We start from the raw sequence: 54880 nt of genomic DNA, 5'->3' as shown, positions 1-54880 counted from the left end.
GTCGACGGGGGTGCGGGCGACGTTCCGGAAGGCTCCGAAAGGGAGTTGTCGGCCCGTGGGAGCGCCGTCTAGGGTGTCGATCATGCATTCGGACGCACTCGTTCTTCCGCCTCCGGCCGCCTGAGGCGGGCCCTCCGGAGTACATCGCCCGGCTGAGCCGCCGGGCGCAACGGTGCTGCCCGCAGACGAAGTCCGAGGACCCTCCCGTGTCTGTGCCTCCGTGCACAGACGGAGCCGGGGTCCTTCCTGAACTTCTGTGTATCTGCGGAGAGAACACGTGTCGAATGCCGTTTCCGGCCTGCCCACCGGGCGAGGCCTCCTTTATCTGATCGTCGCCGGTGCCGCCTGGGGCACCGCGGGCGCCGCCGCGTCGCTGGTCTACCGGGCCAGTGACATGGGGCCGATCGCACTTTCCTTCTGGCGCTCCGCGGGCGGACTCGTCCTGCTGCTCGCCGTGTGCCTGCCGCGTCGCCGGGTCAGGCCCGCCGCGCCGCGGGAGCCGCTCAACCGCAAGATCCTGCGGATCGGCGTCACGGGCTTCGGGCTGGCTCTCTTCCAGACCGCCTACTTCGCCGCCGTCGAAACGACCGGCCTTGCCGTGGCGACCGTTGTCACGCTGGGCGCCGGGCCCGTACTCATCGCGCTCGGGGCGCGGCTGACCATGGGGGAGCGGCTGGGAGGCGGCGGGCTGACCGCTGTCGGCGGGGCACTGTGCGGGCTCGCGGTGCTGGCGCTCGGCAGTGGCGATGCGACGGTGCGGCCCTACGGGGTCGTGCTCGCGGTCGTCTCCGCGGGCGGGTACTCCGTGATGACCCTGCTCACGCGCTGGTGGGGGCGCGACGGCGGGGCGGACGCGTCCAGTACGACCGTCTGGGCCTTCGCTGTGACCACCGCCTGCCTGCTGCCCTTCGGCCTGGCCGAGGGGCTGGTGCCGCATGCCGCCCAACCGGCGCACGTACTGGCCCTGTTGGCGTACATCGCCGCCGTCCCGACGGCCCTGGCATACGGCCTGTACTTCGCCGGGGCCGCCGTTGTGCGGTCCGCGACCGTCTCCGTGGTGATGCTCCTGGAGCCGGTGAGCGCCGCCGTGCTGGCCGTCGCGCTGCTCGGTGAACGACTCACCAATGCGACGCTCGTGGGCACGTTGCTGATGCTGGGATCGGTCGCCGGGCTCGCGGTGGCGGAAGCGCGGGCCGCGGCGGCCGTACGGCGTCAGCCGGAAGAAGGGGGAGCGGGGGAGAAGGTGCTGATCTGACGTGGCTGCGGGGGAGGAAGCCGGCGCCGAGCGTCGTCTCTACGGGGTTCTCCGCCGGTTCCGCCCCTCGGCATCACAGTGATGCCAGGTAGTCCGGCACCTCGATGCCGGAGGCGAGGTCCCCGGAAGGGACAGGGGTGCCGTACCCCTTGGTCAGGGGAAGTACCCCGGTCCAGTGGGGGAGGGCCAGGTCCTCCGGATCGTCGTTCGGGCCGCCGGTGCGCAGCTTCGCGGAGACCTCGTTCAGGTCGAGGCGGATCACGGCGGTGGCTGCCAGTTCCCTGGCGTTGGCGGGGCGCGAGTCGGACGAACGGCCGGGGACGACCTGGTCGACGAGTGCGTCCAGGGCCGACCGCCGCTCGTCCGGGTCCGTCACCTGGTGGGCGATGCCGTGCACCACCACGGAGCGGTAGTTCATCGAGTGGTGGAAGGCGGACCGGGCCAGCACCAGGCCGTCCACGTGCGTGACGGTCAGGCAGACCGGCAACCCGGGATCGGCCTGGCCGGTCATCCGCAGGGGGCGCGAGCCCGTGGAACCGTGCACGTAGAGGCGCTCGCCGACGCGTCCGTAAAGGGTGGGGAGCACCACCGGGGCGCCGTCGCGGACGAAGCCGAGGTGGCAGACGTACCCCTCGTCGAGTATCGAGTGCACCAACTCGCGGTCGTACACGGCGCGCTTGGCGGCACGGGTGGGGACGGTGCGGTCGGTCGGGGTGTAGGCGGCGGGCTGCGCCGTCCCAGGCTGAGTGCTCGTCTCCGGCATTGCGTTCTCCATTGCACTAGTGCATAATCCTGTTTGTGCTAGGAGAGTATCGGATCGAAGGAAGCGGCGCAGCCGAGATTGCGGCGAGCGTCGAGCGTGCGGTGGGGTCGGGGGAGCTGGAGCCCGGGCAATTGCTGCCGCCCATGCGAGAGTTGGCGGCGCGGCTCGGCGTGAATCCCAATACCGTCGCGGCCGCCTACCGCACGCTGCGGGAGCGCGGGGTGATCGAGACCGCGGGCCGCCGGGGCAGTCGTATCCGCTCCAAGCCGGCCACGACGGGGCGCGACCACATCCGGGTCGAGGTGCCGGACGGCGTACGGAATCTGGCCGACGGGAATCCCGATCGCGCGCTGCTGCCCGGCCTCGCCGAGGCGTTCGCGGTGGCGGTGGAGGGGTCGGACCGGAAGCCCGTGATGTACGGGGAGGCCGCTGTCGAACCGGAGTTGGTGCGGCTCGCGCGCGCCGAACTCGACGCCGACTCGGTGCCCGACGGCCCTGTCGTCGTCACCTCCGGATCGCTCGACGCCATCGAGCGCGTGCTGGTGACCCACCTCAAGCCCGGAGACGCGGTCGCGGTGGAGGATCCCGGCTGGGGCAGTCTGCTCGACCTCGTGCCGGCGCTCGGGCTACGTGTCGTCGCCATCCGTGTCGACGACGAGGGCCCGGAACCCGCCGACGTACGGCGCGCACTGGACGCCGGTACGCGGGCCCTGATCGTCACGAGCCGTGCTCAGAACCCGACCGGAGCCGCCGTGACCGCCACGCGCGCGCGTGCCCTGCGTTCCGTGCTCGAGAAGTACCCGCAGACCCTGCTCATCGAGGACGACCACGGTCACCGGATCGTCGACCTGCCGCTGCATCCGCTGGCCGGTACGACCCACCACTGGGCGCTGGTCCGTTCCGTCGCGAAGGCGTACGGGCCAGATCTGCGGCTGGCCGTGCTGACCGGGGATCCCGTCACCGTCGACCGCGTGCACGGACGGCAGCGGTTGGGACCCGGCTGGGTCAGTCACCTGCTGCAGCGCGCGGTCGTGCACCTGTGGGCCAACGGCGCGGTGGATGTACCGGCTGTGGCGGCGTCGTACGAACGGCGACGCGACGCGCTGATCGGCGCCCTCGAAGAGCGGGGCGTCGCGGCGCAGGGGCGCAGCGGGCTGAACGTGTGGATTCCCGTGCCGGACGAGACCGGCGCGGTCGCGCGGCTGCTGCACGCGGGCTGGGCCGTGGCACCGGGGGCCCGGTTCCGGATGAGCGCGCCCCCCGGTCTGCGGATCACCGTCTCCACTCTCACACCGGGCGACATCGAGCCGCTGGCTGACGCGGTCGCCTCCGCAGTCGCACAGGCGCCCGCCCGCCACTACGTGTGAGTCATCGGCGCGCCTTGGACTGGGTGAGGGCCGCCCCCGCCAGCACGATGACCGCACCGACCGGTGTCGACCAGGCCAGCGACTCGCCGAGGATCGCGACGCCGGCCGCGGCGGCTATGACCGGGATGAAGTACGTGACCATCTGGGCCGTCGTCGGGCCGACCTCGGCGACCAGGCCGTACTGGATGAGGACCGCGAGGCCCGTGCCGAGGGTGCCCAGGGCGGCGATCGCGAGCAGCGGGACGAGCGGGAAGCGGCTCGGCAGGGTGGTGAACAGCGGGGTGACGAGAGCGAGTTGGACGGTGGCCAGCAGCAACTGGGCGCCGGTCATCGACAGATGCGAGTGGCCGGCGCCGGCCAGTGTGCGGCGGACGTAGATCCAGCCGATCGGGTAGCACAGCGAGGCCGTCAGAGCCATTGCCGTGCCCGTGGCGTCCAGGCCGTGGAAGCCCTGCCAGGCGCCGAGGACCGTCAGCACGCCTATGAAGCCGATGCCGAGACCGGCGACCTTGCGTCTGGTCGGCCGGTCCTCGGAGAGGGCGACCAGGGACAGGGCCATGCCCCAGAGCGGCGAGGTCGCGTTGCAGATGCCCGCCAGGGTGGAGGGGATCGTCAGCTCGGAGTAGGCGAAGAGCGAGAACGGCAGCGCGTTGAGCAGGAAGGCCGCGACCGTGAGGTGGCCCCAGGTCCGCGCGCCGCGCGGCAGCCGCTCCCGTTTCACCGCCATCGCCGCCGCGAGGACCGCGGTCCCGAACACCAGTCGGCCGAGCGTGACCTGGAACGGTGCGTACCCCTCCGTGCCGACCTTGATGAGCAGGAAGCTGAAGCCCCAGATCAGCGAGAGGACGCCGAACCGGATCCGCCAGTCGAGAGCGGCGCGGCGGCGGGGGCTCTCGTCGGTCGGGGGGACGGTGCGGGGAGTGGCGACGGCGCTCATGGATCCCACGATGAGGCAGAACGATCTCGTAGCACAAGCGAGATTTCTCGCCCGGTATCTCGTAGCATCTCTTATATGTTGAACCTGGAGCGCCTGCGTACTCTCGACGCCCTCGCCCGGCACGGTTCGGTGAGCGGCGCGGCAGACGGGCTGCACGTCACCACGTCCGCCGTGTCCCAGCAGATGTCCAAGCTGGAGCGCGAGGTGGGGCAGCAACTGCTCGCCAGGAACGGGCGGGGGGTGCGCCTCACCGACGCCGGGCAGCTGCTCGCCGAGCACGCCGCGCGGATCCTGTCCCAGGTCGAACTCGCCCGGTCCGACCTGGAGGCGCAGCGCGGGCAGGTGGTCGGCGAGCTGCGGCTTGCCGCGTTTCCGACGGCCGCGCGCGGGCTGTTCCCCGCCGTGCTCGGAGCGCTGCGGGCCGAGCATCCGGGACTACGGGTGCGTTCGCGGGAGCTGGAGCCCGAGCACGGGGTCGCCGGTCTGGTCCGGGGTGACATCGACCTGGCCGTCGTGCTCGACTGGTACAACAAGCCGCTGCCCGTGCCCGAAGGGCTCGTCAAGGCCACGCTCCTCGACGATCCCGCGGACGTCGCGATGCCCGAGGGGCACCCGCTCGCCGACCGGGACGCGGTCGACCTGGAGGACTTCGCGGACGACGAGTGGATCTCCTGGCCCGAGGGCGAGTTCTGTCATGAGTGGCTGGTGTACACGCTGCGCGCCAAGGGGATAGAACCCCGGATCGCCCATCTCGCAGGTGAGCACCACACCCAACTCGCCTTGGTCGCCGCCGGGTTGGGTGTATGCGTCGCCCCGCGCCTCGGCCGTGATCCGATGCCGGCCGGGGTGCGGGCCGTGCCGGTGCGGCATCGCGTCCACCGGTATGTGCACGCGGTGTGGCGCGAGGACGCCGACCGGCGGCCGTCGATCAGGGCGGCGGTGGAGGCGCTGAGGAACGCGGGGCGGGCTGTTGCCTGAGCCGGGGTGAAACCAGCGAGGGCTACAGCGCGGCGAGCTTGCGGAAGTCCCAGGAAGCGATCGCGTCCGGCGTCAGCCGCATCCACGCGTGCCTGCCGTCGTGCGGCATCTCGTCGAGGCCGAAGTTCTTCCGGGCGAACAGGCGCTCCACCGCGGCGAGTTCGGCGCATTCCTGGCCCGTACGAGGCACCTCGCCGACGAACTCGACGGTGCCGGACAGCTCGGCGCCCCGCAGCTCGTCGTACTCCTCCCCGGCGTCGACGACGACGGCCACGCGCGGATCGCGGCGCAGGTCGGCCCAGCGCTTGCTGCGGGTGATCGAGTACAGCCAGAGCGAGGTGCCGTCCCAGACGAACCACAGAGTGCTCGCGTGGGGCGCGCCGTCCGCTGAGACGGTCGCGACCCGGCAAGTGCGCTGGCTGCTCAGGAACTTGTCCAGCTCATCGGGTGTCATCATGATCTTCCGGCCACGGCGCTGAGTGACGGCCATGCGGTCCCCTCTTCTGTGACGTACCCGGCGCACTTCTCCGGCGTACATGGCGGGATTTCGTACCTGACGGGCCAGCCAGGAATCTGACGCCAAAAATCTGACGGCAGGAACCTGACGGCAGGAACCTGACGAGACGTCAGGAAAGCATGGGCTCTCTTCCCTCCTGGCGCAATGGTCGTTAGTCTCGCCCGCTCCGACAGTCCGGCCCGACAGTCCTGCCCGCTCCGACAGTCTCGCCGCTCCGACCGCCCGCGACCAGGGGGAGCCATGCCGTCGTACGAACAGCTCAGTGAACTCCTCGACCCCGTCACCACGGTGCTGCTCACCGTCGAGTGCCAGCAGGGTGTCGTGGGGCAGGACAGCGCGCTGCCCGAACTCGCCAAGGAGGCACGGTCGTCGGGGGCGCTGGTGAACATCGCGAGGCTGGTCGCCGCCGCGCACGAGAGCGGGGTGCAGGTCATCCACGCGATCGCCGAGCGCCGCCCGGACGGCCGGGGCGCCAATCGCAACGCCAGGCTGTTCCGCGCGGCCGAGCGGCTCCCCGTACAGCAGTTGACGGGGAGCACGGCGGTGCGGGTCGTACCGCCCATCGAGGTCGCCGAGGAGGACTTCGTCGTACGGCGTCTGCACGGGCTGTCGCCGATCACGGGCACCGATGTCGACGCACTGCTGCGCAACCTGGGCTGCCGCACCCTGGTCGTGACGGGCGTCTCGGCCAACGTGGCCATTCCCAACACCGTGTTCGACGCCGTGAACCGCGGCTACACGGCCGTGGTGCCTGCCGACGCCATCGCGGGGGTGCCCTCCGACTACACCCCCGTCATGATTCGCAACACGCTCTCCCTGGTGGCCACGATCACGTCGACGGACGATGTGCTGGCCTGCTTCAAGCGGCCGCGTCGCGTGCCGCGGACGTGAATTCCGCGTCGTGCACCGAACCGGTTCACGCCAGGGTGATCGAGTCCCCGTCCACCGTGATGTTCGCGGCGGCCAGGGGCTGGGTCGCCGGGCCCTTCTGCACGCTGCCGTCCGTGGCTGAGAACTGGCTGTTGTGACACGGACAGGTGATGACGTTGTTCGCGATGCCCTTCACGGCACAGCCCTGGTGGGTGCACTTCGACGAGAACGCCTTGTACGTGCCCGCGGCCGGCTGGGTCACGACCACACCCTGCGCCTCGAACACCTTGCCGCCGCCCTCGGGAATGTCCGAGGTCTTCGCGAGAACGGTACCTGCGGCAGCGCCGGAGCCGGTGGACTCGTCCTCGGAGCCGCACGCCGTCAGCGCGACGGCGATTCCCGCGGCGCCCACCGCTGCCACGACCGTGCGGCGGGACGGCGCCGAGACGGGCTGAAGCGATTCGCTGGTCATGCTGACTTCCCCTTTACGGTACGAAATGTCGATCCGCACAGGAGTACGGCCCGACAGTGGGCGCTGTTCAGGGTGGGCATCCTCTTGACGCGATCGAGATCCTGGGAGCAGCCGGCGGGGGCCGAGGGAGGACGCGATGCCGGCGCTGACGGCGAGGCCCGCGACGACGAGGGGGAACTCGGGTGCACTTTGATCGTTGCGATCAGATGCCCGATAGCCTGGGGAAATGCTCACAGAAGTGATCGCGACCCGCTACATCACGCCCCTGCGTGAGGGCGGCTCCTTGCCCGGGCTCGTAGAGGCCGACGACCTCGCGTCCTACGTCATGAAGTTCACCGGCGCCGGGCAGGGACGCAAGACGCTGGTCGCGGAAGTGGTGTGCGGTGAACTCGCTCGCCGGCTGGGTCTGCGCGTGCCCGGGCTCGTGACGATCGGCCTCGACCCGGTCCTGGGGCTCGGCGAACCGGACCAGGAGGTCCAGGGGCTGCTGAAGTCGAGCGGCGGGCTGAACCTCGGGATGGCCTTCCTCACCCGCGCGATCGGCTTCGACTCCCTCGCGCATCCGGTCAGCCCCGAGGAAGCCGGTCGGATCGTCTGGTTCGACGCGCTGGTCAACAACGTCGACCGCTCCTGGCGCAACCCCAACATGCTGGTACGGCACGGCGAGCTGTGGCTCATCGACCACGGCGCCACGATGATCTGGCACCACAACTGGCCCGGCGCGCAGGCCTCCACCGCCAAGCCGTACGACGCCACCGACCACGCGCTCGCGCCCTTCGGGCCGGACATCGCCTCCGCCGCCGCACAGCTCGCGCCCCTGGTCACGGAGGAACTGCTCGCCGAGGTGACCGCCGAGATCCCGGACGAATGGCTCGACGGAGAGCCCGGTTTCGACACGACGGACGCCCTGCGGCGGGCGTACGCCGAACCGCTTCTCGCGCGCGCCGCTACCGTCCATGAGCGTGTCAAGGGCATCGACGGCACCGAGAGTGCCGGCGGAATCAAGGGGGCCAAGTGAGCGAGCGGGACGTCTTCGAGTACGCGCTGTTGCGGGTGGTCCCCCGGGTCGAGCGCGGTGAGTGCTTCAACGCGGGTGTGCTGGTGTACTGCCGCGCCAAGTCCTTCGTCACCGCCCGCACGCATCTGGACGAGGCCAAGTTGCGTGCGCTGGATCCGGAGGCGGACGTGGCGGGCGTACGGGCCGCGCTGCGCGCTGTCGAAGGGGTCTGCGCGGGAGGGGAAGCGGCAGGTCAGGCGGCGCGTGACGATGCAGGGCGGCGTTTTCGCTGGCTGATCGCGCCTCGCTCCACGGTCGTCCAGCCCGGGCCCGTGCACACGGGGCTGACCGCGGATCCGGAATCCGAGGCGGAGCGGCTGCTCGCGCTGCTGGTCAGGTAATGGATCACATGCGCGCGGGGTGCCGTTGACACCGGGTGCCAGGGCTTCTAGCGTCACCTCTGCTGAAGGTACTAAGCGGTCGCTCACCGGACGGGCGTACCGTGTGAGCCGCAGGGCAAATCAGGCCGCAGGGCTTTTCGGGCCGCAGGACAGAGTTCGGGCTGCAGGACAAGTTCAGGCCGCAGGGCTTTTCAAGGGCGAGGAGAACCAGCAATGTCCACCACTGAGCAGCGCGTCGCCGTAGTCACCGGCGCCGCGCGCGGCATCGGTGCCGCGACCGCCGTACGACTGGCCGCCGAGGGCCGCGCCGTCGCGGTGATCGACCTCGACGAGGCCGCGTGCAAGGACACCGTCGAGAAGATCACCGCCGCCGGTGGCAAGGCCATCGCGGTCGGCTGTGACGTCTCGGACGAGGCCCAGGTCGAGGCGGCCGTCGCGCGGATCGCCGAGGAGCTCGGTGCGCCGACGATCCTGGTGAACAACGCGGGTGTGCTCCGCGACAACCTGCTGTTCAAGATGAGCACGTCCGACTGGGACACGGTCATGAACGTGCATCTGCGTGGTGCCTTCCTGATGGCGAAGGCCGTTCAGAAGCACATGGTCGACGCGAAGTTCGGCCGGATCGTCAACCTTTCGTCGTCCTCCGCGCTCGGCAACCGGGGTCAGGCAAACTACTCCGCCGCCAAGGCCGGTCTGCAGGGCTTCACCAAGACGCTCGCCTTCGAACTCGGCAAGTTCGGCGTCACCGCGAACGCCGTGGCGCCCGGCTTCATCGTCACCGACATGACCGCCGCGACGGCCGCCCGTATCGGTATGGGCTTCGAGGACTTCCAGGCCGCCGCCGCGACCCAGATCCCGGTGCAGCGCGTCGGCAACCCGGACGACATCGCCAACGCGATCGCCTTCTTCACGGGCGAGGCGGCCGGATTCGTCTCCGGCCAGGTGCTGTACGTCGCCGGCGGACCGCTCAACTGAAGCCGGGGGACACGGACATGACCACACTCCCCGAACTCTCGGGCAAGGTCGCGCTCATCACCGGCGCGAGCCGCGGCATCGGCTACGGAGTCGCCGAGGCACTGGTCGCCCGCGGTGACCGCGTCTGCATCACCGGCCGCAACGAGGACTCCCTCAAGGAGGCCGTCGAGGCACTCGGTGCCGACCGCGTCATCGGCGTCGCGGGCAAGGCCCACGACGAGGCCCACCAGGCCGTCGCCGTCGAGCGCACCATGGAGGCCTTCGGCCGCGTCGACTACCTGGTCAACAACGCCGGTACGAACCCGGTGTTCGGCCCCATCGCCGACCTCGACCTGAACGTGGCACGCAAGGTCTTCGAGACCAACGTCGTCTCGGCGCTCGGGTTCGCCCAGCGGACCTGGCACGCCTGGCAGAAGGACAACGGCGGAGCGATCGTCAACATCGCCTCCCTCGCGGGCATCTCCGCCTCACCCTTCATCGGCGCGTACGGCATGAGCAAGGCCGCCATGGTCAACCTGACCCTGCAACTGGCGCACGAGTTCGCACCCAAGGTGCGGGTCAACGCCATCGCGCCCGCCGTCGTCAAGACCAAGTTCGCGCAGGCGCTGTACGAAGGCCGCGAGGAGGAGGTGGTCGCGGCGTACCCGCTCGGCCGGCTCGGTGTCCCCTCGGACATCGGCGGCGCCGCCGCGTTCCTCACCTCGCAGCAGTCGGACTGGATCACCGGTCAGACGCTGGTGATCGACGGCGGCATCTTCCTGAACGCCGGGGTGGGATGACGTGAGCGCGGGGTCCAATTCTTGACACGAACGGCGCCTCTGTCGACGTACAGAACTTGCCAGTGTCGACGCGCCGAATCGACCCCGCGCCGAGGCGTACACGTTGACAGAAATCGGACCCGCGTCAACGCATTGCGGACGCACATCAGAATGACAACGTAGTCACATACGTGCTGATCAAGTGCCCTGCCGGAAGATGGTTCCGTCGGCGGGGCACTGCGGTATGGTCTGCCGTCGTCCCTTGGTACGGCAGATCGAGGAGCGAGCGCGTGTTCAACCGGAATCGGATCCGATCGCTGCGGCAGCTGGCGACGCTCACGTCGATATCCCTGGTGGCCGGATGCGGCGTCCTTTCCTCGGGCGCGCCGGCGGACGAGGGACCGATCGTCGTGGGCACCACCAGCGCTCCGAGCACGCTGGATCCGGCGGCCTCCTGGGACGGCTCCTGGGAGCTGTTCCGCAACATCTACCAGACGCTGCTGAGCTATCCCAACGGTTCGGTCGAGCCCGCGCCCGACGCGGCCGAGAGCTGCAGGTTCACGGACGCGTCGAATCGCACCTACAGCTGTCGGCTGCGCACGGGCATGAAGTTCTCCGACGGGGACAAGCTCGACGCCAGGGCGGTCAAGTACTCGATCGACCGGATCAGGACCATAGGTGTCGTCGGCGGCCCCGCGGGGTTGCTGGGCAGCCTCGACCGGGTCCAGGCGCTGAGCGACCGAGAGGTGGTCTTCCACCTCAACAAGTCCGACGCGACCTTCCCGTTCGTCCTGGCGACGCCTGCCATGTCGATCGTCGATCCCGAGGACTACCCCGCCGACGCCCTGCGCAAGGACGGCCGGGTCTCCGGCTCGGGGCCCTATGCCCTGGGGTCCTACGAAGAGGGCAAGCAGGCGGAACTCGTCAGCAACGACTATTACAAGGGCTTCGCCGACCGCAGGAACGACGCCGTCACCATCCGCTACTTCCAGGACTCGGGCCAAATGGTCGCCGCTCTCCGCGACAAGGACATCGACGTCACTTTCCGCGGCCTCGCCGCCACGGACATCGTCTCCCTCCGCGGGCAGGACCCGGACGCGGGCATCCAGCTCATCGAGGGCGCGGGCACCGAGATCAGCTACCTGGTGTTCAACCCGAAGGACCAGTGGGCCGCAATGCCGGCCGTCCGCAAGGCCGTTGCCCAGGTCATAGACCGGCCGGCGATCGCGAACAAGATCTACAAGGACACCGTCGAGCCGCTGTACTCCATGGTCCCGAAGGGGCTGACCGGGCACACGGTGGGCTTTTTCGACGACTACGGGTCTCCCAGTGCGTCCAAGGCCCGGCAGATCCTCCTGGAGGCCGGCATCACCGAGCGCGTCCCGCTCACCTTCTGGTACACGACCGACCGCTACGGCTCCGAGACGGCCCCCGAGTTCCAGGAGCTCAAGAGGCAGCTGGAGGGCTCCGGCCTGTTCACGGTCACCCTCAAGAGCCGCCCCTGGAAGACGTACGAAGAGGGCTACCGCAAGGGCGAGTACCCGGTGTTCGGGCGAGGCTGGTTCCCCGACTTCCCGGACGCCGAGAACTTCATCGCGCCGTTCGTGGGCGAGGAGAACGCGCTCGGTACGCCCTATCCGTCCCCGCGCATCACCGACAACCTGCTTCCCGAGTCGCGCCGTGAGGCCGACCGGGGAGCCGTGGCCAAGGAGTTCGAGGAGGCCCAGCAGATCCTCGTGGACGACGCCCGGCTGCTGCCGCTGTGGCAGGGCAAGCAGTACGTGGCCGCGAGCGAGGACATCTCGGGTGCCGAGGTCGCCCTGGACCCGTCGACGATCATGACGATGTGGGCGCTGTACCGGAAGACCAGCTGGTAGCGCCGGGGCCCGGACCCGATTGTCAGTGGGCGGCGGTAGGTTCTGTGGTCTGGAAGTGACCGCACATCGGAGGAAGTTGACGTGACCGATATCGCCATGCTGCCCGAGTCCTGGCGCGACGTCCTGGGCGAGGAGCTGCAGGAGCCCTACTTCAAGGAACTCACCGAGTTCGTCGAGGAGGAGCGTGCGAAGGGCCCCGTCTACCCTCCGAGGGAGGAGGTCTTCGCCGCTCTCGACGCGACATCGTACGAGCGCGTGAAAGTACTGATCCTCGGTCAGGACCCGTACCACGGCGAGGGCCAGGGGCACGGTCTGTGCTTCTCCGTCCGCCCGGGTGTGAAGACCCCGCCCTCACTCCGCAACATCTACAAGGAGATGAAGGAGGAGCTGGGCACCCCGATCCCGGACAACGGCTATCTGATGCCGTGGGCCGAGCAGGGCGTGCTGCTGCTCAACGCGGTGCTGACCGTGCGGTCCGGTGAGGCCAACTCGCACAAGGGCAAGGGCTGGGAGAAGTTCACGGACGCGGTCATCCGCGCCGTCGCCGACCGGCCCGACCCGGCCGTTTTCGTCCTGTGGGGCAACTACGCGCAGAAGAAGCTCCCGCTCATCGACGAGGAGCGGCACGTGGTGGTGAAGGGGGCTCACCCCTCGCCGCTGTCCGCCAAGAAGTTCTTCGGTTCGCGTCCCTTCACGCAGATCGACGAGGCGGTCGCCCGACAGGGCCACGAGGCGATCGACTGGCGGATTCCGGACCTGGGCTGACACCCGGCTCGCGGGGGCCCGGCGGCGCTCGCGAGAGCCGGCCCCGGGCCCGGGCAGTCACCGGCCTGGCCCAGCGCGGTACGGAGGCGCCTGAGCGTGATTGTCAGTGGCTGCCGTTAGCGTCGTTGGCGTCGTGATGATCAGTGACGAGCCTGTGGAGGACGCGGTGGCGGAGCAACAGGAGCAGGCGGCGCCGGATGCCATGATGACCCGGATCGGGCAGGTCATCATGTTGCACCACGGCGGTGACCGCGAGGAGGCCCGGGGCCGCTTCCTGGACCTGTGGGCGGAGATCGGCGAGGACGGCGACCCCCTGCACCGCTGCACGCTGGCGCACTACATGGCCGACACACAGGAGGACCCCTCGGATGAACTCGCCTGGGACCTGCGGGCCTTGTCGGCGGCCGAGGAGCTCACCGACGGCAGGATCGCCGAGCACCACGAGTCGCTCGCGGTGCGCGCGTTCTATCCGTCCCTGCATCTGAATCTCGCCGCCGACTATGTGAAGCTCGGCCGCACGGAGGCCGCCCGCACCCATCTGCGCCGGGCGCGCGGTGCGGTCGGCGCCCTCGGGGAGGACAGCTACGGGGACGGAGTCCGGGCGGCGATCGGCCGGCTGGAGCTGCGGCTCGACGGGGACGGGACCTCGGGGCCGGGCGAGGGACCCGGGTCTTTGGGCGGCCCCGGCCCCTCGGGCGGTCCCGGAGGAGAGACGCTGGGGCCGCCGAGACGGCGATCCTGAACGGGGGGGGTGCAGGGGACGCAGGAGCCTGGGGCGCCGGTTCCGTCAGCGGCCGTACGTTCCCTCGCAGATGACCGCTTCCGGGCTGTCCGCCGTCCACCCCCCGTATTTCCTGCCCAGGGCACAGACGTCCGTGGTCGTCGGGACCTCAGGGACGACGGTCGGGACGGTGATGCGCGGCTCGGAGCGGGGAGGCTCGGGCCGCGGGGCCATGCGCGGCCGGCGTGGAGTGGTCAGCGGGGCCGAGGCGGCCGGCGGAGGGGCCGCCCTGCGCGGTGCGGGCGCGCTGGAAGAGGGTTTTCGGGACGGACCGATGAACTCCAGCGCCTCCCGCGCCGGTGCCTGCACGATCTGCGGCTCGGCCTGGCCGTCCCGGCGTGGCACGGAGGGGCCGGACGGGGCGGGCGGGAGGCCGGAGGAGGGGGGCCGCTGGACGGTCACACAGCCGGCGAGGGCGGTGAGGGCCACCGTGACCAGCAGCGTCGCGTTCGTGGTTGATCGATGCACCCGGGCAACTCTGCTGTGTCGGGGGCTCTTTGGGGAGCGGACGAGCGCAGGATGCCCCGCACGGGTGATCCTTCCGCTCCTGCGGAGGGCGCCGGCACCCGTGAGGTGACCGGGCGGCCGCTGCCTCACTCACCGTGCCTAGGGCCGGAGGCGTCGAACTCCCGGCCGGGTCCGCAGTCGGTGCGATGCCCGGGCCCGTCGTTGGCGCCATGCCCCGGGACCGCAGGCGGAGCGATCGTGCGCGCCCACCGCACCGGCCCCCGAGGCGTCCGACCCAACAGCCGTATGCTTCCCGAACGAGGTCAAGAACCCGGACGTACCCCACAACCCGCAACGCACCCCTTGAGGAGACCCCTGTGAAGGTCGGCTGCATCGGACTCGGTGACATCGCGCAGAAGGCGTATCTGCCGGTGCTGAGCGTGCAGCCGGGCGTCGAGCTGCATGTGCAGACACGCACACCCGCCACCCTCACCCGGGTCGCCGACAGCCTCCACCTTCCGCAGGCACAGCGCCACACCGACCTGGCGGAGCTGCTGGCCCAGGATCTCGACGCCGCTTTCGTGCACGCGGCCACCGTGGCGCACCCCGAGATCGTCACACGCCTGCTGGAGGCCGGCGTACCGACGTATGTCGACAAGCCCCTCGCCTACGAACTCGCCGACTCGGAGCGGTTGGTGCGCCTCGCGGAGGAGCGGAACATCAGCCTGGCCGTGGGCTTCAACCGGCGTCACGCGCCCGGGTACACGCAGTGCGCCGACCACCCGCGAGAGCTGATCCTGATGCAGAAGAACCGCATCGGGCTGCCGGAGCGGACCCGCACCATGATCCTCGACGACTTCATCCATGTCGTCGACACGCTGCGGTTCCTGGCGCCGGGGCCCATCGACGACGTGACCGTACGCGCCCGTGTCGAGGGCGGACTGCTGCACCACGTCGTACTGCAGCTCGCCGGGGACGGCTTCACCGCGCTCGGAGTGATGAACCGGCTGAGCGGCTCGGCGGAGGAGATCCTCGAGGTCTCGGGTCAGGACACCAAACGGCAGGTGCTCAACCTTGCCGAGGTGATCGACCACAAGGGGCAGCCGACCGTGCGGCGGCGTGGGGACTGGGTACCGGTGGCCAGGCAGCGCGGTATCGAGCAGGTGGTGCTCGCCTTCCTGGACTCCGTGCGCGCGGGCAAGGTGCTCAGCGCCCGGGACGCACTCGCGACTCATGAGCTGTGCGAGCAGGTGGTACGTGCAGTGGAGGAACGGGCCTCCGCAGCCTGAACGCGCGTGTGCCCTCCGCCGCGCACAAGAGCGCCAGTACCAGCAGGGCCGCGTGCACCGGCCAGTCGCCGAACCGGACGTACGGCGTGACACCCCGTGCCAGCGGCACCTCGTACACCATCGTGGTGCTCGCGCCGGTCCCGAGCCAGGAGCCGACGCGTTCGCCGCTCGGACCGTAGACGGCGGAGACGCCGGTCAGTGTCGCGTGCACCATCGAGCGGCCGGTCTCGGCGGCCCGCAGCGCGGCGAGCGAGGCGTGCTGCTCGGGCGCCCAGCTGTGCTGGAAGCTCGATGTCGACGACTGCGCGAGGAGTACCTCGGCGCCGTCCTGGGCGAGCTGGCGGCTCATGTCGGGGAACGCCGACTCGAAGCAGACCATCGGGCCGACTCGCAGCCCGTGCCCGACGTTCATCACCACCTGCTCGGTGCCCTGCCTGCGGTCCTCGCCCGCCGCCTTGCCCACGGACGTCGCCCAGCCGAGGACGCTGCGCGCGGGAACGTACTCGCCGAAGGGGACCAGCCGCATCTTGTCGTACCGGTCGCCGGTCGGGCCCTGGGGTCCCACCAGGACCGAGCTCTTGTAGATGCCGGGCCGGTCGGAGCGGCGCGCGTCGACGTTCACCAGGACGTCGGCGCCCGTGAGCTGTGACAGCGCGGCGATCCGATTCGCCAGGTCGGGCCGGTCGGCGAGGTCGAAGCCGACACTGCTCTCGCCCCAGACGACCAGGTCGAGGTCCTGCCCGGCAAGCGTGCGGGTGAGCGCCTCCTCACGTGCGAAGCGCTTCTCGCCGCTGTTCGACCCGTCGACGACACCGGGTTGTACGACGGCGATCCGCACCGTGCCGTCCACGTCGGGGCGCGGCGACCACGCCCATGCCGCCGAGGTCGCGGCGGCGGTGGCGACCAGTCCGGCCACGGCGGGTATTCGGGCCTGGCGCACCGAGACGAGCACGGCGACGGCGACGTTGACCGTCACCACCAGGAAGCTGAGCAGCCACACCCCGCCCACCGAGGCGAGCCGCAGTGCGGGCCCCACCTGCCACTGGCTCGACCCGAGCAGACCCCAGGGGCCGCCCAAGCCCTGCCAGGAGCGGACCAGTTCGACCATCAGCCAGCCGGACGGCAGCACCACGAGCGCGGCCGTGACCTGACCGAGCGAGGGCACACCGCCGAGGAATCGCCGTACGAGCCAGCCCCAGGGGGCCCACAGCGCGCCGAGCAGCGCGGCTATGACCAGCGTGAACACGTTCAGGCTCGGCAGCAGCCAGTGGTGCACGGCCAGCATGAAGCCGAGCCCGCCGAGCCAGCCGTCGTACGCGGCCCGCTTTGCCGTCGGGGCGGAGCGGACCAGCAGGATCCAGGGCACCAGGGCGACGTACGCGAACCACCACAGGGAGGGGGCGGGGAAGGCGAACATGGGCAGCGCCCCGGCCGACACGGCGAGGAGGCCACGTCGCCAGGGGGAGGCGAACCAGTGCTCGGGCCTCTTCATACGACGCCTCCCCTCCCCGGTGCGTACCCCCAGTGTGCGCGCCGCGGACGATCTACGACAGGGGGTGTCGGTTTCGGGGTGCGGCCGTTCTGGGCCAGGGCGCTCGGGTGGCGGCCGTTCGAAGCCGTCGCGGGGACGGAACGGTCACGTGGTGGCTGCGGGCTCCTGACGCGCAGGTGAGGTGCGGCGCCACTTCTCCTGGACGACCACCTCGCGCAGCCGCCAGCCGTCGTACGTACGCACCAATGCGAAGGCGTAGCGGCCGCCGCACACGAAGTCGGGCGCGGTGGAACCGCTGTCGTCTCCCGCGAACCTCATCGGGTTGATGTAGTCCGCCTGGATCCGGGCGGTGTCGCCGGTGTCCTGCTCCAGCAGGTCGAACCGCACCCGCCGGTTGACGATCAGATGCTGGCGCATCGGGAACAGTTCCATGTTCTGGGAAAGCCATCCCGCGACCTGGTCGGCGTCACCCTCGATTCCCCCGGCGGAGCGGTAGTCCGCGCGTCCGGCCGGCGCGAACAGATCCCGATACCCCTCCCAGTCACCGTCGTCCACTGCCACCGCGTACTCGGTGACGAGTCCGTCCACGGCGAACCGGTCCATCACGGTCGCGAGCTCCACACGCTGCGTCATTGGATCAGTGTTGGCCACCGGGCGTGCCACGCCAAGGGGCTGAGCGGTGATATTCCGCGGTCATGGGCTTCGGTGGCCGATCGGCCTTGCATGCATCGGGGGTGGCGCTGTCGGACGCTTCGTGTACTGACCGGGTGGTCACCGCGACGCGGGTTGTACGGGCGTCAGTTCGCGTACTCGACCTTGGACCAGTCGACCCCCTCCCCCGCGTACCAGTTGAGGCCGGTCAGGTCCCTGCGCGTGCCCACCTGGAAGCCGGGCTGCGCGATCCAGAGCCAAGGGGCGTCGTTCGCGATGATCTCGGCACAGCGCTGGTGCTCCACGACCCGCTGGTCCCACGTGAGTTGGGGGCGCCCGGCCTCGGCCAAGCAGGCGTCGGCCCTGGCGCTGCTGTATCCGCCCCAGTTGTTGGAGCTCTTCGACTGGTAGAAGACTCCGAGTGCGTAGGCGGGGTCCGGTGAATCGGCCCCGAAGCTCTGGAAGAACATCGGCCGCTCGCCGCTGAACAACGCGTCCGTGTATGTCGAGGGCGGGAGTGCTTCGAGTTCGAGTGTCACTCCGACGTCTTTGAAGGCGCTCCGGAGTTCGGCGCCTACGGGCTCTCCGAGCGGCTCCGCGGTGCTGTAGGCCAGCGTCGTCCTGAACCCTTTCGTATGACCTGCCTCCCGTAGCAGTTCGCGTGCCCGTTCGGGGTCGTGGGTGTACGGGCGGAGGTAGGGGTCGAAGCCTGCCGCGTGATCCGAGACGGGGCCGTTGGCCGGTCCGGCGAACCCTCGGTAGACCTTCTCGATGATCCGCTGATACGGCGTCGCGTAGGAAAGGGCCTGTCGGACCCGGACGTCGTCAAGCGGTGGGTACTTCGGGTTCATGGGGCTTGAGTGAATGACATAGCCCTGGAAGTTCCACAGGTGCATGTCCTTGCTGTTCTGCAGTCTTTGCATGTCTGCGGGCAACAGGTACTGGGCGACCTGAGCCTCTCCGGTCATCAGCGCGGCGAGCCGGTCGGACGACCTCGGCACCTGCTTGAACGTGATCTGATCGAGTTCGGGAGGGAAGGGGTGCTCTTTGTGGGCCACCCAGACGACCTGGCGTCCGGGGCTCAGCTCGGCGAGTTTGAACGGACCGAAACCCACATCGTGGTTCTTCAGCCAGTGCTTCGCCCAGGGATCGCTGGAGGTCGCATGGCTTTTCGCCAGCTTGGAGTCCACCATCGCACGCCAGAACCCGCTCATGGTGAGAAGCAGGTGCGGCCCTGGCTCCGCCAGCTCGATGCGGACCGTGTAACGGTCGAGGACCTTCACATCCTCCGGTCGCTCGATCGTGGCGAGAGTGTTGTAGAAGCTCGTGATGCCGCCGAGAGCGAAGCTTCGGTCGAACGTCCACTTCACGTCGTCGGCCGTGAACTCGTTCCCCGCATGGCTCGGCCAGGCCTTTCGGAGCGCGAAGGTGTAGGTCCTCCCGCCGTTGGAGACCTCCCAGCCCTCGGCCATGCGCGGCTCGGTGATGTCCTGGAAGTCGCCGGCCTGCCACGCGAGGTCGAAGCCGCTCGACTCGCCGGGAGCGGGGATAGCCTTCCAACGGGTCAGCCGGTCGTTCAGGTTGAAGACGTGATCGTAGACTTCCTTGCCGAACACGAGCTCCCAGTCGAGGCTTGGAGGTGTCGTCGCCGCCGCGACGACCAACTGCTTGGACGCTGCGGCTCGGCCGCCGCAGCCCGCGACCAACGATCCAGCGAGCGGCATCCCTAACGCCGCCGCAGCGGACCCCAGGAACGATCTCCGGGTCACCGCACGGTGGAGACCGGCGGTCGGCGGGCTGTTGGGCTGGTCCGTCATCGAACCTCCTCGCCCGGGCATCAAGGACGACGACCATCCGGACGGGAGGGGGTTCGGCGCGTTACGCTCCGCCCGGCGAAGCCGGTTGGTCTCCGACGGCGCCTCCGGTTCAGGAGAACCGCCGAGAGGTCGAATCCTCGCTCTGGGGCCGCCTCTTGGCCGATTCCGTCACGCTAGCGCACCGTGCACCGACGTCCAAGGACGCGTCTTTCTCTGGCGGCCGGGAAGGAGGAAACTTGTCTCGTTCCACACCGGAGTTGAGCATGCGGCCTCGGCAGATTCTCACCGTGGCGATGGTCCTGGGGTTGACCGTTGCCGGCTTCTTCGGTGCTCGCCTGCTGGGCGAGCGAGATGCGCAACGCGACTCCCGGCATCGCGCCGAACTCGCGGCCGCCCAGATTCGCGAGCGCGTCGAGCAAGGGTCCTCCCTGGCAGAGAGCCTCCGCCGCTTCATGGCGAGTGTCGCCGGGATCCAGATCACAGGCGGGGAGTTCGAAAGCAACGCGTCCAGATGGCTCGGCCCGGCAGGCTTCCCCACTGCCGCGTGGGCCGAACAGATACCCGCTTCGCGCCGTGCCGCTTACGAGCGCCGGATCGGCCATCCCATCGTCACACGCGACCCGCGTCTCAGGATCGTGCCCGTCGGGCCGCAGCCCTCGTATCTGCCGGCGACCTTGGTCTCCGGTACCCCACCCGTGACGGTGCCCGGCATCGATCTCGGCAACGAACCGGGTGTAGCTCCGGCGGTCGCCCGTGCGAGTGGGCTCTTCGAGGCAAGCGCAACCCCTCTGGCAACCCTGCGAGACGGCACGAAGGGGCTCTTTCTCATCAGGTCCGCTCCGCGCTCCACCGGGGGAGGTGTCGAACCGGGGTTCGTGATGCTGTTCGTATCCGAACTCTCGTTGCGCACGGCCGCCACGGACACGGTGCCGCTGCAACTCACCGTCGGCGGCACCTCTACGGCAGATCTTGATGGCGCGGCGGCCGTGCACAGCACGTTCACGGAGGCGGGACAGAGATTCGATGTCGCTGTGCCTCAGGAGTCGGTGCACGGTGCCGCTGCGTTCCTGCCCTGGATCATCCTTGCGGCAGGCCTCGTCCTCGCGCTCCTCGCCGGGGTGCTCGGGATCAACGCGGCGCGGCGAGCCAGGGCACAGGACGAGCTCGACCGGATTTTCCGTCTCTCCTCCGATCTCATCGCGGTCGCCGATTTCGAGGGACGTCTCACGCGAGTCAATCCGGCCGTCGAACGTATTCTCGGTTACACGGAGGAAGAGTTCCTGGCGCGGCCGTACCTCGAGCTCATCCATCCGGACGACCGTGAGAAGACCGCCGTCGAGGGGGTCCGGATCTCTCAAGGGAGGAAGGTCACGTCGTTCGAGAACCGGTTCGTTCGCAAGGACGGCTCGTACCGAGTGCTCGAGTGGACGTCGACCCCTGTTCTCGAGGAGAGGACCATGTACGGGGTGGCACGCGACGTGACAGAGCGCCGGCGGGCCGAGAGCGAGTTGAGACGGCTTGCAGGTGAGCAGGCGGCACTGCGGCGCGTAGCGACCCTCGTCGCCAGGGGTGTGCCGCCGACCGCGGTCTTCGCGGCCGTCGCCCTGGAGGGGGAGCGGCTCCTCGACGCCCAGGCGACAGCGATCGGGAGGCTGGAGCCCGACGGGACGATGGCCATCGTGGCCAGCAGCGGGACCGCGCGCGACGTACTGCCGGTGGGCAGTCGTATGAAACTCGAGTCGGTGTTGGCGTTGACCAAAGTGGTGCGAACCGGCCGGTCGGCTCGCATCGACGACTTCAGCCGCGCGTCGGAATCCGTCAGGCGTAGAGCGCAGCGGTTGGGGATTCGTTGTTCCGTGGCGGTTCCTGTCATGGTCGGTGGCGCTCTCTGGGGGGCGATTGCCGCCGGAACGAGCCGCGAACAGTTCCCGGCCGACGCCGAGCAGCGCATGACCGACTTCACGGAGCTGCTCGCGACCGCGATCGCCAACGCGGACAGCCGTGCCGAGCTTGCCGCCTCGCGCAGACGGATCGTCGCGGCGTCCGACGCGGCTCGCCGTCGGATCGAGCGAGACCTCCACGACGGTACGCAGCAGCAGTTGGTCTCGCTCGTACTGGATGTGCGCGCCGAGGAGGCGAATGTCCCTCCCGAGAAGCACGAACTTCGAGCCTCACTGTCCCGGTTCGCGACGGGACTGGCCGCCGCGATCGACGATCTGCAGGAGATCTCGCGTGGGATCCATCCCGCGATCCTTTCCGCGGGCGGTGTCGGTCCGGCCTTGCGAACGCTGGCGCGCCGTTCGGCGATTCCCGTCGACCTCGATGTCACGACGAAAGCGCGGCTTCCCGAGCCGATCGAGGTTGCGGCGTATTTCGTCGCGTCGGAGGCCCTGGCCAACGCGGCGAAGCATGCGCGAGCGTCACACATAGAGGTTTCGCTCGCGCTGCGCGACGGCGGCCTGCTGCTGTCGATTCGCGACGACGGTGTCGGCGGAGCGGATTCGAGCCGGGGCTCGGGACTCGTCGGCTTGCAAGATCGAGTCGAGGCGCTCGGCGGGACGATCAGGATCGACAGCCCGGACGGTGGCGGAACATCGCTCGTCGTCACGCTTCCGGTCGACGTCGAGCCGCCGAGGACGGAAACAGGTGGCACGACGGTGTAGCGGTGGCGGTGACGGAAACAGGCGGCACGACGGAGTAGCGGTGGCGGTGACGTAACGGGGCGCGCGGGCCGAGGCGAGAGCGCGACGCGACTGCTGAAGTGGTCCAGGGGAGTGCGGCCGGGGCCGAGCCTGCGGCCAACTGGGCCGCGGGGTGCGGGTGCGGGTGCGAGGGTGCTCCGACTGGGCCGCGGAACACGGGTGCGAGGAAACTCCAACTGGCCTCGGGGCGCGGGTCCTGGGCCTCGGGCGCGAGGCAGCGGGCCGCTGAGTGGCCGGGACGGTGGTGAGCATCGGCGACGTGACACCGCTCGCGACGGAGGTCCACAGCCTCGTACAGGCGGGGAACTCGACCGCGGGGCAGCGGTGACGCCGGCGGTGACGCCAGCGGTGACGGCAGCGGTGACGCCAGGGGAGATGACCCTCTCGACGAGGACATGCCGGTGCGTCTGCGATCGTAGAGTGATCCATTCGCGCTGCTGGAGGAGTGTTATGTCACGTCCTGTCACAGTCGTAACGGGAGGGAGCCGGGGGATCGGCGCCGCGACCTGTACACGCCTCGCGGCGGACGGGCACGACATCGCGCTCGGATACGTCAGTGACGGCGCCGCCGCCGAATGGACCGCCGCTGCTGTCCGGGCCGCCGGGGCACGCTGCGTCACGGTCCGAGGCGACACCTCCGACGAAGCCGACGTGGAGCGGCTGTTCGACACGGCGGCGGACCGGCTGGGACCGGTGACGGGGCTGGTGAACAACGCCGGGGTGACCGGCCCACTCGGCAGGCTCGCGGACGCCGACCCCGCGGATCTGCGGCGGGTGGTGGAGGTCAACCTCCTGGGCACGCTGCTGTGTTCGCGCCGTGCGGCTCGTTCCATGGCGGCCTGGGGAAGCGGGGTCATCGTGAACGTCTCCTCGGCGGCCGCCACACTTGGCAGCCCGGGGGAGTTCGTCCACTACGCGGCCAGCAAGGCGGCTGTCGACGCCCTGACGATCGGCCTGGCCAAGGAACTCGGCCCCGACGGCATCCGCGTCAACGCGGTCGCGCCGGGAATGATCGACACCGAGATGCACGCGGCGATGGGGGATCCCGGCCGGGCCGAGCGCGCCGCGTCCGCCGTTCCGCTCCGCCGGGCCGGCCAGGCCGAGGAAATCGCCGCCGCCATCGCCTGGTTGATGTCCCCTGACGCCTCGTACACGACCGGGGCTGTGCTGCGCGTTTCTGGAGGACGGTGACATTCGGGAAGCCGGGGGTGGCTGTTCGTGCGTCGCTGCAACGTCCACGGTGTGGTGAAGAGTGAGCTGCTCGACCGTCGCGCAAGGTCGTCAGGTGGTCGGGCGCGGTTGTTCGAAGTCCTTCGCAATGCCGTCGCCCGCTCCACCAAGGCCGTTACGCCGTCGCCGCCTTGCCATCGCGCGACCGCACACGGGGTCCGCGCGAACGCCGGTGCCCCGGTGGGTTCGCCAGGGCTCCGGTCTCAGGCCGCCTCGATGATCTCGCCGCGTATCGCCTTGGCCCACTCCACGACCAACAGCTCGTACTCTGCTCGCTCCTGTGCCGAGAGGGAGCCGCCTGCGCGCATCCACAGCGCGCGGATCTGTTCGTTCACCGCGGCGGCAGACCGCACGGAACCAGAGGCCACGAAGTTGGGGGACATGGTGCAAGCCTAAGGGCAAGGACTGACGGTGCGCTACCAGACGGCTACTCAGGTCGTATGTGGTTGGTCACGACCGCCGCGTTCACTGCCGCTCAGCCCAGGTGCGGGACCAGTCCAGCAGGGGGCCCATCGAGCTGACCAACTCGTCGCCGAGCGGGGTGAGATGCCAGGTGGAGTGGGCGGTCGACGCGGTGATGCCCGCCTCGCGGAGTTCCGCCAGGCGGGTGGACAGAACGCTGGAGGACATGTTGTCGCAGCGGCGCTGCAGGTCGCGGAAGCCGATCGGGGCGCCGGCGCGGTGGAGTTCCCAGATGACGCGCAGCACCCAGCGCCTGCCGAGGAGGTCCAGCGCCGCCATGACGGGGCGGCCGCTCGTCGATCCGCGCACCGGCCGTCCGGGTGCCGGGGTGCCGAGTGCGGGGGTGTCGGGCGCCGGGGGACCGGCGGAGGAGCGGTCCGGTTCGCGTGACGTGGTCAAGTGCGTCCCTCTCAGCGGGAGTTGCTCGTCCTCCACTCTTGCGCTTCGATTTCAGAAGCGCAAGAGTGCTGGGCATGAAGCAACGCATCGACGGCGTCACGCCGCCCTACGAGCCCGAGACCGACCGCGCGTTGCACAGGTGGATGCTGCCTGGCGCCACCCGTGAACCCCTCATGCTCTTCAAGGTCCTCGAACGCCACCCCGAACTGGCTTCGCGCATGCGGGCGTTGGGCGCGGGCCTCCTCGTCCACGGTCGGCTGAGCGACGCTGACCGCGAACTCGTGATCGCCCGCGTCACCGCCCGCTCCGGATGTGCGTACGAGTGGGGCGTTCATATGGCGGCGTACGCCGAAACGGCCGGACTCGGCGAGGAGCAGATCACCCTCACCGCCACCGGCGAAGCCGACCACCCGGCGTGGTCCGCCCGGCAGGCGGCCCTGCTGCGCGCCGTGGACGAACTTCACGCCACCTCGCGGGTGAGCGACGCGGCGTGGAGCGGCTTGCGGGAGCATCTCGACGAGCGCGAGATCCTGGAGCTGCTGGTCCTCGCGGGCTGGTACCGGACGATCGCCTACGTCGCGAACGGTGTGCTGATCGAGGGGGAGCCCTGGGCGCTCGCCCTGCCGGGGAGTTGAGCCGTCAGCCCGCCGACTCCGCCGCGTGCGGGCTGAGCGCCCCCGTCGTCACCAGCGCGATGATGACGATGCCGAGCGCGATGCGGTAGTAGACGAACGGCATGAAGCTCTTGTGCGAGATGAACTTCATGAACCACGCGATGACGGCGTACCCGACCGCGAACGCGATGACCGTCGCGAAGGCCGTCGGCCCCCAGTCGACATGGCCGCCCTCGCCGGCGTCCTTGAGCTCGAAGAGCCCGGAGGCCAGTACGGCCGGCATGGCGAGCAGGAAGGAGTAACGGGCCGCCGCCTCGCGGGTGTAGCCCATGAACAGGCCGCCGCTGATGGTCGCGCCGGACCGCGAGACGCCGGGGACCAGAGCCATCGCCTGGCAGAGGCCGAAGAGCAGGCCGTCCTTGGTGTTGAGATCCTGAAGTGTCTTGCGTTCCCTGGCGGCCCGGTGCTTCCCGCCCGTCTCGTCGCGGGCTGCGAGCCGGTCGGCGATACCGATGACGACGCCCATCACGATCAGCATCGTCGCGGTGATCCGCAGATCGCGGAACGGCCCCTCGATCTGGTCCTTGAGCGTCACCCCGAGCACACCGATCGGAATCGAGCCGACGATCACCAGCCAGCCCATCTGCGCGTCGTGATCGCTTCGCATCGCCTTGTTCACGAGCGAGCGTGACCATGCCGAGATGATCCGCGCGACATCCTTGCGGAAGTAGATCAGTACCGCGGCCTCGGTGCCGAGTTGGGTGATCGCGGTGAAGGCCGCGCCCGGATCCTCCCAGCCCGCGAACGCCGCCGTCAGACGCAGATGCGCGCTGGAAGACACGGGAAGGAACTCGGTCAGCCCCTGGACGAGTCCGAGGATGAGGGATTCAAACCAAGACATGAAGTTACGTGGTCCCAGTACTGATCGTGGAGGGCGGCGGGCGCACCGTGCCGCTGATCGCGGTGATCACGGGGTGGTGTTGGGGGCAGCGTAGCGTCCCCCTCCGACAGTCCTGCCACAGGGGTTTGGTAGGCGGAGGGCACAGAGCGCTCCGGAGGCCGGTCCGAGTACCGGACGACCGTGTTCCGGGTGTCCTCAGCGGCCGCGGCGCCGCGCCGCAAGGTGCCTCAGTTGCCGCGCAGGTGGTGGCGCTTGCGCCAGGCCACCACGACTCCGGCGAGGGCCGGTACGGCGATGAACGCCATCGCGATGAGGAAGGCGGGCGATGTCGGTGCCGAGGCCTGGGCGCCGGCGACGACGTACGCGGCGGTGTTCGGGATCGTGCCGAGCGCCGTCGCGAGGAGGAACGGCAGCCAGCCCATCCGGGAGACGGCCGCGCAGTAGTTGGCCGCCCAGAACGGGATGCCCGGGAACAGCCGTGCCGCCATCATCGAGCGGAAGCCGTGGCGGCTGAGCTGCCCGTCCGCCGCCTTCAGCCAGCGCCCGCGCAGCAGCGGGCGCAACGCATCCTGACCGAGCAGCCGGCCGAGTCCGAAGGCCAGTCCTGCGCCGAGCACACTGCCCCCGATGGCGGCGGCGAGGCCCAGCTGGGAGCCGAAGAGGGCGCCCGCCGCCAGGCTCAGCAGGGGGCGTGGCACGAACGCGACCGTGACAAGGCCGTACGCCACCGCGAAGGCCACGACCGCCGCCGCACCGTTGAGCTGTGGCGGCCAGCCGTCCGAGAGCAGCCGCTGTGGTTCGAACAGCAGCACACTGGACCCGGCCCCCGCGAGCAGCACCATCAGCAGAGAGAGGCGCGACCAGGGCGAGAGCAGGGCTCTCGTGCAGCGCGCCGTCAGGCTGGTGGGTGTGACGGTCAGGCGTGAAGACGCGCCGACGGCCATCTCCGAGGCGACGGCGAGTTCCTTCGCGACGGAGAGCTCCGTGGCGGCGGCCGGGGGAGTGGCCGTGGCGGTGCCCCCAGAGTGGGTGGTGGCATCGAGCATCCGGTGACACTAGCCGAACGAGATGTGTGATCGCCGTATGGTTCGTCTCATGGGCCTCACAGCTTCCGGAATGACAGGGGTGCCGTTCGAGGTGCCGAACAGCGTCCTGGCGGAAACCCTGCTGGAACGGCTCACCGCCACGTACGCCGCGGCGGCCGATCCGAAGCGGGCTCAGTCGATGCGCACGTACATGAAGGACATCGCGCCCTTCCTCGGCCTGCCCACGCCCGAGCGCCGCATTCTCTCGCGGACCGTCCTCCTGGATACAGCACCCCCCGAGGAGGCCGACTGCGTCGCGGTCGCCCTTGGCTGCTGGGCGCTGCCGGAGCGCGAGTACCACTACTTCGCCGTGGACTACCTGCACCGTCACGTCAAGCGCCTGTCCTCCGGCTTCCTGCCGGTGGCACGGCATCTCGTCTCCACGGTCCCCTGGTGGGACACCGTCGACGCGCTCGCCTCACACGTGGTGGGAGGCCTGGTGGCTGCCGATCCGAAGCTGAAGAGCGACATGGACGCGTGGATCGAGGACGCCGACCTGTGGGTCGCGCGTACGGCCCTGCTCCACCAACTCCGCTACAAGGACGCCACCGACACCGAGCGCCTCTTCGGGTACTGCGTCCGCCAGGCCGGGCACCCCGATTTCTTCATCCGCAAGGCGATCGGCTGGTGTCTGCGTGAGTACGCGAAGACCGATGCGCAGGCGGTACGGGACTTCGTGGCCCGGGAGCGCGGGCGGTTCGCACCGCTGTCCGTGCGCGAGGCCCTGAAGAACATCGGTTCCTGAAGAACTGACGGTCCCTGATGACCTTCGGTCCCTGATGACCTTCGGCCCCTGATGACCTTCGGCCCCTGATGACCTTCGGCCCCTGATGACCTTCGGTCTCTGATGACCTTCGGCCGCTGAGGACAATCGGTCCCTGAAGTCTCCTGTCGCACCGGCGGACACATCCGACATCGCGGAGCGAAAAAACCATTCGACGTGGGCAGACGCGTCGGCGAAGATCTCCTCATGTTCCGGTACGCCTTCCTCCTCGCAGCATCCGCAGTCGCGGATGCGCCGAAGGCTGCCGTCCCGATCATCGTGGCCGCCGCCGACGGCGCCCGAAGCTGACCCTTCCCGGATCGTCCGGCGGACCCCGCAGGGGGAGGGTCGGCAAGACCTCGGGGTCCCCGTCCCGGCCCGTACGCGCCGGGGCCATCACTCAGCTCCGCTGACACTGAATAGGCTTCGAGGTACAGCCATGCCCAAGACGGCTTACGTGCGGACCAAGCCGCACCTGAACATCGGCACCATGGGTCATGTCGACCACGGCAAGACCACCCTGACCGCCGCCATCACCAAGGTTCTCGCCGACCGCGGCTCCGGCACTTTCGTCCCGTTCGACCGGATCGACCGGGCGCCGGAGGAGGCCGCGCGCGGCATCACCATCAACATCGCGCACGTCGAGTACGAGACCGACACCCGGCACTACGCGCACGTCGACATGCCTGGCCACGCCGACTACATCAAGAACATGGTCACGGGCGCCGCTCAGCTCGACGGGGCGATCCTCGTCGTCTCGGCGCTCGACGGGATCATGCCGCAGACCGCCGAGCACGTGCTGCTCGCCCGGCAGGTGGGCGTCGATCACATCGTCGTCGCCCTCAACAAGGCCGACGCGGGGGACGAGGAGCTCACCGACCTCGTCGAGCTGGAGGTCCGCGAACTGCTCTCCGCGCACGGGTACGGGGGAGAGTCCGTACCGGTCGTACGGGTGTCCGGTCTCAAGGCCCTTGAGGGGGACCCCCGTTGGACGGCGGCGATCGACGCGCTGCTCGACGCGGTGGACACCTACGTACCCATTCCGGAGCGGTACCTGGACGCGCCGTTCCTGTTGCCGGTCGAGAACGTGCTCACGATCACCGGGCGCGGGACCGTCGTCACCGGGGCCGTCGAGCGCGGCACGATCCGGGTCGGAGACCGTGTCGAAGTGCTCGGCGCCGCCGTCGACACGGTGGTCACCGGCCTGGAGACCTTCGGCAAGCCGATGGAGGAGGCGCAGGCCGGGGACAACGTGGCGCTGCTGCTGCGCGGCGTGCCGCGCGACGCCGTCCGACGCGGGCACATCGTCGCCGCGCCGGGAAGTGTCGTGCCCAGCCGTCGGTTCTCGGCGCAGGTGTACGTCCTGTCGGCGCGCGAGGGGGGTCGTACGACGCCTGTGGCCACCGGGTACCGGCCGCAGTTCTACATCCGCACCGCGGACGTGGTCGGCGACGTCGACCTCGGTGAGAGGGCCGTCGCCCGGCCCGGTGACACCGTCACGATGGCGGTGGAGCTCGGGCGGGACGTCCCGCTGGAACTCGGCCTGGGCTTCGCGATCCGGGAGGGCGGCCGGACCGTTGGCGCGGGGACGGTGACGTCGGTCGGCTGACGGGTGTGTGGGGGTGCGGGTGCCTGCCTGGGAGGCGGGCACCCGTTCTCGCGCCACCGGGGTGGGTGCCGGGCTATTGGGTTTTCGCCCCTCCGCCCCCTACCCTCCCTTGTTCCTGGGGGCTGCGGCCCCCAGACCCCCAGACCCCCGGTCGTCCGAAGGGCTCGTCCTCAAACGCCGGACGGGCTGGGATCTGGCCCCACAATGGAAGGGTGGACGAGCCGATACCCGTGACACGGGACGTGGATCACGGGACCGCCAAGCTGATGCCGGACGTCGACCGGAAGCGGGCGTGGCTGCTGACGGTGGACGGGGCGCCGCAGTCGTATGTCGATCTGGACGCGCCGACGCATCTGGAGTTCGAGTACGCGCGCCGGCTCGGGCACGTGGTGGACACGGTCGCGGAACCGGGGCGGCCGCTGGACGTGCTGCACCTCGGAGGGGGCGCGCTCACCCTGCCCCGCTATGTCGCCGCGACCCGGCCCGGGTCACGGCAGGACGTGGTGGAGGCCGACCGCGGCCTGCTCTCCCTGGTCGTCGAGCAGCTGCCCGTGCCGGACGACGCGGCGATCGCACTGCACGGTGCGGACGCCCGCACGTGGGTCGAGGCCGCCGCGCCCGACTCCGTCGACATCGTGATCGCGGACGTCTTCGGCGGCTCTCGCGTCCCGGCGCATCTGACCTCCGTGGCCTACGCGCGGGCGGCTGAGCGGGTCCTTCGCGCTGACGGTGTCTACCTCGCGAACCTCGCCGACGCCGCGCCCTTCGCCTTCCTGCGCTCCCAACTGGCCACGTTCGCCACGGTTTTCGAGGAGCTGGCGCTGATCGCCGAACCCGGCGTCCGACGCGGCCGTCGCTTCGGCAACGCGGTGCTCGTGGCCTCACACCGCCCGCTCGACACCGCCACCCTCGCCCGCCGTACCGCCTCCGACGCCTTCCCGGCGCGCGTCGAACACGGCGCCGTGCTGCGGGAGTTCATCGGCGACGCGAAGCCCGTACGGGACGAGGACGCGGTCCCCTCACCCGAGCCGCCCGACGGCGCCTTCAGCATCGGCTGACCCCGGGACGCGGTCCGGCATGGGCGCCCCCTGTGCCACCGCCTTCGTCCGCCGCGTCAGATGCCGTACGTCCGGGACGCACAGCACCGCCGCCGTGACCACGACGACGAGGACCGCGCAGCCCCACAGGGAGGCCGTACGGCCGAAGGCCACCTCCGCCGGGCCCGCCAGGGCCGTGGCCAGCGGAACCATCGCGATCGACCCGAACCAGTCGTAGGCGGAGACACGCGAGAGCTTGTCCTCGGGGATCTCCTGGTGCAGCGCGGTCATCCACGAGACCCCGAACACCTCGATGGACAGACCGCTGACGAGCATCACCGCGCACAGCCAGCCCAAGGGCAGGGGTACCGCGAGCGCGGCGGACGGGGCGGCGAGCGGGAAGACGCAGAGCGTACCGGCCAGCAGAAGACGGCGCGGTTTCCAGCGGGTCATCAGCAGCGCGCCGCCGACAGTGCCGAGACCGAACGCGCCGAGGGCGAGCCCCCACGGCCCCGCCCCGCCGAGGCTGTCCCGGGCGACCAGGGGGCCGTAGACCGCCTCGGCCGCGCCGACGACCGCGACGACCACGGAGAACTGCGCGACGATCGTCCACAGCCACGGCCGTCCGCTGAACTCCCGCCAGCCGTCGCGGAGATCGGAGAGCAGGCCGCCGCCGGGTTCGCGCGCCGGAATGTGGCTGACGTCGAGGAAAGAGCGCAGCGACCCGGCGACCGCGAACGCCACCGCGTCCACGGCCAGCACCCAGCCGGGTCCGATCGCCGCCACCATCGCCCCGCCGAGGGCCGCGCCGCCAAGCCCTGCGCCGTGCATCGCCATCCGGAACATCGCGAAGGCGCGGCTCGCCTGCGGCCCGCTGACCGAGGACATCAGCATGCCCTCGGCCGCCGGGTTGAAGAACGCGTGCCCCGTACCGCCGAGCGCGCTCAGCATCATCATCTGCCACAGCTGCGGCTCACCGGCGATGACCAGCGTCGCGAACGCCGCCTGTGAGAGGCAGTTGAGAGTGTTGGCCGCCACCATCACCCGATGGCGCGGCAACCGGTCCGCCACCGCGCCACCGATCAGCAGGAAGAGCACCAGCGGCAACGTCCGTGCCGCCGCCACCAGCCCCACGTCGCCCCCGTCGCCGCCCGTGTCGAGCACCGCGAACGCCGAGGCGATCAGGGCGCCCTGGCTGCCCAGGTTGGTGGCGATCGCGGCGGCGGTCAGCAGGGTGTAGTTCCGGCCTGCCCAGGAGGGGCGGCGCAGACGTCGGGGGGAGTCGGCGGCAGAGGTCACCGGGTGACTATCCCTGCCGGGGGTCCGGCTTGCCAAACCATTTGCCGGCGGCCGAAGGGGAGGGAGAGCAGGTCACGGGCCCTGTGTGCGCCCGCGCAGCCCGAGACCTCTCGTGTCGGTACATCGACACGAGAGGTCTCGGGCCGGGTTCACCGCTCCCCGCGTCTGCGAGTCACCCCGTCGGCTCACCGTGCAGCCGTACCGTGCTGAGGATCTTCTGCACGGTCGCGTCCGGGACCTCCTCGGACACGCCCTTGGCTCCGTAGAAGGTCCACGACACGAAGTCGTCGGCCGAGTTCTTGAAGGCGAAGGTGGTCGCCTTGCCGTCGGAGGAGCACTTGTCCTTCTTGGGGACGCCGGACGAGTACGTCGTCGCGACGCTGCCCTTGATGCCCGAAGTCGTCGTGTACGCCTTCGGTTTGCCGATCGTGAGCAGCTTCTTCGAGGTGTCCTTCTGGTCCGTGTAGCCGCCGAAGACCCACCAGGCCGAGTCGTTCTGCGCGACGTCGTCGGTGTTCTTGGCGCCGCTCTGCCCCTTGGTTCCCACGGCGGCCAGCGCCGAATCCTCCTCGTAGCCGTCCTTGTCGGAGTCGGACGTGCACCACTTCTCCTTGAGGAACGCGGGAGCGGACATGCCGATCAGTACGGAACCGTCGCCCTTCTGGTCGTCCTCGAAGCCGATGAACGTACCGGGAGTCTGCACCTCCCAGTCAGCCGGTACGTCGAAGGCCGTCCCCCACTTGGGATTGACGACGACCTTCCAGCCCGCGACCGTCGCCTTCTCCTCGTCGCCGCCCCGCGGGTTGTCGTCACCGCCGCTCGCGCTCGGCGACGTGGAGGCGGATGCCGAGGGGGACTTGGACGGATCGCCGCCCGCGTTGTCGTCCTGGTCGCCGCCGAGGACGAGGAAGCCGGTGACACCGGCCGCGATCACGACGGCGGACGCCGCGACGATCGCCGTGATCTTGGTCTTGTTTCCGCCGCCGCCCGGACCGCCAGGGGCTTGTGGCGCCCCGAGCGGCACCGTCGGAACCCCCCACTGCTGTTGCCCCGGCTGCTCTCCGTACGGGTTGGCCTGCGGATACCCCGTCTGCTGGTATCCCGGCTGTTGGTACGGATTCGGCTGCTGGTACCCCGGCTGCTGATACGGGTTCTGGTCCTGCGGGTTCTGCTCGCCCCCGGGCGGCTGCTGTCCTGGCCACATGAGGAGTCACCTTAGTGCCGCCTGTGACACGTTTCGGTCACTGCGTCTCGTCGAAGATGTACCGGATCAGAGGCCTGACGGGATGTCGGACGGGCGGATGCCGTCCCCGGGACGCACAGGTGGTGCTCCCGGGCCGCACCGGGCTGCTCCCTTGCCGCGCAGGCGGCGTCACGATCCTGTGAGCGGTGCCGGTTGCCGGTTGCCGGTTGCTGGTTGTCCGGTTGCTCGTTGCTGGTCAAGAGTTGCTACTCGTGGGTAACATGCGGCTATGAGCGCAGACCAGATGTCGATCGGCGAGATGCTCGCCGCCACCGTGCCGATGGCCCGGACCCTGAACCTCGATTTCGTGGAGACCACGCCGGAGAGGGCAGTAGTGGCCTTGCCGGACCAGAGCGACTACCACAACCATGTCGGTGGGCCCCACGCCGGAGCGATGTTCACGCTGGGGGAGTCGGCGAGCGGGGCGATCGTCCTCGCCGCGTTCGGGGACCAGTTGTCGCGTGCCGTGCCGCTCGCCGTCAGCGCCGAAATCTCGTACAAGAAGCTCGCGATGGGGCCCATCACGGCCACCGCGACGCTCGGCCGCCCCGCCCTCGACGTCGTCGCCGAACTCGACGCCGGCCTGCGCCCCGAGTTCCCCGTCGCCGTTGCCATCCAGCGCGCTGACGGTGCGGTGACCGGTGAGATGACAGTTGTCTGGACGCTGCGCCCGAACAAGTGAGCCGAGCGTCGCGTGTGGAGCGCCGGCCCGGGAGTACGGCTTTGGCGGCCACGAGGGTGGCCACGAGGGCGGAGGCCGGGTTGGTCACGAGGGTGGCCACGGGGGCGGCCACGGGGGCGGCTGCCGAGCCCGCCCCCGGCCCTGCGGCTGCCGGCGGGTGATACGCCGCCGGTCGTCCGGCTCACCACCCGCGCCGCCGCCGTCGGAGGCGATTGGCTCCCCTCCCTGAGCAACGGTTAGGCTCGCGAGGCCAATCACAGACGCTGCCCGGCGTGCACTCGCTGCTCGCTTCGAACGCAGGGCGGGCGAAACGGGAGGAACCGGCGTTGCACGTCCAGGAATGGCTAGAGACTGTGCCCGCGGTCGCCATCTACGCGCTGGTGGGGCTGGTCATCGGCCTGGAGAGCCTCGGCATCCCGTTGCCCGGCGAGATCATCCTGGTCTCCGCGGCGCTGCTCTCCTCGCAGCACGCCGGTGTCGATCCGGTCATCCTCGGGGCGTGCGCCACGGCAGGTGCGATCGTCGGTGACTCGATCGGCTACGCCATCGGCCGCAAGGGCGGACGGCCTCTCCTTGCCTGGCTGGGCGCCAGGTTCCCCAGGCACTTCGGCGAGGCGCACATCGCGACGGCCGAGCGGTCCTTCGAGAAGTGGGGCATGTGGGCCGTCTTCTTCGGCCGTTTCATCGCCCTGCTGCGGATCTTCGCGGGCCCGCTCGCGGGCGTCCTGAAGATGCCGTACTGGAAGTTCCTGATCGCCAACGTCCTCGGCGGGGTCGTCTGGGCAGGCGGCACCACGGCCGTCATCTACTACGTGGGCGTGGTCGCCGAGGACTGGCTCAAGCGCTTCTCCTACCTCGGTCTTGCCGTCGCGGTGCTCATCGGGCTCGCCTCGATGCTGGTCGTACGCCGCAAGGCGAAGAAGGCGGCGGCACAGCACGAGGCAGCCGAGCTCGCCGAGGCACCGGCTGTGCCGGCGCCCGCCACCGACTGATACGCCGGGCCGGACCCGGTCAGTTCCCCTCGTGCACCGCGCGGTGCGCCTTCGCGCGCTCGACGTATCGCGTGCCGTTCAGTGAGATGCCCTCGCGCTCCTCGGCGGTCAGTTCCCGTCGGACCTTGGCCGGTACGCCGGCGACCAGTGAGCCCGGGGGTACGCGCATGCCCTGTGGCACCAGTGCCTGCGCGGCCACCATGGAACCGGCGCCGATCACCGCGCCGTTGAGGACCGTCGCGCCCATCCCGACCAGGCAGTCGTCCTCGAGGGTGGCGCCGTGTATCACCGCGTTGTGCCCGACCGAGACGCGCTCGCCGACGGTGACGGGGAAGCCCGGGTCGACGTGGAGCGTGCAGTTGTCCTGGATGTTGCTGTCGGCGCCGATGACGATCGGGCCGGCTTCGGCACGCAACACCGCGCCGTACCAGACGCTCGCCCCGGCGTGCAGGGTCACCTCGCCGATCAGCACGGACATCGGCGCCGCGAAGGCCCCCGGGTCCAGCTTCGGCTCCTTGCCGCCGAATCCCGCGATCAGCGCCCGCTGCGTCATCACCGTCTCCTTCTCGTCGATTCACGGGCACCGTATGCCATCGATATGCCATCGGGCGCGGCCCGGTGGGGCGAAGATCACAGCTGTACGACGTCTTCGGCGCACCGCGTGCTGAGTACGGTGAGCGGGTGCCCACGAACAGGAACACGTTCTCATCATGGCGGCGCGGCCTCGCGCAGCGTGCCGTCCACGCGGGCTGGGGCTGGGTGCAGCGCACGGGCGCGATCACGGCCGAGCACCCGGGGCGGTTCCGCTTCGGCGCGATGGGAACAAGTACCAGACTCGCCTTCCCGCTCGGCACGGTCTTCGGCGAACCCTGGATCCACCTCGGCTCCCACTGCATCGTGGGCGAGCAGGTCACGCTGACCGCCGGCCTGATGCCCGAACTGGACCTCGGCCCCGACCCGATCCTGCGCATCGGCGACGGTGTCGTGCTCGGCCGCGGCAGTCACGTCATCGCCGACACGACGGTCACCATCGGCAGCGACTGCTACTTCGGGCCGTACGTGTACGTCACGTCCACGAACCACTCGTACGACGATCCGCACATGCCCATCGGGAAGCAGTGGCCGCGGATGGAGCCGGTGGAGATCGGGCCCGGCTGCTGGATCGGGACCGGGGCGGTGATTCTGCCGGGCGCGCGGATCGGGCGGAACGTGGTGGTGGCGGCCGGTGCGGTGGTACGGGGCGAGGTGCCGGACCACGCGGTCGTGGCGGGCGCTCCCGCCAGGGTCGTACGGCGCTGGGACGTGGTGGACGGATGGCAGCCGCCGCTGCGGACGCCGGCGCCGGTGCCGATTCCTGACGGGGTGACGTCGGCGCAGTTGTCGGCGCTGTCGGCACTCGACGCGGAGACGGCGGCGCGCCTGGCGGAGCTGGACCTCGACGCACAGGGCGCGCCCGGGGACGTACGCACCGAGAGCTGACTCAGCCCGTCGCCAGCAGGACCGTGCCGACCAGGGCCAGGCCCGCGCCCGCCGCCTGGACTCCGCGCAGCCGTTCGCTGAGGATGCCGCGAGCGGCCAGGGCGGTGACCACCGGATACAGCGACGCGAGGACGGCGGCGACGGTGACCGGGCCGTGCTGGGCGGCGATCGAGTACGTGCCGTTGGCCGCCACATCGGCGAGACCGACGAACGCGAGCGCGGGGAGCAGACCCCAGGGGAAGCCCCCCTCGGGGATGGCCTTGGCACCCCGTTTCACCGAGATGCAGAGGGCCGTGCCGCCCGCCGCCACATTGGTGACGCGCTGCACGAAGAGGGCGAGGAAGAGGCCGGTGAGGTTCGTCGAGGCCTCCGCGATCAGCGACATCACCGCGCCGAAGCCGAAGGCGGCGAGGAGGGTGAGCAGGACGGCCTGTCGTTGGACGGGGGCGCCCTTCAGCTGCGGGCCGCCCGCGAGCACGACCCCGACGACGGCGACTGCGATGCCCGCGAACTGGAGCAGCCCCGGGCGCTCGCCCAGGACGAGACCCACGCCGACCGGAACGGCGACGCCCAGTGAGCCGAGCGGTGAGACGACGCCCATCGGGCCGAGGGCCAGCGCTTTGTAGAAGGAGAGCATCGCGACCGGACCGACCAGGCCGGCGGCGACCGCGAACCACAGTTGCGGGCCGGCTTCGCTCCAGCCGCCGGTGGCGAGCACGACCACGCCGAGGACGGCGGCTGCGATCGTCTGCGAGGCGACGACCACCGTGAGGGCGGGCATACGTCGGGTCAGTAGTCCTCCGCCGAAGTCGGCCATGCCCCACAGGAGGCTGGTGGCCAGGGCGAAGAGTGCTGTCATGGGGTCCCTCGCAGTACAGTTTGCTGAACAATCTGGTGCACCACACCATAGTTCAGTGAATTGAACTCTGTCATTCAGAATATTGGACGGAATGTGTCGGATCTCGACCTGCTGACCCAGTCCCTGGCGCGCAACGTCAAGCGCTGGCGCACCGAGCGCGGCTTCACGCTCGACGCGCTCGCCGCCCGCGCCGGAGTCAGCCGCGGCATGCTCATCCAGATCGAGCAGGCCAGGACCAACCCCAGCCTCGGCACCGTCGTCAAGATCGGTGACGCGCTCGGCATCAGCATCACGACTCTCCTCGACTACGAGCAGGGCCCCAAGGTCCGGATCGTCCCGGCCGACCAGGCCGTACGGCTGTGGCACACCGACGCCGGCAGTTACAACCGGCTCCTCGCGGGCGCCGAGGCGCCGGGACCGCTGGAGATGTGGGACTGGCGGCTGATGCCCGGCGAGGGCAGCCCCTCGGACCCGCACCCCACCGGCACGGTCGAACTCCTCCACGTCACGGCGGGCGAGCTGACCCTCACGGTCGACGGCGTCGAGCACCGTGTGCCTGCGGGCGCCAGCGCCTCCTTCGAGGCCAACACCCCACACGCGTACGGCAACGACAGTGACGCACCGGTGGAAATGATCATGACGGTGTCGGTGCCGGGCGTGCACAGGGACACCTGACGGAGGGTTCGCGCGCGGCTGTTAGCGTGCCGTCATGCGCGCACCGATCGGACACTTCGACCACACCATGCCCGCCCCCGCCTGCCTCGGCGAACTCACCCGCCCGGTCGCCGACGCCGTACGCGACTGGCGCGGTGGCATCCCCGCCGACCAGATTCTGTACGTCGACACGGACCCCGACTGGGCCGACACCGCGACCTTCCTCGAGCACTACGGCAAGGAACTGCTCGATCAGTCCGCCAACTGCGTGGTCGTCGCGGGCAAGCGCGGCGGCGAGACCACACTCGCCGCGTGTGTCGTCCTCTCCGCGACCCGCGTCGACGTCAACGGCGCGGTCCGCCGCCAACTCGGCGCCCGCAAGGCATCGTTCGCCCCGATGGACATCGCGACCGGGGAGACCGGCATGGAGTACGGCGGCATCACACCCGTCGGACTTCCCGGCGACTGGCCGGTGTTGGTGGACTCGGCGGTCGTCGAGCTGCCGTATGTGCTGGTGGGGAGCGGGCGGCGACGCGGAAAGCTCCTGGTGCCGGGGAAGCTTTTCGCGGAACTGCCCAACGCGGTGGTGCTGGAGGGGCTCGGCGTCGCCTGACGGCGGGTCAGTTGTCCGGTCGCCTGACGTCGGTCAGTCGTACGGTCGCCCGACGGCGACACTCCTGCCGAGGAACAGGTCGCGCTGGCGGCGGAACTCCTCGCCCTGCTGGGTGATCGCACTCGCCTCGCCCTGCTGCCCGCCCTGACCGGCGCAGAAGCCGACGTCGGCACACTCACGGAGGCATGTGGCGCCGCGCGCCCGGCCGTCAGTCAGCATTTGGCCCGGCTCCGGCCCGGCTCCGTCTCGCCGGGCTGGTGAACACCCGCAAGGAAGGCAGGCGAGTGATCTGCTCACTCGGCGACGGCCACCTGCGTCGGGTGGTCGACGAGGCGCTGAACCTCGCCGACCACCGTCTCAACGACCGCCCGGCTCACGACTGAGAGCGCCACGGCACCGGGCTGGTGTGTGCGTCAGAAGGCGGGGGCGGACCTGCGTGTGCGCCAGAAGGCGCGGGCGGACCGGGATGTGCGTCAGAAGACGTGAGCGGTGTCGTCCTCGCCCTCCTCCAGCAGGTTCGCCGCCGCGCCCACGACGCTCGGGTCGGGGCTGCCGACGACCTCCTCGTCCTTGCCGGTGTAGTCGAAACGGGCGAGGACGCTGCGCATGGCCTCCACGCGGGCCCGCTTCTTGTCGTTGCTCTTCACCACGGTCCAGGGCGCCTGCTCGGTGTCCGTCTCGCGGAACATGGCGACCTTGGCGGCGGTGTAGTCGTCCCAGCGGTCCAGGGAGGCCAGGTCCATGGGGCTCAGCTTCCACTGTCGTACGGGGTCGACCTGGCGGATCGTGAAACGGGTGCGCTGCTCGCCCTGCGAGACCGAGAACCAGAACTTGATCAGGTCCACGCCGTCGTCGACCAGCATCCGTTCGAACGCGGGCGCCTGCCGCATGAAGCGCCGGTACTCGTCGTCCGTGCAGAAGCCCATGACACGCTCGACGCCGGCACGGTTGTACCAGGAACGGTCGAACATCACTATCTCGCCCGCGGTCGGCAGGTGCTCCACGTACCGCTGGAAGTACCACTGCCCGCGCTCGCGCTCGGTCGGCTTCTCAAGGGCCACCACCCGTGCGCCACGCGGATTCAGGTGCTCGGTGAAACGCTTGATCGTGCCGCCCTTGCCGGCCGCGTCCCGTCCTTCGAAGACGATGACGAGCCGTCGCCCGGACTCCTTTATCCAGCTCTGCAGCTTCAGCAGTTCTATCTGCTGGAGACGCTTGTGCCAGTCGTACTCCTTGCGCTCCATGCGCTGCGGGTACGGGTAGTTCTCCCGCCAGGTATCGACCGGGCTGCCGTCAGGGCGGATCAGCACGGGGTCGTCGTGGTCGCTGTAGTCGACACGCATCCCCGCCATCAGTGGCGTCATGTCAGCCTTCCCTTCTCCCGGTGCGTCGATGTCGGTATGTGTGCCGTCCCTGTGCCCGGCTTCAGTGCCGGTATCAGTGGAACTGCGGCACGATCAGGTAGATCCCGTACGCCACCACAGCCGCGCAGGCCAGGAAACAGAGCCCGGCCTGGGCGAAGCCCCGGGCGTCGGTGGCGCCGTCACCCTCGCGCGCCGACTCGATCCGGGCCAGGCCCAGCACACCGAGTGCGAAGACGACGACCACTCCGACGGTAACTCCAGTGCTCACCGCGGCAACCTCGCCGAGTGCGCTCCAGTCGACATTCATGTCCAGAACTCTCCCTGACTAGGCGGCCGCGCCGACGTCGGTCGGCTTCGCGCTGCGGATGGCGACCTCGTTGGCGTCGTTCACGTTGTGGGCGCTCACCGGGTTGCGGCGCGAGGCGATCACGATGACCGCGGCGACGGCCAGGGCGACGAGGGCGATCACCACGGTGCCGAAGTTCCCGCCGTGCGTCACCACACTCGCGGAAACCCCGCCGACCAGCGCGGCGGCGGGCAGGGTGACCAGCCAGGCGATCACCATGCGGCCGGCCGTGCCCCAGCGGACCTCGGCCAGGCGCCTGCCCAGACCGGCGCCGAGGATGCCGCCTGAGCAGACCTGTGTGGTGGAGAGCGCGAATCCCATGTGGGCCGAGGTGAGAATCACGGCCGTGGAGGCCGCCTCGGCGGCGAAGCCCTGCGGCGACTGGATGTCGGTGAGGCCCTTGCCCATGGTGCGGATGATCCGCCAGCCGCCCAGATAGGTACCGAGCCCGATGGCCAGACCGGCCGACGCGATCACCCACACGGGAGGACCGGCGTCGTGGCCCAGCGCCCCCGCCGAGATCAGCGTCAGTGTGATCACGCCCATCGTCTTCTGCGCGTCGTTGGTGCCGTGCGCCAGCGAGACAAGCGAGGCCGAGGCGATCTGACCGAGCCGGAACCCCTTGGTCACCGTCTTCTCGCGGGCCCGTGCCGTGAGCTTGTACGCGAGGTAGGTGGCCAGCAGCGCGGCGATGCCCGCCACGAGGGGCGAGGCCACGGCCGGGATCAGGATCTTCTGCACCACCATGTCGAAGTGCACACCGTGCTCACCCGCGCCGACCCACACCGCTCCGATCAGCCCGCCGAACAGGGCGTGCGAGGAACTGGACGGAAGTCCTACGAGCCAGGTCAGCAGATTCCACAGAATCGCCCCGATCAGGCCCGCGAAGATCATGCCCGGTGTGACCAGAGTGTCGTCGACGATGCCGCCCGAGATCGTCTTGGCGACCTCGGTGGAGAGAAAGGCGCCGACGACGTTCAGGACGCCGCTGATCAGGACCGCCGTTCGGGGTTTGAGCGCACCGGTGGCGATGGACGTGGCCATCGCGTTCGCCGTGTCATGGAAGCCGTTCGTGAAGTCGAATGCCAGCGCGGTGACGATGACGACCGCCACGAGGAACGTGATGTGGTCCATTCTTCGATGGAAGCAATCGCATCTGTACACACGGCCAACCTGAGGCAAAGCCCGTGTATGGCCGTGTAAAGGTGACGAGCTGTTTGCGGTCGTATCGGTCCAGGTCGGGCAGGCGCCGACCGGGGCGCTTGCCATGATCGTCGGTCGGTCATCAGGATGGCGCCATGCCCGCCTTTACCGCTCCCGACGGCACCGAACTCGCTTATCACGTCATCGGCGAGGGCGAGCCGCTGCTCTGCCTGCCCGGTGGTCCGATGCGCGCCTCCGCCTGTCTCGGCGATCTCGGCGGACTGTCGAGGCACCGCCGGCTCATCCTGCTCGACCTGCGGGGCACCGGCGCCTCCGGCGCTCCGGCCGACCCGGCGACGTACCGCTGCGACCGGCAGGTCACCGACGTGGAGGCCCTTCGCGCGCACCTCGGCCTGGAGCACGTCGATCTGCTCGCCCACTCGGCGGGTGGCGATCTGGCACTTCTCTACGCGGCCCGGCACCCGGGACGAGTCCGCACCCTCGCGCTCGTCACCGGCCGCGCACGCGCCCTGGGTGTCGACTTCACCGAGGAGCACCGCCGGGAGGCGGCCGCGCTGCGCAAGGCCGAGCCGTGGTTCGCGGATGCGAACGAATCCTACGAACGGATCTGGGCCGGATCCGGGACCGACGCCGACTGGGACGCGGTCGCCCCGTTCTTCTACGGCCGTTGGGACACGGCAGCCCGGGTGCACGCCGCGACCGACGTCGAGCAGTCCAACGAAGAGGCCGCGGAGCTGTACGCGTCTCCTGGAGCCTTCGACCCGGCCGCGGCCCGTGCAGTCGTCGCCGGGTGGGACGCGCGGGTCCTGGTCCTCGCGGGCGAACTGGACAGTGGCCCGCTTCCCCGCGTGGCCGCCTCGATCGCCGAGTTGTTCCGCGAGGCGGAGACGGTCGTACTGCCGGGGGCCGGTCACTTCCCGTGGCTCGACGACCCCCGCCGCTTCACGGAGGCCGTCACCAGGTTCCTCGGTCAGGGGCACTGACTCCTCAGGTCAGGCGCAGGTCGATCCACTGGGCGGTCTCTCCAGGCAGCGAGTACCGCTCGATTTCGACGAACCCGTGCTTCTTGGCGAACCGCAGGCCGTCCTCGTTGGACGCCAGGACGACTGTCTCGATCACCTCGGCGCCCCACCCACGCGCCTGCTCGAGGCCGCGTGCGTAGAGCTCCTCGCCGGGGGACGGTTGAGGGTCAGCGCATCCTGCCGTACTCGATCGCCGGGCAGCGGTCCATGACCATGTCCACACCCGCCGCACGCGTCCGGTCGAACGCCCCTTCGTCGATGACGTCCAGCTGGAACCAGACCGCCTTGGCGCCGATGCGTACAGCCTCGTCGGCGACGGGGCCCGCGAGGCCGCTGTTGACGAAGACGTCCACGACGTCCACGCCGAACGGGATGTCCTCGAGCGAGGCGTAGCCCTGCTCACCGAGGACGGTTTCCGCCTTCGGATGGACCGGCACGATCCGCTTGCCGTGCCGCTGCAGGACCTCGGCGACGCCGTATGCCGCGCGGCGCCGGTTGGTGGAGAGGCCCACGACGGCCCAGGTTTCACCGAGATCCTGGAGGATCCTGAGAGTCGTCTCGTCGTCGCCGTACATGGCCTGTCTCCTCTGTCCGGACGCCTCGCCCCTCCCGTCGAAGGGCGCCTGTGCCGGGCAACAGCCCAGGACGCCCGGCGATTCCCGATGAGCCCGGGGTCGACCGCCGGTGAACGGATACTTCTGCGCGGACTCCGGCCGCGCGCCCGGCGCTGTCCGGAACCGGTCCCACCCCCTGCGTCCGGCGCCCCGCCCGCTTACGCTCACCCCGTGCTGCGAATCACCGATGTTCGAACAGGCGAGTCCACCGATGCCGTCCGCGCCCGGCGGGGCTTGGCCCGTGTCCGGGTGCATCTGTCGGAGGGCTCGGGGACCGACACGTCCGCGCTACGGGTGCTGCTGGTCGCCGATGTGCTCGCCCGGGCGGTGGAAATCGGCGGGACACCGGCCGTCATCGTGGGCGACGTGTCCGTGGATCTGAGGGCGCGCGCCGACGCGCTCGGCATCCGCCGCGCCGAAGGAGGGACGACCGACGCGGGTCCGGCCCTTCATGTGCTCGCGGCGGGCGACACCGTCACCGAGGGAATCGGGGTCGAAGTCGCGCCGGTCACCGGCACCGCCGATCCCACGCTGCTGCGCATGATCCTGCTCGCGACCCCGCGCCGGGAGCCCGTCGACCTCGACGCCGCCGATCTCGAAGGCGCTCGCGAGACCCTGGCACGCTGGCGGAAGTCGGTCGCCACCTGGGCGACCCGCCCGTCCAAGCCCGTCCCCGAAGCCGTACGGCAGGAACTGCGGGCCGCGTGGGAGGACGACCTCGACGTACCCGCCGTACTCGATGTGCTGCGGCGTCTGGAGAGCGCCGAGGACGTACCGGACGGCGCCCGCTTCGAGACGTACGCCTATGCGGATCGTCTCCTCGGGCTCGAACTCACCCGCGACATCGGGACGGTACGGTGATCGCCCGCGCCGGAGCCGGCCCGCTGCGCAGACTCGTCCTCCTGCGACACGCCAAGTCCGCCTGGCCCACGGGCGTGGCCGACCACGAGCGCCCCCTCGCCCCGCGCGGCCACCGAGACGCCCCGGCCGCCGGACGCGCCCTCGCCGAGGCCGGCTGCCTGCCCGACCTCACGCTGTGCTCCACCGCTGTACGAGCCCGCCAGACCTGGGAGTTGGCCGCCGCACAGTGGGGGAGCCCGCCCCCCGTGCGGCTCGACGGACGACTGTACGGCGCGGACGTACCGGAGTTGCTGGCAGCCGTGGGGGAAGTCCCTTACCAGGTCAGGACGTTGCTTCTGATCGGGCACAACCCCGGCATCGAGGAGCTGGTGCTCGAACTCGCCGCGGATGGCCTCAACGACGCACTGGAGGACGTACGGAAGAAATTTCCCACCTCGGCCGTCGCGATCCTCGCCTGGCATGGCGTCAGCTGGCATGAACTCGGCCCAGGGGCTGCACTGTTGACGGACATGGTCGTGCCGAGGGGGTGACTCCCGTCATCCGCGAACCCCAGTCACCCTTGACGCACAGCCGGCGGCTGATGGGGTGCGGATACCTCCCCTTCGTGCGCACCCAGCCGCTCCTGCGACTCGCGCAGCTCGATCGATGTCTCAGGGCAGGAGTACGGCGCGGTGACCGACTGCGGAGGGGCCAGGCTCAGGCGGGTGATCAGGCCGGGGGTGACGAATCCCGGCAGCAGGAACCGCCAGAGCGCGGCGACGCGTTCGAGTAGGTCCCTCCTGTCGGTGTAGATCCGTGACATCAGCTGCATGCCGGTGAACGAGCCTATGATCACGGAGGTCGCCTCCTCCAGGTCCACACCCGGCAGGATTTCGCCCTGCTCCCGGGCCTGCTCCAACAGCCCGAGAACGGCCGCGCTCGACTGCTCGTACGGAGTGATCGTCGGGCGTGAGAAAGAGCTCTGCTCCACCGCGAGCCGCACGCTGGCGCGCAGCACGGGATCCCGCTGGAGCCGGTAGGCGAACTCCATGGTCAGGTCGATGATGGATTGGATCTTGACATCCCGCTCGGGCACGATCAGCGCGTCGCTGTGAGCATCGATAAGTGCGGCGGCGATGGTCTCCTTGGACGGGAAGTGGTGGTACAGGGCCCCCCTGGTCAGTCCGGAACCGGCAAGGATGTCGTTCGTGCTCGCGCCGTCGAAACCGCGCGTGTCGAAGACGCGCGCGGCCGCCTCAAGGATCGAGAGCCTCGAACGTGTTCCGCGTTCCTGCTTGCCCATCTCTGATCCCTACCCTCCAAATACCGAACCAACCTGTCTGCATTTTAACGGGCAGAGAAATAAACAGCAGTCATCCATTGAACGGGATGATTGGTCCGGAACGTTGCAATGGCGGGTTACAGAGGTGACGGAAGCGACTTGGTGTGGTAAATGGCGGCCTTGGTATCAGGGGTGCCCGAGGCGGAATCCAACCCCTCGGACCGTGATGACCCAGCTGCTGGAGCCGAGCTTGCCGCGCAGGCTGCTGACGTGGGTGTCAATAGTCCGGCCCCGGTGGGACCAGGTGTCGTCCCAGACCTGGGCCATTAACTGGCGTCGGGATATGACAGTTCCGGGCTGTGAGGCGAGCAGGTGCAACAGGTCGAACTCCTTGCGGGTGAGCTCGATGGAGCGCCCGCCGATCGAGATCTCCCGGGTGGTGGCGTCGATGCGCAAAAGCCCGTGGTCTATCGTTCGCGAGGCCGCTTGGCGAGGCCGCGCGCGCCGCATCACCGCCTCGATTCTGGCCAGGAGTTCGCGGAACCCGTAGGGCTTGACCAGGTAGTCGTCGGCGCCGGCCTGAAGGCCCAGGACGCGGTCGAGTTCGCTGCCGCGCGCGGTGACGGCGATGATCGGGGTGTCGCTGACCGCACGGATCCCGCGACAGACCTCCAACCCGTCGAGATCTGGCAGATCGACGTCCAGGAGGACCAGGTCGACCTGGTGGTGGGCCTGCAGCGCGTGACCTCCCGTCGCTACGCTCTCGGCGTGGTAACCCTGTCTCAAAAGACCCTGGACAAGGGTGTCGGCGGCACGGGTCTCGTTCTCCACGACAAGCACGCGGAGGACGTGCCGTTCAGCTGGTGTCGTCGGCGATGCCTCGACGTTGAGGCCGTGAGCCTGGGGGATCGATGGGGGGTGCTGCTCTGTCCGGAAATCGAGTACGTCTGAGGCGTACCGATACATGAGCTCCTCCTGAGGCGCAAGTGGCATCACGGTCGGCTAGATGCTCGCGGTGCCGAAGATAGAAACAGACTTGTCTGATTGTCAACGGACGTCTGTGCGAGAGGCGTATACGGCTAGTTATAGCCCTTCAGCTGCGACAATCGTTTTTTTGCGCAGATCTTCCCAGGCGTTTTGTGACGCGTGGGGCTCATGGGAGATCGGGGAATTAATCGTTCCGGGAAGCTTAATCGGACCACACGGCCGGTTTGTTGGTCCGCATCGGCCGGCCGTCCAGGGTGCCGCAAGTGCCTCGCGCCGAGGGTCCTTACCTGCATATATGTAGCTTTGCCAGCGGCGGGTTTCCTGGACGGCACGGATCCGGAGTGGGCGGAATTCGAAATTCCCCATGGTGCCCCGAATCGCGATACTAAAGTTTTACTTGTTATAGCGAACTGACCTGTCTGTATCTTGGGAGCGCAACGTCGGTCACGGGGGTGACAACCGACGGCTGGGATGGTCACCCCTGCCTTAACGATCAGGAGTGGCACTCATGCAGCCCATCGTTTCCGCGTCGCGGACTCCCAGCGACAGCGTCTTAACTCCCTGGACCGGCTTTCCGCCCTTCACCACGACTGTCCCGCGCCAGTACGTCCACCGTGCGGCGGTCTCCGAAGTGCTGCTCACCGGATGGGAGCCGGCCGTCGACGGCGCCGCCGTACAGCCCGACGCCTTCGTCATCCGGGCCCAGTGGCCCCGCGGGCACTCGCTCTTCTCCCAGGCCGGCGGCTACCAGGACCCGATGCTGCTGGTCGAGTCCGTCCGCCAGATCGGGGCCTTGCTCTCCCATGCCGAGTTCGACGTGCCCTTCGGCCACCACTTCCTCATGTGGGACATGTCGTTCGCCATCACCGAGGAACTGCTCGTCGCGGGTCCTGCCCCCACCGAGGTCGAACTGCACACGGTGTGCAGCGACATGGTGCGCCGGGGCAAGAACCTCAGCAGCATGCGTTACGCCGTGACCGTCGTGGTCGACGGCGTGGCACTCGGCACCGCCGCGGCCGCCTTTCGCTGCACCAGCCCCGCCGTGCACAAACGTCTGCGGGGCGAGCGCCCCCCCATCGCCAAACGCGCCCTGGGGGAGCCGATCGCCCCCGCGGCGGTCGGGCGCACGGACGCGGCGCATGTGGTGCTCTCCGCGACCGGGGCGGACCCCCGCGCATACCGATGGGAACTCCGCGTCGACACCGGACACGCGATCTTCTTCGATCACGAGGTCGACCACGTGCCCGGCATGCTGTTGCTGGAGGCGGCACGCCAGGCCGCACAGGCGTCGACCGGTCTGCCGTACACGCTCGTCGTCGCCGTCGACAGCACTTTCCATCGCTACGCCGAACTGGACGCGCCCTGCTGGATCGAGGCGCACCCCGGCCTGCCGGACGCGTCCGGCGACATACGGGTGAAGATCCGAGGCACCCAGGCGGAGGAGAGCGTCTTCACCGCCGTTGTCGTTCTGCGCCCCGGCCGTCGGTGAAGCGCGATGACGGGGGAGGGCGCGATGGCGGCGGAGAGCGCGATGACGGGGGAGCCCGAGATCACGGGGGAGCGCGAGATCACGGGGGAGCGCGATGAGCGCACCACCATGGTCACAGGCGCCGCCGGCTTCATCGGCGGTCATGTCGTGCGCGAGGCCGAGCGGCGCGGCATACCTCTGACGCTGATGTCCCACCGCCGTCCGGCCGGGGTCCGCTCCAGCCGGGTAGTCCAGGCCGACCTCGCCCGACCGGAGTCACTCCGGGGGATCTGCGAGGGAGTTGACGTTCTGCTGCACTGCGCGGCGCAGATCGGCGGGTCCGCCGACGTCAACGAGGCCGTCAATGCCAGGGGGACCGCCGCACTGGTGCAGGAGGCGCAGCGGGCGGGCGTTTCCCGCATCGTCCAGCTCAGCACCGCCTCCGTGTACGGGCGCGGCACCTTCCGCGACTCCCGACCCGAACAGCTCGCCCGGCACCCTGGATCGCCGACCTCCCGGACCCGGGCGGCTGCTGAGGACGCGGTGCTCGCCGCAGGAGGAGTCGTCCTGCGGCCCCACCTGGTGTATGGGGAGAACGACACCTGGGTCGTCCCCGAACTGGCGCGGATTCTCCGGTCGTTGGGGGGCAGGGGCGTGGGATGGCAGGCGCGGATGTCCGCCGTGGCGGCCCCCGAACTGGCCCGTCTGCTGGTAGGGGCCGCGTTCGCTCCCACCGGTGATCTGACCGCCGCCGTCTATCACGCCGCGCACCCGGTGCCGGTCACCGCGGCGCTGCTGATGGACGCGGTGGCGACCTGCGCGGAGTCGCCGCCGGTGTCGGGTGAACTGTCGCTCGCCCAAGCGCGGGCGTGCGTCACCGGCGACGTACGGGCATCGCAGGGTCTGGACATGCTGGCCACCGACCACTGGTTCGACAGCAGTCGGCTGTGGGCCGACCTGCGCCTCGCTCCGGGCCCGGGTTTCCTCGCGGATTTCGCGACGGCGCGGGAGTGGTATCGACAGCATCTTCAGCCGGTCTGACCGGCTGCCCGGCGTGCGTATGCGGTGGCTTCCGCCACCGCATCCTGCGTTTGTGAACAGGCCGTTAATTATCCAGGTTTGACGCATGCCTGAACATTCTCTTTCCTTCCGCCGACACATCTGCCTCCTGGCTGCGAATTCGCACTCACTTCTGTAGCCGTGCCTGTTGAACGCATGGTCGAAGAGCGAACAGTCTGGTTACTCCGACAGAGTCAGGGGACGTTCATCGTGCGCAAGGTGCTCATCGCCAATCGTGGCGAAATCGCTGTCCGCGTTGCTCGTGCTTGTCGAGATGCCGGGATCGGATCGGTCGCGGTCTACGCGGATCCGGACCGGGACGCGTTGCATGTCCGGGCGGCCGACGAGGCGTTCGCTCTGGGTGGTGACACTCCGGCGGCCAGCTATCTGGACATGGCCAAGGTGTTGCAGGCGGCCAAGGACTCCGGGGCGGACGCCGTCCATCCGGGGTACGGGTTTCTGTCGGAGAACGCCGATTTCGCGCAGGCGGTGCTGGACGCGGGGCTGACCTGGATCGGGCCGCCGCCGCAGGCGATCCGTGATCTGGGTGACAAGGTCGCCGCCCGTCATATCGCGCAGCGCGCCGGGGCGCCGTTGGTGGCGGGGACGCCGGATCCGGTGTCGGGCGCCGACGAGGTGGTGGCGTTCGCCCGGGAGCACGGGCTGCCCGTCGCGATCAAGGCGGCGTTCGGCGGCGGTGGCCGGGGTCTGAAGGTCGCGCGCACGCTGGAGGAAGTGCCGGAGCTGTATGAGTCGGCGGTGCGTGAGGCGGTGGCCGCGTTCGGTCGCGGCGAGTGCTTCGTCGAGCGCTACCTCGACCGGCCGCGGCATGTGGAGACCCAGTGCCTGGCCGACGCCCACGGCCATGTCGTGGTCGTGTCCACGCGTGACTGCTCGCTCCAGCGCCGGCACCAGAAGCTGGTGGAGGAGGCGCCCGCACCGTTTCTGACCGCGGGGCAGAACGCCGAGCTGTACGCGGCGTCCAAGGCCATCTTGCGGGAGGCCGGCTATGTGGGTGCCGGGACGGTGGAGTTCCTGGTCGCCGCGGACGGCACTATCTCCTTCCTTGAGGTCAACACCCGGCTGCAGGTCGAGCACCCGGTCTCCGAGGAGGTCACCGGCATCGACCTGGTGCGGGAGATGTTCCGGATCGCGGACGGTGAGGAACTGGGCTACGACGACCCGGCCGTTCGGGGGCACTCGCTGGAGTTCCGTATCAACGGTGAGGACCCGGGCAGGGGTTTCCTGCCCGCGCCGGGCACGGTGACCGCCTTCGCGGCGCCGTCCGGACCCGGCGTCCGTCTCGACGCGGGGGTGGAGTCCGGCAGTGTGATCGGCCCGGCGTGGGACTCGCTGCTGGCGAAGCTGATCGTCACCGGGGCGACGCGCGAACAGGCCTTGCAGCGGGCGGCCAGGGCGCTGGCGGAGTTCACCGTCGAGGGGATGGCGACCGCGCTCCCCTTCCACCGCGCGGTGGTGGCGGACCCGGCATTCACCAGCGACCCGTTCCGTGTCCACACCCGCTGGATCGAGACCGAGTTCGTCAACGACATCCCGGCTTTCGCCGTGCCGACGGAGAGCGACACCGAGGACGAGCCGGGACGCGAGCGCGTGGTGGTCGAGGTCGGTGGGAAGCGGCTGGAGGTCTCCTTGCCCGCGTCACTGGGGATGACCCTCGCCCGTACCGGTCTCGCGGCCGGTGCCAAGCCGAAACGGCGGGCCGCCCGGAAGTCGTCGGCCGCGGCGTCCGGCGACACCCTGGCCTCCCCGATGCAGGGCACGATCGTCAAGATCGCCGCCGAGGAGGGCCAACAGGTCGAGGAAGGCGACCTGGTCGTCGTCCTGGAGGCCATGAAGATGGAACAGCCGCTGAACGCGCACCGCGCCGGCACCATCAAGGGCCTCACCGCCGAGGTCGGCGCCTCCATCTCCTCCGGCGCGGCCATCTGCGAGATCAAAGACTGACATACAAATCTCCGCCGGATTCTCTTGAATTCAGCTGCGGAATTATTGCAAACCCTGACACGGCCCTGACGTAATCACCGTTGAAAAGGCTTTGTACGCCTTGGATACTGAATTCGAATTCATGGTCCGTGAGGAGAGGGAGAGCATGCACAGCACTCTGATCGTTGCCCGTATGGACCCCAGTTCCAGCATTGACGTCGCCAAGCTTTTCAGCGAGTTCGACGGAACAGAAATGCCGCACCTGATGGGTACGCGGCGGCGTCAGCTCTTCGAGTACCGAGGTCTGTACTTCCACCTGCAGGACTTCGAAGAGGACCAGCAGGGCCGGCAGATCCAGGGGGCGCGGCACGACGAGCGTTTCGTCCGGATCAGCGAGGACCTCAAGCCGTTCATCGAGGCGTACGACCCCGCCACCTGGCGCTCCCCGGCCGACGCCATGGCGAAGCGCTTCTACAACTGGGAGGCGTCCGCGTGACCGGGCGACGCGTGGTCATCACGGGCATCGAGGTACTCGCACCCGGCGGTGTCGGTGCGAAGAGCTTCTGGAATCTGCTCAGTGACGGACGTACGGCCACCCGCGGAATCACCTTCTTCGACCCGAGTCCCTTCCGCTCGAAGGTCGCCGCGGAAATCGACTTCGACCCGCGGGATCACGGACTGAGTCCGCAGGAGATCCGGCGTATGGACCGGGCCGCGCAGTTCGCCGTCGTCGCCGCCCGCGGTGCCGTGGCGGACAGCGGCATCGACCTGGAGACGTACGACCCCTATCGCGTCGGGGTCACGATCGGCAGCGCCGTCGGCGCCACGATGGGTCTCGACGAGGAGTACAACGTCGTCAGCGACGGCGGACGGCTCCACGTGGTCGACCACGAGTACGCGGTCCCGCACCTCTACAACTACCTGGTCCCCAGCTCCTTCACCGCCGAGGTCGCCTGGGCGGTCGGGGCGCAGGGACCGAGCACGGTCGTGTCCACCGGCTGCACCTCCGGCATCGACTCGGTCGGCCACGCGGTCGACCTGGTCCGCGAAGGTTCCGTCGACGTCATGATCGCCGGCTCCTCGGACGCGCCGATCTCGCCGATCACCATGGCCTGCTTCGACGCCATCAAGGCGACCACTCCCCGGTACGACAAGCCGGAGGCCGCCTCCCGCCCGTTCGACGGGACGCGCAACGGATTCGTCCTGGGGGAGGGCGCCGCCGTCTTCGTCCTGGAGGAACTCACCACCGCCCGGCGCCGCGGCGCCCATATCTACGCCGAGATAGCGGGCTACGCGACGCGCTCCAACGCGTACCACATGACCGGACTCCGCAAGGACGGCAAGGAGTTGGCCGAGGCGATCCGGGTCGCGCTCGACGAGGCCCGGATGAACCCGACCGAGATCGACTACGTCAACGCGCACGGCTCCGGCACCAAGCAGAACGACCGGCATGAGACCGCCGCGTTCAAGCGCAGCCTGGGCGATCACGCGTACCGGACCCCGGTGAGCTCCATCAAGTCGATGGTGGGCCACTCGCTCGGAGCCATCGGTTCCATCGAGATCGCCGCCTCCGCCCTCGCGATGGAGAACAACGTCGTACCGCCGACCGCGAATCTGCACACCCCGGACCCGGAGTGCGACCTCGACTACGCCCCGCTCACCGCCCGGGAGCAGCTCATCGACGCGGTGCTCACCGTGGGCAGCGGATTCGGCGGATTCCAGAGCGCCATGGTGCTGGCGCGTCCCGAGAGGAGCGTGGCATGACGACCTCGGTGGTGGTGACCGGCCTGGGCATCGCCGCGCCCAACGGGCTCGGCACCCAGGACTACTGGGCAGCGACCCGTACCGGCAAGAACGGCATAGGCCGCCTGACCCACTTCGACGCCTCCGGTTATCCCTCGACCCTCGCCGGCGAGGTTCCCGGCTTCGCGGCCGAAGAACTGCTGCCCAGCCGGCTGCTGCCGCAGACCGACCGGATGACCCGCATCGCGCTCGTCGCCGCCGACTGGGCGCTGGCCGACGCGGGGTTGGAGCCGGGGGAGTTGCCCGAGTACGACATGGGCGTGGTCACGGCCAGTTCCTCCGGAGGCTTCGAGTTCGGCCAGAACGAACTGCAGAAACTGTGGAGCCAGGGCAGCCAGTACGTCAGCGCCTATCAGTCCTTCGCCTGGTTCTACGCCGTCAACAGCGGCCAGATCTCCATCCGCAGCGGGCTCAAGGGACCGAGCGGAGTGGTCGTGAGCGACGAGGCGGGCGGCCTGGACGCGCTGGCCCAGGGGCGTCGGCTGATCCGCAAGGGCACCCGGATGATCGTCTCCGGTGGCATCGACGCCTCGCTGTGCCCCTGGGGCTGGGTGGCGCAACTCTCCACCGGGCTCATGAGCGAGAGCGAGGAACCGACCCGGGCGTTCCTGCCGTTCGACGCCGAGGCGTCGGGCTATGTGCCCGGCGAGGGCGGCGCCATCCTGATCATGGAGTCGGCCGACTCGGCCCACGAGCGGGGCGCACACGTCTACGGGGAGATCGCCGGGTACGGCGCCACGTTCGACGCGGCGCCCGGCAGCGGCCGGGAGCCCGGCCTGCGCAAGGCCGTCGAACTGGCCCTCGGTGACGCGGGCGTGGGGCCCCAGGACATCGACGTCGTCTTCGCCGACGCGGCCGGCGTACCGGATCTCGACCGGATCGAAGCCCAGGCGCTGGTGGACGTGTTCGGTGAACGGGGTGTCCCGGTCACCGCGCCCAAGACGATGACCGGACGGCTCTATTCGGGTGCGGCGCCGCTGGATGTCGCCACCGCGCTGCTGGCCATCGGGGAAGGCCTCATCCCCCCGACGGTGCATGTCGATCCGGACCGCTCGTACGGGCTCGACCTGGTCGTCGACCGTCCGCGCACCGCGGAGGTGCGCACGGCCCTCGTCCTGGCCCGTGGTCACGGCGGCTTCAACTCCGCTGTCGTGGTCCGCGCCCCTGACTCGCCCGTAGCCGGCTGAAACAGCGCCGGCCACGGGGGCCCACCCCTCACTCCCTCATTGCTCCGACCGATTCACGAACAACGAAAGGACACACGTGTCCACAAAGGAATTCACCCTCGACGATCTGCGGCGGATCCTCCTGGAGGCCGCCGGTGCCGACGAGGGCGTCGACCTCGACGGCGACATCCTCGACGTCCCGTTCGACGCGCTCGGCTACGAGTCTCTCGCCCTGCTGGAGACCGGAGGCCGCATCGAGCGCGAGTACGGAATCGTCCTGGACGAGGAGCTGTTGGGCGACGCCGACACCCCCCGCGCGCTGATCGCGGCCGTCACCCAGCACCTGTCCGCGGTGGCCGAAGCCGCCTGAACCGCCTGTTCTGTCCCGTCCGGTGCCGGGCGAAGCCCTCTCCGCCCGGCACCGGACGGATCCACTCTCGGAACCTACGGAGCAGAAATCATGTCGTTGCAGGAAAAGCCGGTCGCTCTGATCTCAGGCGCGACCAGCGGTATCGGGCTCGCCTCCGCGCGGGCACTGGGAGCCCAGGGACACCGGGTCTTCATCGGCGCACGCGACGCGGAGAACGTCGCCTCGACCGTGAAGGAGCTGCGGGCCGAGGGGATCGACGCCGACGGCAAAGTACTCGACGTGCGCGACGCCGCCTCCGCCACGGCGTTCGTGCAGGCCGCGGTCGACCGCTTCGGCGGTGTCGACGTGCTGGTCAACAACGCGGGCCGCTCCGGTGGCGGTGTCACCGCGGACATCGACGACGCGTTGTGGGCCGACGTCATCGAAACCAACCTCACCAGCGTCTTCCGGCTGACCAGGGAAGTCCTCACCACGGGCGGCATGCGGCACAAGGACCGCGGCCGCATCATCAACATCGCCTCCACCGCGGGCAAGCAGGGCGTCGTGCTGGGCGCCCCCTACTCCGCCTCCAAGCACGGAGTCGTCGGCTTCACCAAAGCCCTCGGCAACGAGCTGGCCCCCACCGGGATCACGGTCAACGCCGTCTGCCCCGGCTATGTCGAGACCCCCATGGCCCAGCGGGTGCGGGCGGGCTACGCCGCCGCCTACGACACCTCCGAGGAAGCCATCCACGACAAGTTCCGGGCCAAGATCCCGCTCGGCCGCTACTCCACTCCGGAGGAAGTCGCAGGCATGGTCGCCTACTTGGCCTCCGACACCGCCGCCTCCGTCACCGCCCAGGCCATCAACGTCTGTGGCGGACTCGGCAACTTCTGACCGCACCCGCACCCCGGGCGCCGACGCGCCCGAGACCGAAGAGGACGTCCTATGACAACCCGCGAGGTTGAGCACGAGATCACCATCGCCGCGCCCGCGCAGGCCGTGTACCGCCTGCTGGCGGACGTCACCAACTGGCCGCGGATCTTCCCGCCGACCATCTTTGTGGAGCGGGTGGACTTCTCCGGATCGCACGAGCGCATCCGGATCTGGGCCACCGCCAACGGTCAGCCCAAGAACTGGACGTCCCGCCGAGAGCTGGACCCGGAGGGGCTGCGCATCACCTTCCGCCAGGAGGTCACGACCCACCCCGTCGCCGCCATGGGCGGAACGTGGATCGTCGAGCCGTTGGACGACGGCGCCTCACGCGTCCGGCTGCAGCACGACTACCGCGCCATCAACGACGACGCACACGATCTGCTCTGGATCGACGAGGCCGTCGACCGCAACAGTCGTGCGGAGTTGGCGGCGTTGAAGGAGAACGTGGAGTTCGCCCACGCCGCCGAAGCCATCACCTTCTCCTTCGAGGACTCCGTCATCATC

At 69.6% G+C, this 54880-nt stretch carries 58 protein-coding genes and 2 pseudogenes (1 of these 60 cut by a window edge); 37 read left to right on the top strand and 23 right to left on the bottom strand.

Annotated elements, in window-relative coordinates:
- Positions 1-72 carry the 3' portion of a DMT family transporter gene (locus ACFYPC_RS34895; protein WP_391891254.1) on the top strand. It extends 951 nt beyond the left edge of the window, so 72 of the gene's 1023 nt are visible here — the last part of the coding sequence; its start codon lies beyond the left edge, outside the window; the stop codon is at positions 70-72.
- A gap of 205 nt (positions 73-277) precedes the next feature.
- A complete protein-coding gene (locus tag ACFYPC_RS34890) occupies positions 278-1255 on the top strand; it encodes a DMT family transporter (protein ID WP_391891253.1) in 978 nt (325 codons plus the stop codon).
- A gap of 73 nt (positions 1256-1328) precedes the next feature.
- Here ACFYPC_RS34890 and ACFYPC_RS34885 read toward each other — a convergent pair whose 3' ends face one another.
- Positions 1329-2018 (bottom strand): pyridoxamine 5'-phosphate oxidase family protein, encoded by a 690-nt coding sequence (locus ACFYPC_RS34885; protein ID WP_391891251.1) that lies wholly within the window; start codon positions 2016-2018, stop codon positions 1329-1331.
- Between the two features lie 35 nt (positions 2019-2053).
- On the opposite strand from ACFYPC_RS34885, the gene ACFYPC_RS34880 reads away from it, so the two are divergent.
- Positions 2054-3385, top strand: a complete 1332-nt coding sequence (locus tag ACFYPC_RS34880; RefSeq protein WP_391891249.1) for an aminotransferase class I/II-fold pyridoxal phosphate-dependent enzyme — start codon at positions 2054-2056, stop codon at positions 3383-3385.
- A gap of 1 nt (position 3386) precedes the next feature.
- On the opposite strand, the gene ACFYPC_RS34875 is transcribed toward ACFYPC_RS34880, so the two are convergent.
- A complete protein-coding gene (locus ACFYPC_RS34875) occupies positions 3387-4322 on the bottom strand; it encodes a DMT family transporter (protein ID WP_391891247.1) in 936 nt (311 codons plus the stop codon).
- A gap of 75 nt (positions 4323-4397) precedes the next feature.
- On the opposite strand from ACFYPC_RS34875, the gene ACFYPC_RS34870 reads away from it, so the two are divergent.
- Entirely contained in the window at positions 4398-5300 is a 903-nt protein-coding gene (locus tag ACFYPC_RS34870) for a LysR family transcriptional regulator (protein ID WP_391891245.1), read from the top strand.
- Positions 5301-5322: 22 nt separating this feature from the next.
- On the opposite strand, the gene ACFYPC_RS34865 is transcribed toward ACFYPC_RS34870, so the two are convergent.
- Positions 5323-5790, bottom strand: a complete 468-nt coding sequence (locus tag ACFYPC_RS34865; protein WP_391891243.1) for a pyridoxamine 5'-phosphate oxidase family protein — start codon at positions 5788-5790, stop codon at positions 5323-5325.
- A 267-nt stretch (positions 5791-6057) separates the two neighbouring features.
- Here ACFYPC_RS34865 and ACFYPC_RS34860 point away from each other — a divergent pair, with 267 nt between their 5' ends.
- Complete coding sequence (locus tag ACFYPC_RS34860) at positions 6058-6708, top strand: cysteine hydrolase (protein WP_391891241.1); 651 nt, start codon at positions 6058-6060, stop codon at positions 6706-6708.
- 25 nt (positions 6709-6733) lie between these two features.
- On the opposite strand, the gene ACFYPC_RS34855 is transcribed toward ACFYPC_RS34860, so the two are convergent.
- Positions 6734-7159 carry a Rieske (2Fe-2S) protein gene (locus ACFYPC_RS34855; RefSeq protein WP_391891239.1) on the bottom strand — a complete coding sequence of 142 codons (426 nt, stop codon included), beginning with the start codon at positions 7157-7159 and terminating at the stop codon, positions 6734-6736.
- Between the two features lie 226 nt (positions 7160-7385).
- Between ACFYPC_RS34855 and ACFYPC_RS34850 the strand changes: the two genes are divergently transcribed.
- The 7 genes from ACFYPC_RS34850 to ACFYPC_RS34820 all read left to right on the top strand — a co-directional run bounded on the left by ACFYPC_RS34850 (position 7386) and on the right by ACFYPC_RS34820 (position 13674).
- Positions 7386-8177, top strand: a complete 792-nt coding sequence (locus ACFYPC_RS34850; RefSeq protein ID WP_391891237.1) for a HipA family kinase — start codon at positions 7386-7388, stop codon at positions 8175-8177.
- Complete coding sequence (locus tag ACFYPC_RS34845; RefSeq protein WP_391891235.1) at positions 8174-8557, top strand: DUF3037 domain-containing protein; 384 nt, start codon at positions 8174-8176, stop codon at positions 8555-8557. The genes ACFYPC_RS34850 and ACFYPC_RS34845 overlap by 4 nt, the downstream gene beginning before the upstream one ends.
- A gap of 213 nt (positions 8558-8770) precedes the next feature.
- On the top strand, positions 8771-9532 hold the full coding sequence (fabG, locus tag ACFYPC_RS34840; protein ID WP_384388170.1) for a 3-oxoacyl-ACP reductase FabG: 762 nt from the start codon (positions 8771-8773) through the stop codon (positions 9530-9532).
- Between the two features lie 17 nt (positions 9533-9549).
- Positions 9550-10311, top strand: coding sequence for an SDR family oxidoreductase (locus tag ACFYPC_RS34835; RefSeq protein ID WP_391891233.1), 762 nt, complete (start codon positions 9550-9552; stop codon positions 10309-10311).
- 269 nt (positions 10312-10580) lie between these two features.
- Positions 10581-12167, top strand: coding sequence for an ABC transporter substrate-binding protein (locus ACFYPC_RS34830; protein WP_391891231.1), 1587 nt, complete (start codon positions 10581-10583; stop codon positions 12165-12167).
- An 81-nt stretch (positions 12168-12248) separates the two neighbouring features.
- Positions 12249-12932, top strand: a complete 684-nt coding sequence (gene ung / locus ACFYPC_RS34825) for a uracil-DNA glycosylase (RefSeq protein ID WP_391891229.1) — start codon at positions 12249-12251, stop codon at positions 12930-12932.
- Positions 12933-13098: 166 nt separating this feature from the next.
- Positions 13099-13674: a hypothetical protein gene (locus ACFYPC_RS34820; protein ID WP_391891294.1), complete on the top strand. Its 576-nt coding sequence runs from the start codon at positions 13099-13101 to the stop codon at positions 13672-13674.
- A gap of 45 nt (positions 13675-13719) precedes the next feature.
- Here the strand turns inward: ACFYPC_RS34820 and ACFYPC_RS34815 are convergent, their stop codons facing one another.
- Complete coding sequence (locus ACFYPC_RS34815; protein WP_391891227.1) at positions 13720-14181, bottom strand: hypothetical protein; 462 nt, start codon at positions 14179-14181, stop codon at positions 13720-13722.
- Between the two features lie 356 nt (positions 14182-14537).
- Between ACFYPC_RS34815 and ACFYPC_RS34810 the strand changes: the two genes are divergently transcribed.
- Complete coding sequence (locus ACFYPC_RS34810) at positions 14538-15449, top strand: Gfo/Idh/MocA family protein (protein WP_391891225.1); 912 nt, start codon at positions 14538-14540, stop codon at positions 15447-15449.
- Here the strand turns inward: ACFYPC_RS34810 and lnt are convergent.
- The 3 genes from lnt to ACFYPC_RS34795 all read right to left on the bottom strand — a co-directional run bounded on the left by lnt (position 15367) and on the right by ACFYPC_RS34795 (position 19409).
- On the bottom strand, positions 15367-16941 hold the full coding sequence (gene lnt / locus ACFYPC_RS34805) for an apolipoprotein N-acyltransferase (protein WP_391891223.1): 1575 nt from the start codon (positions 16939-16941) through the stop codon (positions 15367-15369). The genes ACFYPC_RS34810 and lnt overlap by 83 nt on opposite strands.
- A 144-nt stretch (positions 16942-17085) precedes the next feature.
- Positions 17086-17574 carry a nuclear transport factor 2 family protein gene (locus tag ACFYPC_RS34800; RefSeq protein ID WP_391891221.1) on the bottom strand — a complete coding sequence of 163 codons (489 nt, stop codon included), beginning with the start codon at positions 17572-17574 and terminating at the stop codon, positions 17086-17088.
- Positions 17575-17738: 164 nt separating this feature from the next.
- Positions 17739-19409 (bottom strand): ABC transporter substrate-binding protein, encoded by a 1671-nt coding sequence (locus ACFYPC_RS34795; RefSeq protein ID WP_391891219.1) that lies wholly within the window; start codon positions 19407-19409, stop codon positions 17739-17741.
- 293 nt (positions 19410-19702) lie between these two features.
- On the opposite strand from ACFYPC_RS34795, the gene ACFYPC_RS34790 reads away from it, so the two are divergent.
- Positions 19703-22072, top strand: a complete 2370-nt coding sequence (locus tag ACFYPC_RS34790; protein WP_391891292.1) for a PAS domain S-box protein — start codon at positions 19703-19705, stop codon at positions 22070-22072.
- A 489-nt stretch (positions 22073-22561) separates the two neighbouring features.
- Entirely contained in the window at positions 22562-23302 is a 741-nt protein-coding gene (locus ACFYPC_RS34785; protein ID WP_391891217.1) for an SDR family oxidoreductase, read from the top strand.
- A 242-nt stretch (positions 23303-23544) separates the two neighbouring features.
- On the opposite strand, the gene ACFYPC_RS34780 is transcribed toward ACFYPC_RS34785, so the two are convergent.
- Entirely contained in the window at positions 23545-23724 is a 180-nt protein-coding gene (locus ACFYPC_RS34780; protein ID WP_384388132.1) for a hypothetical protein, read from the bottom strand.
- 82 nt (positions 23725-23806) lie between these two features.
- Positions 23807-24202, bottom strand: a complete 396-nt coding sequence (locus ACFYPC_RS34775; protein ID WP_391891215.1) for a winged helix-turn-helix transcriptional regulator — start codon at positions 24200-24202, stop codon at positions 23807-23809.
- Positions 24203-24276: 74 nt separating this feature from the next.
- On the opposite strand from ACFYPC_RS34775, the gene ACFYPC_RS34770 reads away from it, so the two are divergent.
- Positions 24277-24837 carry a carboxymuconolactone decarboxylase family protein gene (locus tag ACFYPC_RS34770; protein ID WP_391891213.1) on the top strand — a complete coding sequence of 187 codons (561 nt, stop codon included), beginning with the start codon at positions 24277-24279 and terminating at the stop codon, positions 24835-24837.
- A gap of 4 nt (positions 24838-24841) precedes the next feature.
- Here ACFYPC_RS34770 and ACFYPC_RS34765 read toward each other — a convergent pair whose 3' ends face one another.
- Positions 24842-25717 (bottom strand): undecaprenyl-diphosphate phosphatase, encoded by an 876-nt coding sequence (locus tag ACFYPC_RS34765; protein ID WP_391891211.1) that lies wholly within the window; start codon positions 25715-25717, stop codon positions 24842-24844.
- A 227-nt stretch (positions 25718-25944) separates the two neighbouring features.
- Complete coding sequence (locus ACFYPC_RS34760) at positions 25945-26763, bottom strand: TVP38/TMEM64 family protein (protein ID WP_391891209.1); 819 nt, start codon at positions 26761-26763, stop codon at positions 25945-25947.
- 49 nt (positions 26764-26812) lie between these two features.
- Between ACFYPC_RS34760 and ACFYPC_RS34755 the strand changes: the two genes are divergently transcribed.
- The 3 genes from ACFYPC_RS34755 to ACFYPC_RS34745 all read left to right on the top strand — a co-directional run bounded on the left by ACFYPC_RS34755 (position 26813) and on the right by ACFYPC_RS34745 (position 30232).
- Positions 26813-27547, top strand: a complete 735-nt coding sequence (locus ACFYPC_RS34755) for a DNA alkylation repair protein (RefSeq protein ID WP_391891207.1) — start codon at positions 26813-26815, stop codon at positions 27545-27547.
- Positions 27548-28004: 457 nt separating this feature from the next.
- Positions 28005-29174, top strand: coding sequence for an elongation factor Tu (gene tuf, locus ACFYPC_RS34750; protein ID WP_391891206.1), 1170 nt, complete (start codon positions 28005-28007; stop codon positions 29172-29174).
- Positions 29175-29386: 212 nt separating this feature from the next.
- Positions 29387-30232 (top strand): spermidine synthase, encoded by an 846-nt coding sequence (locus ACFYPC_RS34745; protein ID WP_391891204.1) that lies wholly within the window; start codon positions 29387-29389, stop codon positions 30230-30232.
- Here the strand turns inward: ACFYPC_RS34745 and ACFYPC_RS34740 are convergent.
- Positions 30194-31510 (bottom strand): MFS transporter, encoded by a 1317-nt coding sequence (locus ACFYPC_RS34740; RefSeq protein ID WP_391891202.1) that lies wholly within the window; start codon positions 31508-31510, stop codon positions 30194-30196. The genes ACFYPC_RS34745 and ACFYPC_RS34740 overlap by 39 nt on opposite strands.
- Before the next feature lie 172 nt (positions 31511-31682).
- Complete coding sequence (locus ACFYPC_RS34735; RefSeq protein ID WP_391891200.1) at positions 31683-32714, bottom strand: hypothetical protein; 1032 nt, start codon at positions 32712-32714, stop codon at positions 31683-31685.
- A 268-nt stretch (positions 32715-32982) separates the two neighbouring features.
- Between ACFYPC_RS34735 and ACFYPC_RS34730 the strand changes: the two genes are divergently transcribed.
- Together ACFYPC_RS34730 and ACFYPC_RS34725 are read left to right on the top strand one after the other, a co-directional pair.
- Positions 32983-33435 carry a DUF4442 domain-containing protein gene (locus ACFYPC_RS34730; RefSeq protein ID WP_391891199.1) on the top strand — a complete coding sequence of 151 codons (453 nt, stop codon included), beginning with the start codon at positions 32983-32985 and terminating at the stop codon, positions 33433-33435.
- A 326-nt stretch (positions 33436-33761) separates the two neighbouring features.
- Entirely contained in the window at positions 33762-34427 is a 666-nt protein-coding gene (locus ACFYPC_RS34725; RefSeq protein ID WP_391891290.1) for a DedA family protein, read from the top strand.
- Between the two features lie 19 nt (positions 34428-34446).
- On the opposite strand, the gene ACFYPC_RS34720 is transcribed toward ACFYPC_RS34725, so the two are convergent.
- The gene (locus ACFYPC_RS34720; RefSeq protein ID WP_391891197.1) at positions 34447-34980 is read right to left on the bottom strand and encodes a gamma carbonic anhydrase family protein; all 534 of its coding nucleotides are present in this window, start codon (positions 34978-34980) and stop codon (positions 34447-34449) included.
- A 128-nt stretch (positions 34981-35108) separates the two neighbouring features.
- Between ACFYPC_RS34720 and ACFYPC_RS34715 the strand changes: the two genes are divergently transcribed.
- Complete coding sequence (locus ACFYPC_RS34715; protein WP_391891196.1) at positions 35109-35906, top strand: acyltransferase; 798 nt, start codon at positions 35109-35111, stop codon at positions 35904-35906.
- Between the two features lies 1 nt (position 35907).
- On the opposite strand, the gene ACFYPC_RS34710 is transcribed toward ACFYPC_RS34715, so the two are convergent.
- Complete coding sequence (locus ACFYPC_RS34710; RefSeq protein WP_391891194.1) at positions 35908-36765, bottom strand: EamA family transporter; 858 nt, start codon at positions 36763-36765, stop codon at positions 35908-35910.
- A gap of 93 nt (positions 36766-36858) precedes the next feature.
- Between ACFYPC_RS34710 and ACFYPC_RS34705 the strand changes: the two genes are divergently transcribed.
- The 3 genes and pseudogenes from ACFYPC_RS34705 (at position 36859) to ACFYPC_RS34695 (ending at position 38415) form a co-directional block, all read left to right on the top strand.
- Positions 36859-37440 (top strand): helix-turn-helix domain-containing protein, encoded by a 582-nt coding sequence (locus ACFYPC_RS34705; RefSeq protein ID WP_391891192.1) that lies wholly within the window; start codon positions 36859-36861, stop codon positions 37438-37440.
- Positions 37441-37474: 34 nt separating this feature from the next.
- Positions 37475-38032 carry a YbaK/EbsC family protein gene (locus ACFYPC_RS34700; protein WP_391891190.1) on the top strand — a complete coding sequence of 186 codons (558 nt, stop codon included), beginning with the start codon at positions 37475-37477 and terminating at the stop codon, positions 38030-38032.
- 84 nt (positions 38033-38116) lie between these two features.
- Positions 38117-38415, top strand: a pseudogene (locus tag ACFYPC_RS34695) (ArsR/SmtB family transcription factor).
- 90 nt (positions 38416-38505) lie between these two features.
- Here the strand turns inward: ACFYPC_RS34695 and ppk2 are convergent.
- The 3 genes from ppk2 to ACFYPC_RS34680 form a co-directional block, all read right to left on the bottom strand.
- Entirely contained in the window at positions 38506-39396 is an 891-nt protein-coding gene (gene ppk2 / locus ACFYPC_RS34690; protein WP_391891188.1) for a polyphosphate kinase 2, read from the bottom strand.
- A gap of 73 nt (positions 39397-39469) precedes the next feature.
- Positions 39470-39703 (bottom strand): hypothetical protein, encoded by a 234-nt coding sequence (locus ACFYPC_RS34685; RefSeq protein WP_391891187.1) that lies wholly within the window; start codon positions 39701-39703, stop codon positions 39470-39472.
- 18 nt (positions 39704-39721) lie between these two features.
- On the bottom strand, positions 39722-40876 hold the full coding sequence (locus ACFYPC_RS34680) for an anion permease (protein WP_391891185.1): 1155 nt from the start codon (positions 40874-40876) through the stop codon (positions 39722-39724).
- A gap of 164 nt (positions 40877-41040) precedes the next feature.
- Here ACFYPC_RS34680 and ACFYPC_RS34675 point away from each other — a divergent pair, with 164 nt between their 5' ends.
- Positions 41041-41889, top strand: coding sequence for an alpha/beta fold hydrolase (locus ACFYPC_RS34675; protein ID WP_391891184.1), 849 nt, complete (start codon positions 41041-41043; stop codon positions 41887-41889).
- A gap of 4 nt (positions 41890-41893) precedes the next feature.
- On the opposite strand, the pseudogene ACFYPC_RS34670 reads toward ACFYPC_RS34675, so the two are convergent.
- Positions 41894-42079 (bottom strand): annotated as a pseudogene (locus ACFYPC_RS34670) (GNAT family N-acetyltransferase); the annotation flags it as partial.
- Between the two features lie 16 nt (positions 42080-42095).
- Positions 42096-42503, bottom strand: coding sequence for a CoA-binding protein (locus ACFYPC_RS34665; RefSeq protein WP_391891183.1), 408 nt, complete (start codon positions 42501-42503; stop codon positions 42096-42098).
- A 210-nt stretch (positions 42504-42713) separates the two neighbouring features.
- On the opposite strand from ACFYPC_RS34665, the gene ACFYPC_RS34660 reads away from it, so the two are divergent.
- Both ACFYPC_RS34660 and ACFYPC_RS34655 read left to right on the top strand, forming a co-directional pair.
- Positions 42714-43403 (top strand): hypothetical protein, encoded by a 690-nt coding sequence (locus tag ACFYPC_RS34660; RefSeq protein ID WP_391891182.1) that lies wholly within the window; start codon positions 42714-42716, stop codon positions 43401-43403.
- Entirely contained in the window at positions 43400-43933 is a 534-nt protein-coding gene (locus tag ACFYPC_RS34655) for a SixA phosphatase family protein (protein WP_391891180.1), read from the top strand. The genes ACFYPC_RS34660 and ACFYPC_RS34655 overlap by 4 nt, the downstream gene beginning before the upstream one ends.
- A gap of 23 nt (positions 43934-43956) precedes the next feature.
- Here the strand turns inward: ACFYPC_RS34655 and ACFYPC_RS34650 are convergent, their stop codons facing one another.
- Entirely contained in the window at positions 43957-44685 is a 729-nt protein-coding gene (locus ACFYPC_RS34650) for a ScbR family autoregulator-binding transcription factor (RefSeq protein WP_391891178.1), read from the bottom strand.
- A gap of 165 nt (positions 44686-44850) precedes the next feature.
- The gene (locus ACFYPC_RS34645) at positions 44851-45630 is read right to left on the bottom strand and encodes a response regulator transcription factor (protein WP_391891176.1); all 780 of its coding nucleotides are present in this window, start codon (positions 45628-45630) and stop codon (positions 44851-44853) included.
- Between the two features lie 529 nt (positions 45631-46159).
- Here ACFYPC_RS34645 and ACFYPC_RS34640 point away from each other — a divergent pair.
- The 9 genes from ACFYPC_RS34640 to ACFYPC_RS34600 form a co-directional block, all read left to right on the top strand.
- Positions 46160-47140 carry a ScbA/BarX family gamma-butyrolactone biosynthesis protein gene (locus ACFYPC_RS34640; protein ID WP_391891174.1) on the top strand — a complete coding sequence of 327 codons (981 nt, stop codon included), beginning with the start codon at positions 46160-46162 and terminating at the stop codon, positions 47138-47140.
- A 24-nt stretch (positions 47141-47164) separates the two neighbouring features.
- Positions 47165-48160: an NAD-dependent epimerase/dehydratase family protein gene (locus tag ACFYPC_RS34635; protein WP_391891172.1), complete on the top strand. Its 996-nt coding sequence runs from the start codon at positions 47165-47167 to the stop codon at positions 48158-48160.
- Between the two features lie 228 nt (positions 48161-48388).
- Positions 48389-50143 (top strand): acetyl/propionyl/methylcrotonyl-CoA carboxylase subunit alpha, encoded by a 1755-nt coding sequence (locus ACFYPC_RS34630; protein ID WP_391891170.1) that lies wholly within the window; start codon positions 48389-48391, stop codon positions 50141-50143.
- A gap of 145 nt (positions 50144-50288) precedes the next feature.
- Complete coding sequence (locus ACFYPC_RS34625) at positions 50289-50618, top strand: TcmI family type II polyketide cyclase (protein ID WP_391891169.1); 330 nt, start codon at positions 50289-50291, stop codon at positions 50616-50618.
- The gene (locus tag ACFYPC_RS34620) at positions 50615-51886 is read left to right on the top strand and encodes a beta-ketoacyl-[acyl-carrier-protein] synthase family protein (protein ID WP_391891167.1); all 1272 of its coding nucleotides are present in this window, start codon (positions 50615-50617) and stop codon (positions 51884-51886) included. The genes ACFYPC_RS34625 and ACFYPC_RS34620 overlap by 4 nt, the downstream gene beginning before the upstream one ends.
- Positions 51883-53112, top strand: coding sequence for a ketosynthase chain-length factor (locus ACFYPC_RS34615; protein WP_391891165.1), 1230 nt, complete (start codon positions 51883-51885; stop codon positions 53110-53112). The genes ACFYPC_RS34620 and ACFYPC_RS34615 overlap by 4 nt, the downstream gene beginning before the upstream one ends.
- A 76-nt stretch (positions 53113-53188) precedes the next feature.
- Positions 53189-53461, top strand: coding sequence for an acyl carrier protein (locus ACFYPC_RS34610; RefSeq protein ID WP_391891163.1), 273 nt, complete (start codon positions 53189-53191; stop codon positions 53459-53461).
- A gap of 90 nt (positions 53462-53551) precedes the next feature.
- The gene (gene fabG, locus ACFYPC_RS34605; protein WP_391891161.1) at positions 53552-54337 is read left to right on the top strand and encodes a 3-oxoacyl-ACP reductase FabG; all 786 of its coding nucleotides are present in this window, start codon (positions 53552-53554) and stop codon (positions 54335-54337) included.
- A gap of 51 nt (positions 54338-54388) precedes the next feature.
- Positions 54389-54880: aromatase/cyclase (locus tag ACFYPC_RS34600; protein WP_391891159.1), on the top strand; the 492-nt coding region annotated here is incomplete at its 3' end.

Origin of the sequence: Streptomyces sp. NPDC005808 (genome assembly GCF_042871385.1) — a bacterium.
GTDB lineage: Bacteria > Actinomycetota > Actinomycetes > Streptomycetales > Streptomycetaceae > Streptomyces.
The sequence above is the reverse complement of the archived record's forward strand: the minus strand, read 5'-3'. Positions and strand labels throughout refer to the sequence as shown.

Bases quoted from the DNA above. Each gene is read 5' to 3' on its own strand.
- ACFYPC_RS34885 (WP_391891251.1), bottom strand. From the start codon at position 2,018: ATGCCGGAGACGAGCACTCAGCCTGGGACGGCGCAGCCCGCCGCCTAC.
- ACFYPC_RS34875 (WP_391891247.1), bottom strand. From the start codon at position 4,322: ATGAGCGCCGTCGCCACTCCCCGCACCGTCCCCCCGACCGACGAGAGC.
- ACFYPC_RS34870 (WP_391891245.1), top strand. From the start codon at position 4,398: ATGTTGAACCTGGAGCGCCTGCGTACTCTCGACGCCCTCGCCCGGCAC.
- ACFYPC_RS34865 (WP_391891243.1), bottom strand. From the start codon at position 5,790: ATGGCCGTCACTCAGCGCCGTGGCCGGAAGATCATGATGACACCCGAT.
- ACFYPC_RS34860 (WP_391891241.1), top strand. From the start codon at position 6,058: ATGCCGTCGTACGAACAGCTCAGTGAACTCCTCGACCCCGTCACCACG.
- ACFYPC_RS34855 (WP_391891239.1), bottom strand. From the start codon at position 7,159: ATGACCAGCGAATCGCTTCAGCCCGTCTCGGCGCCGTCCCGCCGCACG.
- ACFYPC_RS34850 (WP_391891237.1), top strand. From the start codon at position 7,386: ATGCTCACAGAAGTGATCGCGACCCGCTACATCACGCCCCTGCGTGAG.
- fabG (WP_384388170.1), top strand. From the start codon at position 8,771: ATGTCCACCACTGAGCAGCGCGTCGCCGTAGTCACCGGCGCCGCGCGC.
- ACFYPC_RS34835 (WP_391891233.1), top strand. From the start codon at position 9,550: ATGACCACACTCCCCGAACTCTCGGGCAAGGTCGCGCTCATCACCGGC.
- lnt (WP_391891223.1), bottom strand. From the start codon at position 16,941: ATGAAGAGGCCCGAGCACTGGTTCGCCTCCCCCTGGCGACGTGGCCTC.
- ACFYPC_RS34800 (WP_391891221.1), bottom strand. From the start codon at position 17,574: ATGACGCAGCGTGTGGAGCTCGCGACCGTGATGGACCGGTTCGCCGTG.
- ACFYPC_RS34795 (WP_391891219.1), bottom strand. From the start codon at position 19,409: ATGACGGACCAGCCCAACAGCCCGCCGACCGCCGGTCTCCACCGTGCG.
- ACFYPC_RS34790 (WP_391891292.1), top strand. From the start codon at position 19,703: ATGGTCCTGGGGTTGACCGTTGCCGGCTTCTTCGGTGCTCGCCTGCTG.
- ACFYPC_RS34785 (WP_391891217.1), top strand. From the start codon at position 22,562: ATGTCACGTCCTGTCACAGTCGTAACGGGAGGGAGCCGGGGGATCGGC.
- ACFYPC_RS34780 (WP_384388132.1), bottom strand. From the start codon at position 23,724: ATGTCCCCCAACTTCGTGGCCTCTGGTTCCGTGCGGTCTGCCGCCGCG.
- ACFYPC_RS34770 (WP_391891213.1), top strand. From the start codon at position 24,277: ATGAAGCAACGCATCGACGGCGTCACGCCGCCCTACGAGCCCGAGACC.
- ACFYPC_RS34765 (WP_391891211.1), bottom strand. From the start codon at position 25,717: ATGTCTTGGTTTGAATCCCTCATCCTCGGACTCGTCCAGGGGCTGACC.
- ACFYPC_RS34760 (WP_391891209.1), bottom strand. From the start codon at position 26,763: ATGCTCGATGCCACCACCCACTCTGGGGGCACCGCCACGGCCACTCCC.
- ACFYPC_RS34755 (WP_391891207.1), top strand. From the start codon at position 26,813: ATGGGCCTCACAGCTTCCGGAATGACAGGGGTGCCGTTCGAGGTGCCG.
- tuf (WP_391891206.1), top strand. From the start codon at position 28,005: ATGCCCAAGACGGCTTACGTGCGGACCAAGCCGCACCTGAACATCGGC.
- ACFYPC_RS34735 (WP_391891200.1), bottom strand. From the start codon at position 32,714: ATGTGGCCAGGACAGCAGCCGCCCGGGGGCGAGCAGAACCCGCAGGAC.
- ACFYPC_RS34730 (WP_391891199.1), top strand. From the start codon at position 32,983: ATGAGCGCAGACCAGATGTCGATCGGCGAGATGCTCGCCGCCACCGTG.
- ACFYPC_RS34720 (WP_391891197.1), bottom strand. From the start codon at position 34,980: ATGACGCAGCGGGCGCTGATCGCGGGATTCGGCGGCAAGGAGCCGAAG.
- ACFYPC_RS34710 (WP_391891194.1), bottom strand. From the start codon at position 36,765: ATGACAGCACTCTTCGCCCTGGCCACCAGCCTCCTGTGGGGCATGGCC.
- ACFYPC_RS34700 (WP_391891190.1), top strand. From the start codon at position 37,475: ATGCGCGCACCGATCGGACACTTCGACCACACCATGCCCGCCCCCGCC.
- ppk2 (WP_391891188.1), bottom strand. From the start codon at position 39,396: ATGACGCCACTGATGGCGGGGATGCGTGTCGACTACAGCGACCACGAC.
- ACFYPC_RS34685 (WP_391891187.1), bottom strand. From the start codon at position 39,703: ATGAATGTCGACTGGAGCGCACTCGGCGAGGTTGCCGCGGTGAGCACT.
- ACFYPC_RS34680 (WP_391891185.1), bottom strand. From the start codon at position 40,876: ATGGACCACATCACGTTCCTCGTGGCGGTCGTCATCGTCACCGCGCTG.
- ACFYPC_RS34675 (WP_391891184.1), top strand. From the start codon at position 41,041: ATGCCCGCCTTTACCGCTCCCGACGGCACCGAACTCGCTTATCACGTC.
- ACFYPC_RS34665 (WP_391891183.1), bottom strand. From the start codon at position 42,503: ATGTACGGCGACGACGAGACGACTCTCAGGATCCTCCAGGATCTCGGT.
- ACFYPC_RS34650 (WP_391891178.1), bottom strand. From the start codon at position 44,685: ATGGGCAAGCAGGAACGCGGAACACGTTCGAGGCTCTCGATCCTTGAG.
- ACFYPC_RS34645 (WP_391891176.1), bottom strand. From the start codon at position 45,630: ATGTATCGGTACGCCTCAGACGTACTCGATTTCCGGACAGAGCAGCAC.
- ACFYPC_RS34640 (WP_391891174.1), top strand. From the start codon at position 46,160: ATGCAGCCCATCGTTTCCGCGTCGCGGACTCCCAGCGACAGCGTCTTA.
- ACFYPC_RS34635 (WP_391891172.1), top strand. From the start codon at position 47,165: ATGGCGGCGGAGAGCGCGATGACGGGGGAGCCCGAGATCACGGGGGAG.
- ACFYPC_RS34625 (WP_391891169.1), top strand. From the start codon at position 50,289: ATGCACAGCACTCTGATCGTTGCCCGTATGGACCCCAGTTCCAGCATT.
- ACFYPC_RS34615 (WP_391891165.1), top strand. From the start codon at position 51,883: ATGACGACCTCGGTGGTGGTGACCGGCCTGGGCATCGCCGCGCCCAAC.
- fabG (WP_391891161.1), top strand. From the start codon at position 53,552: ATGTCGTTGCAGGAAAAGCCGGTCGCTCTGATCTCAGGCGCGACCAGC.